The 56841-nt window shown below is 52.2% G+C and carries 67 protein-coding genes and 1 riboswitch (1 of these 68 only partly in view); of the genes, 3 read left to right on the top strand and 64 right to left on the bottom strand.

What is annotated here, in order from left to right:
• Window positions 1–78: 78 nt before the first annotated feature.
• The 31 genes from PAT3040_RS34295 to PAT3040_RS34440 form a co-directional block, all read right to left on the bottom strand.
• The gene (locus PAT3040_RS34295) at window positions 79–753 is read right to left on the bottom strand and encodes a UbiX family flavin prenyltransferase (RefSeq protein WP_258235299.1); all 675 of its coding nucleotides are present in this window, start codon (window positions 751–753) and stop codon (window positions 79–81) included.
• Window positions 753–1622 carry a UbiA-like polyprenyltransferase gene (locus PAT3040_RS34300; RefSeq protein ID WP_108996178.1) on the bottom strand — a complete coding sequence of 290 codons (870 nt, stop codon included), beginning with the start codon at window positions 1620–1622 and terminating at the stop codon, window positions 753–755. The genes PAT3040_RS34295 and PAT3040_RS34300 overlap by 1 nt, the downstream gene beginning before the upstream one ends.
• Window positions 1623–1627: 5 nt before the next feature.
• Window positions 1628–2341 (bottom strand): demethylmenaquinone methyltransferase, encoded by a 714-nt coding sequence (locus tag PAT3040_RS34305; protein WP_108996179.1) that lies wholly within the window; start codon window positions 2339–2341, stop codon window positions 1628–1630.
• 4 nt (window positions 2342–2345) lie between these two features.
• Window positions 2346–3215 (bottom strand): heptaprenyl diphosphate synthase component 1, encoded by an 870-nt coding sequence (locus PAT3040_RS34310; protein WP_108996180.1) that lies wholly within the window; start codon window positions 3213–3215, stop codon window positions 2346–2348.
• A 104-nt stretch (window positions 3216–3319) separates the two neighbouring features.
• Window positions 3320–3922, bottom strand: coding sequence for a hypothetical protein (locus PAT3040_RS34315; RefSeq protein WP_108996181.1), 603 nt, complete (start codon window positions 3920–3922; stop codon window positions 3320–3322).
• A 224-nt stretch (window positions 3923–4146) separates the two neighbouring features.
• Entirely contained in the window at window positions 4147–4371 is a 225-nt protein-coding gene (mtrB, locus tag PAT3040_RS34320; protein WP_087567005.1) for a trp RNA-binding attenuation protein MtrB, read from the bottom strand.
• Window positions 4372–4463: 92 nt separating this feature from the next.
• The gene (gene hbs / locus PAT3040_RS34325) at window positions 4464–4739 is read right to left on the bottom strand and encodes a non-specific DNA-binding protein Hbs (protein WP_087567006.1); all 276 of its coding nucleotides are present in this window, start codon (window positions 4737–4739) and stop codon (window positions 4464–4466) included.
• 266 nt (window positions 4740–5005) lie between these two features.
• On the bottom strand, window positions 5006–6484 hold the full coding sequence (gene spoIVA / locus PAT3040_RS34330) for a stage IV sporulation protein A (RefSeq protein WP_087567007.1): 1479 nt from the start codon (window positions 6482–6484) through the stop codon (window positions 5006–5008).
• A gap of 313 nt (window positions 6485–6797) precedes the next feature.
• The gene (locus PAT3040_RS34335) at window positions 6798–7592 is read right to left on the bottom strand and encodes a YphF family lipoprotein (RefSeq protein ID WP_108996182.1); all 795 of its coding nucleotides are present in this window, start codon (window positions 7590–7592) and stop codon (window positions 6798–6800) included.
• On the bottom strand, window positions 7579–7926 hold the full coding sequence (locus PAT3040_RS34340; protein WP_108996183.1) for a 2Fe-2S iron-sulfur cluster-binding protein: 348 nt from the start codon (window positions 7924–7926) through the stop codon (window positions 7579–7581). Before PAT3040_RS34340 ends, PAT3040_RS34335 begins: the two co-directional genes overlap by 14 nt.
• Window positions 7878–8522: a nucleotidyltransferase family protein gene (locus tag PAT3040_RS34345; protein ID WP_108996184.1), complete on the bottom strand. Its 645-nt coding sequence runs from the start codon at window positions 8520–8522 to the stop codon at window positions 7878–7880. The genes PAT3040_RS34340 and PAT3040_RS34345 overlap by 49 nt, the downstream gene beginning before the upstream one ends.
• A gap of 35 nt (window positions 8523–8557) precedes the next feature.
• On the bottom strand, window positions 8558–8854 hold the full coding sequence (locus PAT3040_RS34350) for a 2Fe-2S iron-sulfur cluster-binding protein (RefSeq protein ID WP_108996185.1): 297 nt from the start codon (window positions 8852–8854) through the stop codon (window positions 8558–8560).
• Window positions 8855–8906: 52 nt separating this feature from the next.
• Complete coding sequence (locus PAT3040_RS34355; RefSeq protein ID WP_087567012.1) at window positions 8907–9086, bottom strand: DUF2768 family protein; 180 nt, start codon at window positions 9084–9086, stop codon at window positions 8907–8909.
• Between the two features lie 180 nt (window positions 9087–9266).
• Entirely contained in the window at window positions 9267–9542 is a 276-nt protein-coding gene (locus tag PAT3040_RS34360) for a stage VI sporulation protein F (RefSeq protein WP_087567013.1), read from the bottom strand.
• Window positions 9543–9615: 73 nt separating this feature from the next.
• Complete coding sequence (locus PAT3040_RS34365) at window positions 9616–10653, bottom strand: NAD(P)H-dependent glycerol-3-phosphate dehydrogenase (protein WP_108996186.1); 1038 nt, start codon at window positions 10651–10653, stop codon at window positions 9616–9618.
• Between the two features lie 5 nt (window positions 10654–10658).
• The gene (gene plsY / locus PAT3040_RS34370; RefSeq protein ID WP_246608691.1) at window positions 10659–11255 is read right to left on the bottom strand and encodes a glycerol-3-phosphate 1-O-acyltransferase PlsY; all 597 of its coding nucleotides are present in this window, start codon (window positions 11253–11255) and stop codon (window positions 10659–10661) included.
• Between the two features lie 15 nt (window positions 11256–11270).
• Window positions 11271–12593: a ribosome biogenesis GTPase Der gene (der, locus tag PAT3040_RS34375; protein WP_087567016.1), complete on the bottom strand. Its 1323-nt coding sequence runs from the start codon at window positions 12591–12593 to the stop codon at window positions 11271–11273.
• Window positions 12594–12716: 123 nt separating this feature from the next.
• A complete protein-coding gene (locus tag PAT3040_RS34380; RefSeq protein WP_507763386.1) occupies window positions 12717–12905 on the bottom strand; it encodes a capping complex subunit for YIEGIA in 189 nt (62 codons plus the stop codon).
• On the bottom strand, window positions 12889–13806 hold the full coding sequence (locus tag PAT3040_RS34385; protein WP_087567017.1) for a YIEGIA family protein: 918 nt from the start codon (window positions 13804–13806) through the stop codon (window positions 12889–12891). The genes PAT3040_RS34380 and PAT3040_RS34385 overlap by 17 nt, the downstream gene beginning before the upstream one ends.
• 4 nt (window positions 13807–13810) lie before the next feature.
• Complete coding sequence (locus tag PAT3040_RS34390) at window positions 13811–14455, bottom strand: YphA family membrane protein (protein WP_087567018.1); 645 nt, start codon at window positions 14453–14455, stop codon at window positions 13811–13813.
• 116 nt (window positions 14456–14571) lie between these two features.
• Window positions 14572–15822, bottom strand: coding sequence for a 30S ribosomal protein S1 (gene rpsA / locus PAT3040_RS34395; protein ID WP_087567019.1), 1251 nt, complete (start codon window positions 15820–15822; stop codon window positions 14572–14574).
• Between the two features lie 80 nt (window positions 15823–15902).
• Entirely contained in the window at window positions 15903–16478 is a 576-nt protein-coding gene (locus tag PAT3040_RS34400) for a lysophospholipid acyltransferase family protein (RefSeq protein ID WP_087567020.1), read from the bottom strand.
• A gap of 3 nt (window positions 16479–16481) precedes the next feature.
• Window positions 16482–17180: a (d)CMP kinase gene (gene cmk / locus PAT3040_RS34405; RefSeq protein WP_108996188.1), complete on the bottom strand. Its 699-nt coding sequence runs from the start codon at window positions 17178–17180 to the stop codon at window positions 16482–16484.
• 138 nt (window positions 17181–17318) lie between these two features.
• Window positions 17319–17516, bottom strand: coding sequence for a hypothetical protein (locus tag PAT3040_RS34410; RefSeq protein ID WP_108996189.1), 198 nt, complete (start codon window positions 17514–17516; stop codon window positions 17319–17321).
• A gap of 57 nt (window positions 17517–17573) precedes the next feature.
• Window positions 17574–18230 carry a flagellar brake protein gene (locus PAT3040_RS34415; protein ID WP_087567023.1) on the bottom strand — a complete coding sequence of 219 codons (657 nt, stop codon included), beginning with the start codon at window positions 18228–18230 and terminating at the stop codon, window positions 17574–17576.
• A 297-nt stretch (window positions 18231–18527) separates the two neighbouring features.
• Entirely contained in the window at window positions 18528–19883 is a 1356-nt protein-coding gene (gene ypeB / locus PAT3040_RS34420) for a germination protein YpeB (protein ID WP_108996190.1), read from the bottom strand.
• Window positions 19884–20188: 305 nt separating this feature from the next.
• On the bottom strand, window positions 20189–20347 hold the full coding sequence (locus PAT3040_RS37825; protein WP_179215430.1) for a hypothetical protein: 159 nt from the start codon (window positions 20345–20347) through the stop codon (window positions 20189–20191).
• A 62-nt stretch (window positions 20348–20409) separates the two neighbouring features.
• Window positions 20410–21108: a glutamic-type intramembrane protease PrsW gene (gene prsW, locus PAT3040_RS34425; protein ID WP_087567025.1), complete on the bottom strand. Its 699-nt coding sequence runs from the start codon at window positions 21106–21108 to the stop codon at window positions 20410–20412.
• A 16-nt stretch (window positions 21109–21124) separates the two neighbouring features.
• Window positions 21125–22360: a Glu/Leu/Phe/Val family dehydrogenase gene (locus PAT3040_RS34430; RefSeq protein WP_108996191.1), complete on the bottom strand. Its 1236-nt coding sequence runs from the start codon at window positions 22358–22360 to the stop codon at window positions 21125–21127.
• 184 nt (window positions 22361–22544) lie between these two features.
• Window positions 22545–23156, bottom strand: a complete 612-nt coding sequence (locus tag PAT3040_RS34435; RefSeq protein WP_087567027.1) for a genetic competence negative regulator — start codon at window positions 23154–23156, stop codon at window positions 22545–22547.
• Window positions 23157–23379: 223 nt separating this feature from the next.
• On the bottom strand, window positions 23380–23706 hold the full coding sequence (locus tag PAT3040_RS34440; protein WP_108996192.1) for a hypothetical protein: 327 nt from the start codon (window positions 23704–23706) through the stop codon (window positions 23380–23382).
• 184 nt (window positions 23707–23890) lie between these two features.
• Between PAT3040_RS34440 and PAT3040_RS34445 the strand changes: the two genes are divergently transcribed.
• Entirely contained in the window at window positions 23891–24742 is an 852-nt protein-coding gene (locus PAT3040_RS34445; RefSeq protein WP_108996193.1) for a polysaccharide deacetylase family protein, read from the top strand.
• Here PAT3040_RS34445 and PAT3040_RS34450 read toward each other — a convergent pair.
• Window positions 24732–24971: a hypothetical protein gene (locus tag PAT3040_RS34450; protein ID WP_087567030.1), complete on the bottom strand. Its 240-nt coding sequence runs from the start codon at window positions 24969–24971 to the stop codon at window positions 24732–24734. The two genes, PAT3040_RS34445 and PAT3040_RS34450, sit on opposite strands and share 11 nt — an antisense overlap.
• Window positions 24968–25564, bottom strand: coding sequence for a CPBP family intramembrane glutamic endopeptidase (locus tag PAT3040_RS34455; RefSeq protein ID WP_087567031.1), 597 nt, complete (start codon window positions 25562–25564; stop codon window positions 24968–24970). The genes PAT3040_RS34450 and PAT3040_RS34455 overlap by 4 nt, the downstream gene beginning before the upstream one ends.
• A gap of 98 nt (window positions 25565–25662) precedes the next feature.
• Here PAT3040_RS34455 and PAT3040_RS34460 point away from each other — a divergent pair, with 98 nt between their 5' ends.
• Together PAT3040_RS34460 and serA are read left to right on the top strand one after the other, a co-directional pair.
• Window positions 25663–26586 (top strand): hypothetical protein, encoded by a 924-nt coding sequence (locus tag PAT3040_RS34460; protein ID WP_108996194.1) that lies wholly within the window; start codon window positions 25663–25665, stop codon window positions 26584–26586.
• Between the two features lie 221 nt (window positions 26587–26807).
• Window positions 26808–28400 carry a phosphoglycerate dehydrogenase gene (serA, locus tag PAT3040_RS34465; RefSeq protein WP_108996195.1) on the top strand — a complete coding sequence of 531 codons (1593 nt, stop codon included), beginning with the start codon at window positions 26808–26810 and terminating at the stop codon, window positions 28398–28400.
• A 155-nt stretch (window positions 28401–28555) separates the two neighbouring features.
• On the opposite strand, the gene PAT3040_RS34470 is transcribed toward serA, so the two are convergent.
• The 31 genes from PAT3040_RS34470 to xerD form a co-directional block, all read right to left on the bottom strand.
• A complete protein-coding gene (locus tag PAT3040_RS34470; protein WP_108996196.1) occupies window positions 28556–30061 on the bottom strand; it encodes a HAMP domain-containing sensor histidine kinase in 1506 nt (501 codons plus the stop codon).
• The gene (locus tag PAT3040_RS34475) at window positions 30061–30777 is read right to left on the bottom strand and encodes a response regulator transcription factor (RefSeq protein ID WP_087567035.1); all 717 of its coding nucleotides are present in this window, start codon (window positions 30775–30777) and stop codon (window positions 30061–30063) included. Before PAT3040_RS34475 ends, PAT3040_RS34470 begins: the two co-directional genes overlap by 1 nt.
• 26 nt (window positions 30778–30803) lie before the next feature.
• Window positions 30804–32063 carry a cytochrome c biogenesis protein CcsA gene (ccsA, locus tag PAT3040_RS34480; protein ID WP_108996197.1) on the bottom strand — a complete coding sequence of 420 codons (1260 nt, stop codon included), beginning with the start codon at window positions 32061–32063 and terminating at the stop codon, window positions 30804–30806.
• Window positions 32060–33733 carry a cytochrome c biogenesis protein ResB gene (gene resB / locus PAT3040_RS34485; RefSeq protein WP_108996198.1) on the bottom strand — a complete coding sequence of 558 codons (1674 nt, stop codon included), beginning with the start codon at window positions 33731–33733 and terminating at the stop codon, window positions 32060–32062. Before resB ends, ccsA begins: the two co-directional genes overlap by 4 nt.
• A gap of 12 nt (window positions 33734–33745) precedes the next feature.
• Window positions 33746–34285, bottom strand: coding sequence for a redoxin domain-containing protein (locus PAT3040_RS34490; protein WP_087567038.1), 540 nt, complete (start codon window positions 34283–34285; stop codon window positions 33746–33748).
• 90 nt (window positions 34286–34375) lie between these two features.
• On the bottom strand, window positions 34376–35119 hold the full coding sequence (locus PAT3040_RS34495) for a pseudouridine synthase (protein ID WP_087567039.1): 744 nt from the start codon (window positions 35117–35119) through the stop codon (window positions 34376–34378).
• 67 nt (window positions 35120–35186) lie between these two features.
• Entirely contained in the window at window positions 35187–35690 is a 504-nt protein-coding gene (locus tag PAT3040_RS34500; protein WP_373271262.1) for a spore maturation protein, read from the bottom strand.
• Window positions 35691–35715: 25 nt separating this feature from the next.
• Complete coding sequence (locus PAT3040_RS34505; RefSeq protein ID WP_108996200.1) at window positions 35716–36390, bottom strand: nucleoside recognition domain-containing protein; 675 nt, start codon at window positions 36388–36390, stop codon at window positions 35716–35718.
• 96 nt (window positions 36391–36486) lie between these two features.
• Entirely contained in the window at window positions 36487–37572 is a 1086-nt protein-coding gene (locus PAT3040_RS34510; RefSeq protein ID WP_258235300.1) for a D-alanyl-D-alanine carboxypeptidase family protein, read from the bottom strand.
• Between the two features lie 147 nt (window positions 37573–37719).
• Window positions 37720–38220, bottom strand: coding sequence for a GerW family sporulation protein (gene ytfJ, locus PAT3040_RS34515; RefSeq protein WP_087567042.1), 501 nt, complete (start codon window positions 38218–38220; stop codon window positions 37720–37722).
• Window positions 38193–38885, bottom strand: a complete 693-nt coding sequence (locus tag PAT3040_RS34520) for a DUF2953 domain-containing protein (RefSeq protein WP_181377015.1) — start codon at window positions 38883–38885, stop codon at window positions 38193–38195. The genes ytfJ and PAT3040_RS34520 overlap by 28 nt, the downstream gene beginning before the upstream one ends.
• Before the next feature lie 67 nt (window positions 38886–38952).
• Window positions 38953–39555, bottom strand: coding sequence for an SMC-Scp complex subunit ScpB (gene scpB, locus PAT3040_RS34525; RefSeq protein WP_087567044.1), 603 nt, complete (start codon window positions 39553–39555; stop codon window positions 38953–38955).
• Window positions 39524–40306, bottom strand: coding sequence for a segregation and condensation protein A (locus tag PAT3040_RS34530; protein ID WP_087567045.1), 783 nt, complete (start codon window positions 40304–40306; stop codon window positions 39524–39526). Before PAT3040_RS34530 ends, scpB begins: the two co-directional genes overlap by 32 nt.
• A gap of 35 nt (window positions 40307–40341) precedes the next feature.
• The gene (gene ribH / locus PAT3040_RS34535; protein ID WP_087567046.1) at window positions 40342–40812 is read right to left on the bottom strand and encodes a 6,7-dimethyl-8-ribityllumazine synthase; all 471 of its coding nucleotides are present in this window, start codon (window positions 40810–40812) and stop codon (window positions 40342–40344) included.
• Between the two features lie 26 nt (window positions 40813–40838).
• Window positions 40839–42110 (bottom strand): bifunctional 3,4-dihydroxy-2-butanone-4-phosphate synthase/GTP cyclohydrolase II, encoded by a 1272-nt coding sequence (locus PAT3040_RS34540; RefSeq protein WP_108996202.1) that lies wholly within the window; start codon window positions 42108–42110, stop codon window positions 40839–40841.
• 37 nt (window positions 42111–42147) lie between these two features.
• Window positions 42148–42813 (bottom strand): riboflavin synthase, encoded by a 666-nt coding sequence (locus PAT3040_RS34545; protein WP_108996412.1) that lies wholly within the window; start codon window positions 42811–42813, stop codon window positions 42148–42150.
• Window positions 42814–42830: 17 nt separating this feature from the next.
• Window positions 42831–43937: a bifunctional diaminohydroxyphosphoribosylaminopyrimidine deaminase/5-amino-6-(5-phosphoribosylamino)uracil reductase RibD gene (gene ribD, locus PAT3040_RS34550; protein WP_108996203.1), complete on the bottom strand. Its 1107-nt coding sequence runs from the start codon at window positions 43935–43937 to the stop codon at window positions 42831–42833.
• Window positions 43938–44184: 247 nt separating this feature from the next.
• A riboswitch (FMN riboswitch) is annotated at window positions 44185–44370 on the bottom strand.
• A gap of 30 nt (window positions 44371–44400) precedes the next feature.
• Complete coding sequence (locus tag PAT3040_RS34555) at window positions 44401–44832, bottom strand: peptidylprolyl isomerase (RefSeq protein WP_087567050.1); 432 nt, start codon at window positions 44830–44832, stop codon at window positions 44401–44403.
• Between the two features lie 53 nt (window positions 44833–44885).
• Window positions 44886–46217, bottom strand: coding sequence for a diaminopimelate decarboxylase (gene lysA / locus PAT3040_RS34560; protein ID WP_087567295.1), 1332 nt, complete (start codon window positions 46215–46217; stop codon window positions 44886–44888).
• 134 nt (window positions 46218–46351) lie between these two features.
• Window positions 46352–48052 carry a spore germination protein gene (locus tag PAT3040_RS34565; protein WP_258235301.1) on the bottom strand — a complete coding sequence of 567 codons (1701 nt, stop codon included), beginning with the start codon at window positions 48050–48052 and terminating at the stop codon, window positions 46352–46354.
• Window positions 48053–48098: 46 nt separating this feature from the next.
• Window positions 48099–48527 carry a stage V sporulation protein AB gene (locus PAT3040_RS34570; RefSeq protein ID WP_087567051.1) on the bottom strand — a complete coding sequence of 143 codons (429 nt, stop codon included), beginning with the start codon at window positions 48525–48527 and terminating at the stop codon, window positions 48099–48101.
• A complete protein-coding gene (locus PAT3040_RS34575; RefSeq protein WP_108996204.1) occupies window positions 48520–49182 on the bottom strand; it encodes a stage V sporulation protein AA in 663 nt (220 codons plus the stop codon). The genes PAT3040_RS34570 and PAT3040_RS34575 overlap by 8 nt, the downstream gene beginning before the upstream one ends.
• A gap of 142 nt (window positions 49183–49324) precedes the next feature.
• Window positions 49325–50080 carry an RNA polymerase sporulation sigma factor SigF gene (sigF, locus tag PAT3040_RS34580; protein WP_087567053.1) on the bottom strand — a complete coding sequence of 252 codons (756 nt, stop codon included), beginning with the start codon at window positions 50078–50080 and terminating at the stop codon, window positions 49325–49327.
• A 21-nt stretch (window positions 50081–50101) separates the two neighbouring features.
• Window positions 50102–50548: an anti-sigma F factor gene (gene spoIIAB, locus PAT3040_RS34585; protein WP_087567054.1), complete on the bottom strand. Its 447-nt coding sequence runs from the start codon at window positions 50546–50548 to the stop codon at window positions 50102–50104.
• Entirely contained in the window at window positions 50545–50898 is a 354-nt protein-coding gene (spoIIAA, locus tag PAT3040_RS34590; protein WP_087567055.1) for an anti-sigma F factor antagonist, read from the bottom strand. The genes spoIIAB and spoIIAA overlap by 4 nt, the downstream gene beginning before the upstream one ends.
• A 164-nt stretch (window positions 50899–51062) precedes the next feature.
• On the bottom strand, window positions 51063–52190 hold the full coding sequence (locus tag PAT3040_RS34595) for a D-alanyl-D-alanine carboxypeptidase family protein (protein WP_108996414.1): 1128 nt from the start codon (window positions 52188–52190) through the stop codon (window positions 51063–51065).
• A gap of 190 nt (window positions 52191–52380) precedes the next feature.
• Entirely contained in the window at window positions 52381–53721 is a 1341-nt protein-coding gene (locus tag PAT3040_RS34600) for a pyrimidine-nucleoside phosphorylase (protein ID WP_108996205.1), read from the bottom strand.
• 41 nt (window positions 53722–53762) lie between these two features.
• The gene (locus PAT3040_RS34605; protein WP_087567058.1) at window positions 53763–53948 is read right to left on the bottom strand and encodes a Spo0E family sporulation regulatory protein-aspartic acid phosphatase; all 186 of its coding nucleotides are present in this window, start codon (window positions 53946–53948) and stop codon (window positions 53763–53765) included.
• A 110-nt stretch (window positions 53949–54058) separates the two neighbouring features.
• Window positions 54059–54886: a purine-nucleoside phosphorylase gene (locus PAT3040_RS34610; RefSeq protein ID WP_108996206.1), complete on the bottom strand. Its 828-nt coding sequence runs from the start codon at window positions 54884–54886 to the stop codon at window positions 54059–54061.
• 77 nt (window positions 54887–54963) lie between these two features.
• On the bottom strand, window positions 54964–56160 hold the full coding sequence (gene deoB, locus PAT3040_RS34615; protein ID WP_108996207.1) for a phosphopentomutase: 1197 nt from the start codon (window positions 56158–56160) through the stop codon (window positions 54964–54966).
• A gap of 23 nt (window positions 56161–56183) precedes the next feature.
• On the bottom strand, window positions 56184–56841 hold the 3' portion of the coding sequence (xerD, locus tag PAT3040_RS34620; RefSeq protein WP_087567060.1) for a site-specific tyrosine recombinase XerD. 236 nt of this gene lie beyond the right edge of the window; only the last 658 of its 894 coding nucleotides appear in the window; its start codon lies off the right edge, out of view; its stop codon occupies window positions 56184–56186.

Here is a 56841-nt window from a genome sequence, read left to right on the forward strand (position 1 = left end):
ACTCTCGAGACCAGCTCGTAAGACAAGTCTCTGCTCTGCTCAGCCAACCCGTCGAACAAAGGCCATGCGTTCGCGTAATCAATCCTCCCGACGGCGATCCGGCGTCCCAGTGTCATGGTGTTCATCTCCCCATCTTCTGTACAAATCATGATCGATGTCTATGTTGTCCAGTACCTTGCCGACGAGGAAATCAATCATCTCTTCCATCGATTGCGGCTTGTAATAAAAGGCCGGCATCGCCGGCACGATCGTAACGCCCAGCCGTGCCAACGTTAACATGTTCTCCAAATGGATCGCATGCAGAGGCGTCTCCCGCGGCACAAGCAGCAGCTTGCGTCCTTCCTTAAGCATCACGTCTGCAGCGCGTGTCATAAGATCGTCCGAGATGCCATGCGCAATGGAGGACAGCGTTCCCATGGAGCATGGCATGATCAGCATGCCCTCCACCCGGAACGATCCGCTGGCGATCGCCGCGCCGATGTCGGCGTTGGGATAAAACACGAGCCGACCCTGGCTCAGCCACTCGCCGAACCGACGTTCCAATGCGGCAGTTCGCTTGCTGGCTTCCCAGCCCAACTCTTCCTTGAGCACCCGCCAGCCCGCTTCCGTAATGACCAGATGAACCTCGTACTCATTTGCCAGAAGCTCTTCGATTAATCGAATGCCGTAGATGGCGCCGCTGGCGCCGGTAAAGCCAACTACCCAGCGCCGGCGCCGCATGGCAGCTTTGCTTGAACCTTTGCCCTTCTCCATTAGCCGAACACCACCAAATCGATAAAGGCAAATGCGAACAGCACAACGCTTAGCGTGCCGTTCATGCCAAAGAATGCTGTCTGTACGCGGGACAAGTCATGCGGTCGAACCATGTAATGCTGGTAGAATAACAGCGTTACGGACAAGAGCGCGCCAAACAGATAGAGCCAACTGAGCTGCGTGCTGACGAACAGCAGGATAAAGCCGATCGCAGTAACGACGTGGAGACCGCGGGCAATCCATAACGCGCCGGCAATGCCGAAGCGAGCCGGAATGGAATGGATCCCCTCTCCCCTATCGTATTCGAAATCTTGCGTCGCATAGATAATATCGAACCCGGCGATCCACAGCGCCACGGTGCCGTACAAGAGCCACGCCGATGCCGAGAACTCTCCCGTAACGGCTACCCAGCCCCCCAGCGGGGACAATGCGATGGTCAAGCCCAGCACAATATGGCACAACCAAGTAAAACGTTTGGTATAAGAATAGATAACAAGGAAAAAGACGGCGATTGGCATCAGCTTCATCGCGATTGGCTCCAGATTGTAAGCCGCGATAAACAACAATGCGAACGAGACGATAACGAACGCCACGACCTCAACCGACTTCAGCAGACCCGCCGGAATCGCGCGGTTGCTCGTGCGAGGATTTTTTTTGTCGATGGCGGCGTCGATGACCCGGTTCAGGCTCATCGCGGCGCTTCTTGCTCCGAACATAGCAAGCGTTACCCAGCCGATCTCGCTCCAGGACGGGAGGTGGCCGTTCATGGCGACTGATCCCAAAATAGCCCCAAGGAACGCGAACGGCAACGCGAACACCGTATGCTCGAATTTAATCATTTCCAAAATTATGCGCAGTTTGCGAATCATGACCCCTAATCAGTTCCCTTCGTTCCGATATGCAGCGCGGCAACTCCGCCGAAGAACAAATCAACCTTTGTCCTCTTCAATCCGGCTTGCTCATAAAGCGCAGTCAGGCCCTTGGAATCCGGGAATTGCTTAAGAGAATGGGGAAGCCACTGATATTCTTTGTGTTTGCCGGCCAACAGCTTGCCGAAAAGCGGCATGATTTTCTCGAAATAAAGATAATAAATGCCTTTAAAAGGCTGCCAAGTCGGCTTCGACATCTCCAGACAAACGACCAGGCCGCCCGGTTTGACGACGCGACGCATCTCCTTGAGCACCTGCAAATAATCGGGCACATTCCGAAGGCCGAAGCCAATCGTCGCGTAGTCGAAGGAATTGTCGGGGAACGGGAGCTCCATCGCGTTGCCCTTAACAAGCTTGATCGTATCCTGCAATTGAAGTTTTTTGATCTTCTCGGCGCCGACATCCAGCATATTTTGGCTGAAATCAAGACCTACGATGTTGCCATGGCCGCTTGCGCCCGCCAGATCAATCGTCCAATCGCATGTACCGCAGCAAATATCAATCGCGCTTTGTCCGCGCTGCACGTTCATCTTCTTCATGGTGAACCTGCGCCAGGCTTTATGCCGGCGAAAGCTGATTACATCGTTCATGAAATCGTATTTCGGTGCGATCGTCTCGAACAAGGCGTGAACGTGACTTTTAGAAGAATTCGTATCCACGTGATCACCTCATCTCGTTAAGTGCCGGCATGTAACCGCCAGTGTTATTCGTAAGTCCGTTAGCGATTGCCGTCAACTCTCGTATCAGCTTGTCCGACTCCAGCCTGCCGATCGCTGTTTTCAGAGCGATCAGGCCGCTCCCCAGCTTCGCGGCAAGATGCTTGCGAACATCATACTTGTGTAAAAGCGTAGCAATGTAATCCTGCTCATATACACCATCGGCAAGCCGATGACGTTCTTCCTCGTTGCCTACCTGGAGTAGATGCCAATACGCCCAGCTTCTGTCGAAGCGGTTGGCGTCTTCGCTGCGCTCCAGCTCTTCGATCGCTACCTCGCAGCGCGAGATGCCGCTCAGCAACTCCGGCCATACTCGCGACAGAGAACCTTCCAGCAAGCTGGCGAAGTGGCCGAACAGCTCGCTTTTGAGCTGCACGGCGTAGCCAAAATAATCGTCGGCGCCCAGCCTCATGCCGCGCATGCGGGAATATAAATTGACCTTCAAGCGATTGACCTCACAGACGGCATCGCTCAGCTTTGTAATCATCCCGATCTGACCTGCCTTCGCCAGAAGCTGATAGAACCTCGCGCTGAAGTAATCGCCCGCCAGTACCTTCAGCTGCCTGGAGCGCATCTCTTTCTCCGTTTTTCTGCGCGTGTCCGTATCGATCAGGTCATGCGTGTCCATCCCCATCTGAACAAGGGATACGACCGTCGTGTACAGCTCGCTATGCTCGCGGCTGTCATTCTCTTCGTTCAGAACGGCATAAAGAAGCCGCAGCCGAGGCTCGGCGGGCGGCGGCAGATCCGTATGTGCTTGTATCATATCATAATTGATGTAGCTTGATGTTAGTTCAGAAATACGGTATTTCGCCATAGATCGAAGCCTCCGGACAAGTGTAGCAGAATTGCCGCTCAATAATCTCACGCTATTATAGCACAACTTGCACCAAAGATCACATTATGCGCACACAGCGTTCATCAATTTGCAACATCCTCCGGCTCGCCTGCTTCGGCAGGTGTTGGCAGCGCATCGGCCGAGAAACCGCTGACGGATCCGAAGCGCGTCTCCCATGCTCGCGTAAAGCTAAGTCTGAGCCGCTGACGCCATACTTCGTCGTGCACGGGATCGGCATACGCCATGGATTGCAGCTCGTCTTCCAGCCAAGCATCGCTTCTGCGCAAGTCAATTGCCGCCAGCAATGTCTTGCGTTCTTCCCCTCGTTCGGAGATCCTGACGAGGAGTCGTTCAATATTGGTTACTTCTCTGAACGCAAGCCCGGTCAGCTTCCCGACATCCGAAAACAGGGATTGCGGACGGTTCTTCCCGGGAGACACAATCAGCTCCAGCGTCAGTACGTTCCCGTTCCATTCCACATGTCCCAGCTTCTCCCGCAAGGGCACTTCCGCCAAAATATCGACCAGATTTACATTCGTCAGTCTGTTGTTTTGTTCTTGGCGCATGACCGCCACTTCGCCTTTGGCGCGAGCTCCTCCATCGAACCAGCCCATTACTACGGTCATCGCTAGCGTAATAAGCAGTGTCGCAAGGGCTGCCGTCAGCCATCCGTTCAACCTCTGCATCTTCATCCACCTTCCAGAGAGGATCTTCCTGTTCTACCCAGTCTGCACATGCAAGAAAGAGACCATACGCATATGCTTCTCCTCTCCATTGTACGAGCATGAAGGATGTAATATTCGACTCTGCGTGACGATCTCTGTTTCCAGGCAAAAAAAAGAACCGAGGCACTGTAGGCGCTGCGATTCTTCCAGTCTAACGTGTTATGCTGCGGCGAGTCATCGCCGCCTTAGGAATCGGTTTCGACCGTGCCGTATTTGGTCATTACGGTCGCCTTTCCCCGGATCTTGATTGCCGAGGTATGATCGGTAAATTGGCAGATTAGCACTTCGTTGCGATCCAGCTTCTCCGTGTGGTGAAACTTCGTATCCTGGCCACGCGTCAGTCCGATGACCTGCACGCCTTGGTCCTTCGCCTTCACAACTATGTATTCCCCAACTGTCGGTTGCTCCATGATGATCCCCTCCGCCTTTCCCGTTACACTCCAATAATTTCAATAAAAAAACGCTCAAACGATCCGTTCGAGCGTTCCGTATTGCTGAAACATTAATTGGATACAAGATCCTTGAGCGATTTGCCCGGTTTGAAAGCCGGCATTTTGCTGGCGGCAATATCGATCTCTTCGCCCGTTTGCGGGTTGCGGCCTTTACGGGCCTGGCGTTCGCGAACCTCAAAGTTACCGAAGCCGACGAGTTGCACCTTGTCACCGCTTTGGAGAGCATCGGAAATCGCTTCGAACACGGCGTCAACCGCTTTCGTCGCATCCTTTTTGGACAGGTCGGACAATTCTGCTACTTTAGCGATCAAATCTGTTTTATTCATCTCTTCACCTCCTTAGGTATATAAAAACTTCTTATCCCTCTTATTCACCGAAAACTTCAAATATATACCTTTTGACCGAACAAACCTATAGTAATACAGCGGAAACACAATTTCAAGTGGGTAAACCCGTTTAAAGCCTATTCCGAGACAATTCTCATCTTCCTCATCCAAAAAAGACGAAAATCATGGGTCTTTTATGCAAAAAGAGCCCTCTTTCAAGCTTATACAGCTTGAGAGAGAGCTCTGCTTACGTTCCAGTCGCGTGATTACAGGATGATCGCGATCAAGCCGCCCGAGCCTTCGTTAATAATGCGGCCCAGCGTTTCCTGCAGCTTGTAGCGGGCATTATCCGGCATAAGGGCGATTTTGCCCTGAATGCCTTCTCTGACGATGGAGTGCAGCGAACGGCCGAAAATATCGGACTCCCATATTTTGATCGGATCGTTTTCGAAGTCTTGCATCAAGTAGCGGACAAGCTCTTCGCTCTGCTTCTCCGTGCCGATGATCGGCGCGAACTCGGACTCTACATCGACGCGGATCATATGGATCGAAGGCGCAGTCGCTTTGAGTCTCACCCCGAATCTCGACCCTTGGCGAATGAGCTCCGGCTCGTCGAGCGCCATCTCCGCCAGCGACGGCGCTGCGATGCCGTACCCCGTCGTTTTAACCATCTCCAGCGCTTCCGCAAAGCGGTCGTATTCCCGTTTCGCATGCGAGAAGTCCTGCATAAGCTGCAGCAGGTGATCCTTGCCGCGAATTTCGACGCCGACAACCTCCATGAGAATGCGGTCGTACAACTCATCCGGGGCATACAAATCGATCTCCGCGACCCCTTGGCCCATGTTCATGCCGCTGAGGCCGGCTCGCGCGATAAAGTCGTAATCCATGAACTGCGCGACAACGCGCTCCACGTCCCTCAGCCTGCGAATATCCTTTACCGTGTCCCTTACGGAATTCTCGTAGTTGCTGCGAAGCCAGTGATTGTCGTTGAGCACCATGACCCAGCTTGGCAGATTGACGTTCACTTCATGCACGGGGAACTCGTAGAGCACCTCGCGCAGGACGGCCATGCCTTCCTCTTCGCCCATCGTGGCCACGCTTAAAGCCATAACGGGAATGTCGTATTTAGCTTGCAGCTCGCTTCGAAGCTGCTGCGTCTCATCCGACTTTGGTCTTGTAGAGTTAATAATCAGCACGAAAGGCTTGCCGACCTCTTTTAACTCCTCAATAACGCGCTCCTCGGCGACGACGTAAGAGTTTCTCGGAATTTCCGCGATGGAACCGTCCGTTGTAACAACGACACCTAGCGTGGAATGTTCCTGAATGACCTTCCGCGTACCGATCTCGGCAGCTTCCTGGAACGGGATCGGCTCCTCGAACCAAGGTGTTGTAATCATGCGAGGACCGTTCTCGTCCTCATATCCTTTTGCGCCTTCCACAGCATAGCCGACGCAATCGACAAGCCTGACGTTTACGTCGAGCCCTTCTGCGACCTTGAGCTGCACGGCCTGATTCGGCACGAATTTTGGCTCTGTCGTCATGATCGTTTTGCCCGCGGCGCTTTGCGGCAGTTCGTCGACGGCCCGAATACGGTCCGATTCGTTCACGATGTTGGGAAGCACGACCGTCTCCATGAACCGCTTAATGAAGGTTGATTTGCCCGTCCGGACCGCGCCTACCACACCGAGGTAAATATCCCCGCCGGTACGTTCGGCTATGTCCTTGAAAATGTCTACTTTCTCCACTGAATATCCCCTCCCAATTGATTTTCCGGTTCGCCGCCTTCCACCGGACAAGAGGGCAGGCCAGCGACGCAACTCGTACATGCTTTCGGACTATTAACATCTTATGTTGGGACTGTCCAATTATGCCGTTTTCCTTCTACGAAATCTTTTTTCCCGTTGTTGCCTGCACCAGCTTCCCTTCCAAATGCGAGAACATCCTATCCAAGATTGAAATATATGAACCATGTAAGAAAACTATGACGGAAGGCAGCGGCGGCATGCAAAAAAAATTCCCTCGCAGGCATAAGCCCGCAAGGGAATTGATGTAAAGCGGTTAAGGCTGAATAGCGACAGGCTCGCCTTCAACAAGCTTGTAAGCTGGCGATTTGACGGGAACATAATCCGAAGAATCCACAAGCAGCGTTCTCAAATCTATGTTTTCTTCGTAGGAAGCTTCGCCGTTCCTCTCCAAAAGCTGCATAATATCAATGCCGTAATCCGTAAATACGGTGCCGTCTTCATCCACGATCGCCCTCTGGGTTGTACCGGAGTACACGCTCGTAATGATCGGCTCCTTTTGCTTCAGCTTGCCGTAATCGATCTCATAGAACCCGGGATAGATAGAATCGCCCTTAGGCACGGCGGTATTCTCTTTTATGTACGCATTCACCCAGTTCTGAATGTCGTTGATTCGCTGCGACGTGACGATATCCATCAGCTTTACGCGCGGTTCCGTCTCTTCATCGAGAATCAGAAAATAATAATGTCCTCCGCCTTCGAACGAAGCGGCGGGAACGTCGCTTATGTATCCTTTTGCTTGCAGCTTGCCGAAGTCGATCAAATATTTTTCGTAGACGGGTACCGACTGGGAGCTGTTCTTGATAGGAAGCAGTTGCAGCTCGTCATAATACTGATCAATGGCACCCTGCACGTTGCGAATGGCTTCTTTGGGCGCCACCTTCCCCTTCAAGCGCTCCTTGGGATACATACATCCGCTTAGAGTCAGAGCGACAAGCACGGTCGCCAAACAAACGAACGCCGCGCGGATCCAAAGTTTGCCGCGCATCGCTTGCGCGGCTTTTGTTGCCGTATCCATCGTTAAATGCTCCTCCTTGCTACCATAGCTCATCTTCTAATTCCTTCTGTCTGGCCAATTGCCTTGCTACAGCAGCTTTAAGCGGATCAAGCGGCAGATCGACCTCCACTCGGCCTGATACCCTAGTCTGGCAGGACAGACGAATTCCTTTTTCGTCCAGCCCGGCCAGCTTGCGCCGCTCAACGTCGCCGATAGGCTGCAGCTCGCTGCCGGGTCGGACGGTTACCTTGCACATAAAGCATGCAGCCTTGCCGCCGCAACGGGTCGCGATAGCTATGCCGGCGCGCTTGGAAGCATCCAGCACGCTTGTTCCTCGCCTTACACGAACGGACTTGCCGCTGGGCCAGAAGACGACTTCAGCATCCATTGCTCTTCACCTGCTTCCGATTGACCTAACCAGCCATGTACCTCGCCGATCGCGAGCGGACTAAACGTGTTTCTGTCCTCGATCACGGCCAATGCCCCTTGATGCCGGGTTGGGTTAGCGGCATAGGCTTCGGTAATCATCCTGACACGATCCGGCCGTCCTCTCAACGCGTTGAACCATAGCTCATGCGCTAGCGGAACGACTACGGCGGCAGGGAGACCTTCCTCCACCATAACGGGAAAACCATTCGGTATCAGCACTTGCCGCACTTCCGTCCAATAAGAGCATTGAAAGGCCGAGACATGAAATCCGCTGACCAATTCCACGCGTACGCCTTCCAGTTCATAATGACTGAGTGTGGATCGATAGATCGCCGTTTCGCTGTATGCCGCTTCGTCGACCGCGAACGGCCGCAACCGTTCATGGAGCTCCTGGCTGTCTTCTTCGTCGCAATACAGATCGAGGTCACGCGGTTTGGCGGGCAGCGACAGGCCTCTGAGCAACAGCCCCGCACTGCCCCCTACGACCCACTTTTCGTTTCCCGCAAGCCTGATAATGGCAGCCAGCGCCTTCTTGATTTCTGCCTTTTCCGTCATAGCTGCACATCCTTCGAACTAGTCAATTCTGTATATCAGAAATACGTTTTGTTCATGGCCGCGATCCGGCCGGCTCCATCCTTTACAATGGCCTGGCAGCCCAAGCGGAATCCTTCCTCGAATTCCTGCGGCTCCAACCGGTCCCACTCCTCGTCGGTGACGTCTTCAAGATACTCCAATCCCTCCGTAACAAGGCAACGGCATCTTGCGCAAGTGCCCCGCGTACAAGAAAAACTGAAGTCAACGCCGTGTTTCATCGCGTGATCCAGCAACGACAGCCCGGATTCCGCTTCCACTTCTTTCGTTATCGTTCTACCCTTAAGTTCAATCATTACGTTACGCGTCCTTTCTCCCGCCAACTCTTCATTCCTTATGTAATTGCCCCTAGATTATAGAAAAGAAACCATAAATAAATCCGAATACGAGCAATATAAAGGCGACAATCGACAGAACAAGCTTTACGACGCCTTTGGTCTTTACCCGGGCAAACGTAATCACGAACGCTGCCAGCGCCATCAAGCCGATGCCGATAAACGACACCCACATCTTTGTCATTGCATCCATTGTATGACCATTCTCCTAATCTGCTTCGATATCATCCTCATCCATTATAACACCCGTCATAAGTCGGCGCACATGTTACCCTGTCCGCAATTCTGACAAAAATGAGACAAAAAGCCATGGCAAGGCCCCTGTGACCCGAGAGACCGTCTCTCGCAGGAGCTTCCATGGCTTTGACCCACACTACTTTTTGAGCATCATCTTGACTAAAGATTCCATGCTCGACGGATTCATTCCGCTCGCTTTAACGGCTTTCACGATATCGTTCACGGTCGATTCCGGCACTTTGATTTTTGCCATGTCGGCGACTTGCTTTACCAGTTTGCGCAGCTCCGCTTCATTTTGGAGCGTGTTTGCATCTACGCCGCTCGCCAGCTTTTTGACCGCATTTTCCGAGATGTTTTTGCCCGTTTTTTTGTTGATGGCGCCGAGCACATCTTTGGGAATTCCTTTGGACAATGACTTCACCCTCCTCATGTGTTGCGCTCATGACATCATATGAGAGGGGATAACAAGTGGTGTAGGCGGCAAGCTACGCAAGCGGTTCGATCTCGTGCGTCTTTAGCCGTCCCATCAGCTCGCCGACGGCGTCCTCAGGCGATTTGCCCTGGAATAACACCGCGTAAAGCTGAGTCGAAATAGGCATCTCCACATGATATTGCTTGGACAATTCGTAAGCGGCCCGTGTCGTGCGAACGCCTTCGACGACCATGCCCATTCTTTGTAGCACATCCTCAAGCGGCGAACCATCGGCAAGCATGGAGCCTGCGCGCCAATTACGACTATGCGTGCTTGTACAGGTTACGACCAGGTCGCCAACGCCTGCCAAGCCGGCGAATGTCAGCGGATTGGCCCCCATTGCAGCGCCCAGTCTTCCAATCTCCGCAAGGCCGCGTGTTAGAAGGGCGGCTTTTGCATTGTCCCCGAACCGGAGTCCGTCCGACAGTCCAGCTCCCAGAGCAATAATGTTTTTGATTGCTCCGGCGACCTCCACTCCCACAACGTCTGAGTTCGTATAGACGCGGAATGAATTGTTCATGAACGCATCTTGAGCCCGCTCTGCCTTATCCGACTCTTCTGAAGCGACTACGACGGTTGTCGGCTGCTTTCGAATGACTTCTTCTGCGTGGCTCGGACCGGACAAGACGACGATCGACGACTGCGGACGTCCCAGTTCCTCCGCCAGCACGGAAGACATCCTCTTTAGCGTATCGGTCTCGAAACCTTTTGTCGCATGAACAATTAGCGTGTCCTTGCCTAGATAAGGAGACGCTTGCCCAGCCACCTGGCGCATCGCGCCGGAAGGAGCCACAAACAATGCAAGCTCCGCGCCCGCAAGCGCCGTTTCCATGTCGGTTGTTGCCGTAAGACCGACAGGCAGCTCCGCATCAGACAAATATTTGGCGTTTCGTCTAGTACCATTAATTTCTTTAGCCTGCTCCTCGTTTCGAGTCCACAAGCTGACCTGATATCCATTGGAAGCAAGCACAGACGCAAGCGCCGTACCCCAGCTTCCTGCAACCAATACAGCGGCTTTACGCACTCCTGATGAGCTCTCGTTGATCGTCATGTCCTTCAAGCCTCCTTCTTAGCACCAAGCTTGTTCTCCGTCCCTTGCGCCAGCTTTACGATATTGGTCCGATGACGCAGGAAGGAGAATGCGCAAATCGCCAACGCTCCTGCAAGCAGAGGCCAGGAAAAGTCCAGCCAAATAATGAACAGCGGCGTCAGAGCCGCAAAAATAAGCGAGCCAAGCGACACGTAGCGGGTAATCGCTATGATGGCGATGGCCACGATGCCGGCATACAGCGCAGGGAAAAACGCCAGCGTCGCGATGACGCCGACTGCCGTCGCAATCCCTTTGCCTCCTTTAAAGCGGAACCAGATCGGCCAGTTGTGGCCGATAATGGCCGCAAGGCCGCATAGAACGGGCGTCCAGGCTCCATCGCTAAGCGCGTACCCGATGGCGATTGCCGCAATGCCTTTGGCAATGTCGAGCAAGAAGACTAGAATGCCAGGCCCTTTGCCCAGCACGCGAAGCGTATTGGTCGCGCCGGCATTGCCGCTGCCGTGCTGCCGGATGTCGATTCCCTTGACCAACCTGGCGATAACGATGCTAAATGATACCGAACCTAACAAATAGCTAAGTACAACCGCGATAATATCAAACACCGATTCCATTCTCCCCTAGTCTTCGTCGGATTTGCGACGCGTATAGATACGCACCGGCGTTCCTTCGAAATCGAATGCTGCGCGAATCTTGTTTTCCAGATAACGCTCGTACGAAAAGTGCATAAGCTCAGGATCGTTAACGAAACAGACGATCGTCGGAGGTTTCGTCGATACTTGCGTCACGTAATTAATACGCAAACGCTTGCCCTTATCCGATGGCGGAGGATTAATCGCCACCGCGTCGGAAACAACATCGTTAAGCAGATGCGTCTGAATACGAAGAGCATGCTGCTCCGACACATGATTAACGACCGGCAAAAGCTTATGTAAACGCTGTTTCGTCAGTGCGGACAGAAAAACGACCGGTGCATATGTCATAAACAGGAAGTGGTCGCGAATGCTCTGCGTGAAATGCTGCATCGTCTTGTCGCTTTTATCAACGATATCCCACTTGTTTACGACAAATACCGAGGCTTTGCCTGCCTCATGAGCATAGCCGGCAATATGCTTGTCCTGCTCGATAATGCCTTCTTCTCCATTGATAAGCACGAGCACCACATCCGCTCGCTCAATAGCTTTCATCGCGCGCATTACGCTATACTTCTCCGTGGATTCGTACACCTTGCCGCGCTTGCGCATGCCTGCCGTATCGATCAGCACGTAACGCTGGCCATCATGCTCAAACGGCGTATCGATGGCGTCGCGGGTCGTACCCGCCACGTTGCTGACGATAACGCGGTCTTCCCCGAGAAGCGCATTGACTAGCGAGGACTTGCCGACGTTAGGACGTCCGATCAACGCCACTCGTATTACATCCTCATCGTAGCCGTCGTCTTCCAGCTCGGGGAGCAGATCTGTTGCCGCATCCAGCAGATCGCCGATTCCGATGCCATGCGAACCGGAAATCGCAATCGGTTGACCGAAGCCCAGACCATAAAATTCGTAAACGTCATCCATCCGATTTTCGTTGTCCACCTTGTTAACGGCAACAACGACGGGCTTGCGCGAACGGAACAGCATCTGCGAGACCTCTTCGTCCGAATGTGTAAGACCGGTCTTGGCATCCACCATGAAAATAATAACGTCCGCTTCCTCGATAGCCAGCTCGGCCTGCATGCGGACGGACTTCATAATTTCGTCTTCGCCATCTATCTCGATGCCGCCGGTGTCCACAATGCTGAACGGCTTGCCGTTCCATTCTCCCGTGCCGTACAGACGGTCGCGGGTTACTCCCGGCTTGTCCTCAACAATTGCCAGCCGATCGCCGATGACTCTGTTGAATATGGTCGACTTCCCCACATTCGGTCGTCCGACGATGGCAATAACGGGTCTAGCCATAGTAGGTTTTCAACTCCTTAAAAGTTTGCGAAGCAAACTTACTTCGTAAGCATCGTTTCACAAGTCAAAATTCTCACGTTACTCATCATAGCAAAAAAGTACGCTCTTGGCTAACATTTCATATTACCGATGGTTCACCAGGATGATGGAGCCGTTTTTTAAATCATGTGCGCTCGCATCCAAAATTTTTTCCAGCAAAAAGGACGTTGCCTGCAGTTCCGTCTCATCCCGTGCAATAAAGATCGGCGCTCCGCCCGCCACGGCATCGCTTCTGACCGATACTACGGCTATAATCTCAGCTATGGGAATCACCCTCCAACTGGTTGACTTGCGCTTCCGTCGGCATGCGTACTGCCGATTCCATAATTGGCACTCGTTTAATGATCTCGACACCTTTGCCCCGCTCTCGATCTTGCGGGATGAGGAATACCGCCAGTCTGCCGTCCTTCATATCCAGCTTCGCCATGGGAATGAGGGCCGGCTCACCGTCATCCCGGTAGACGCCTAGTATAGTCGCCAGATCATACAGAATGGCTTGTCTTTGGCCGAGATTGGTCAACGTGACCTTGGCGTTGGGATTACGTGGCGTCAGCACAAATCCGATACCCCGCTCCGCGATAATCTGCTGATTTTCCTTCAAGCCTACATTCATGATGTAGATATCGTCCACAAAGAGATCCGGACCATCCATTTTAACCGCAGCGATCTTGACCCCTGCTATATGATCTATCGAGCGGCCCGACTTCAGTTTCATAACAATGATAAGCGACAGGACTCCGGCTCCTAATCCATACCAGAAACTAAGCAAGATCGCGAACAAGCTGGTGACGAGAGCCGACATAATGACCAAATAATTGCGTCCTTCAAAAACCATGGCTATTCCTTCTATATAAGTAGAACCTCTGCTGACCAGCTCCATACTATCGATCTTCGTTAGCGTCTCACGTTCCATCTTGCGGACATCCCGAAATTGCTGTGCAGCAAGCGTCAGGAAAGTGATCGCCGTATAATCCTTGTTAAACAATGCCGGGACAGCAACCGCTCCAAGCGCTGCAGCGATTACCCCTAAGGAGATATGGATAATTCTGCCGTGAGGGTAAGTGGGGTATTGCCGATAATCCGTCTTCAGCATAAGTAATCTGGCGATAATGCCGAATGCGATACCCAACAGCACACCCGTTAAATGGCGATTCTGTTCCATATAGTAAAGCATGCCTTTACTCTCCTCCTTTACCCGGCCTGCTCATCGTCCGGACCATAATGGCTGCCGATCGCTTAACGCCATAAACAGCAAGCGAGCATCCAAAGGCTGCGGATGCGGCAATGCTCAATGAATCCCACCATTGGATAGAACCAACAGCCGCCTTATAAACTCCGTGATCCAGCCAAGCGCATATGATTTCGCCCAGAACGCTTCCCCATAACAATGCTCCGCATTGATATCGGATATTGAGTGTGAACAATGGGCACAACAAGCCGCAAAATAGCGAAGCATTCCAGGCCGGCTCCAGCCAGTACAATACGGGATCATGCGTGTACAGGCTTCGAATGCTACCCCAAATAATCGACAACATGAGTGCGCACAACATCAAATAACTTCTCTGTCCTTTATTGGCGTTATTCGCCAGCGCTAGCAGACTCCCTGCTAACAAAACAGCGATGATGACATGAATTCGCACCGTAGGCAATGACTCCGGAAATGGGGACCACCAGTACCCCGTATAAGCGGCAATCGCAACCGCTATCCCCAGCACAATAACACCTAACGTTCCTAGTCTAGGCGCCAAGTAAGGCTTCCACCCTGTCGCAAATAAAATAACGATGATTACGCTTAACCAGATGGTAACATAACCGGGAATCATAAGTTCTCACCTCTTATATTCCCTATTATGACCTAAAGCAAAGAGGCTATTCCCGTTTGCAACGGGAATAGCCTCTTCTAGTGGTAAGTCATTGAACTGAAATGACGCCGCAATTTTTACTTAAGTTTGCTGAGTTTGTCGCCGAAGCGCTCGCCCAGGGAGTAGCTCATGCTGGAGCTATTAAGGCTGACGTTAGGATTGTTGATCTCTTCCATCTTAGGAGCACGAGGTGCGCGCGGTCCGCGATCACGATCTTGTCTTGGAGCTGCTTCTGATTGTTCAGGAGCCTCTTCCGTTTCTTTGATGCTCAGGGATACGCGCTTCTCGGCAGGATTGAAGTCAAGAACCTTCGCCTTCACTTCTTGGCCTTCCTTAAGAACCTCGAATGGTGTCGCAACATGGCGGTGAGCGATCTGGGAAATATGAACCAGACCTTCTACGCCCGGAGCAATCTCAACGAATGCGCCGAATGTTACGATACGGCGAACCGTACCCGTTACAATATCGCCAATGTTGAATTGGCCTGCAGCGGAATCCCAAGGACCTGGTTGAGCCGCTTTGATGCTGAGGCTGATTTTGCCTGCGGACGGATCTACTTTAAGTACTTTGACTCGTACCGATTGTCCTTCGGATACAACATCCTTAGGATGAGCGACATGCTGCCATGACAGCTCGGATACGTGAACAAGACCGTCGATGCCGCCGATATCTACAAATGCGCCGAACGGAGTCAGGCGTTGAACCGTACCCTCAAGCTCTTGGCCCACTTCAAGGTTGTTCATGATTTGCAGTTTGTTTTGTTCGAATTCCGCGTCCAATACTTCCTTCTGGGACAAAATCACTTTTTTGTTTTCAAGATCCAGTTCCTTCACTTTAACGCGAAGCGTACGACCTTTGTAGTCGCTGAAGTCTTCGACGAAGTGACGCTCAACCATGGATGCAGGAATAAATCCGCGAACGCCAACGTCCGCAACAAGTCCGCCTTTAACCACGTCGGCAACTGTTACTTCGAAGATCTCGCCGCTCTCGAAACGTGCTTGGATCTCTTCCCAGCCCTTAGCGGAATCCACAAGTTTCTTGGACAACACAAGGCTTTCTTTGTTGTCGTCGATGCTTACGACTTTCAGTTCAACTTCTTGACCGACTTGAACCGCATCGCCTGCGTTCTCAAGTTGTACGGAAGAAAGTTCGCGAAGCGGAATAACACCGTCATATTTATATCCAAGGCTTACGTAAGCTTGGTTATCTTCGATTTTGACGATTGTACCCTTGACGGAGTCGCCTTTCTTCAAAGAAACGAAATTATCCATTGCGTCCTGGCTCACTTCCTCCGCAACGGTTTCTTGCACATTGATCTCTTCTGACATTGAAATAACCTCCTCAGTTCTAACCCCAACTTTATTTAAACCCGGCGCCGATCTCTCAGGCAACCGGCATTTAAAACATCTTAACGATTCTGTGCTGCGAGCTGGCCGATGCGTTCCATGACAGCATCCGTTACCTGCTCGAGCATATCCGGAGATGATTCGTGAATGATAGCTGTAAGATCAAGCGGCTCTCCGTAACAGACCCTTGTCTTGCGAAATAATCGATAGCCTCCAACGATTGCAACCGGAACGATGGTCGCCCCGCTTCGAACGGCAATCATTGCCGCGCCTTTTTTTGCTGCGCCAGGCGTCTTGCGCGATCCCTCCGGAAATATCCCGAGGACGTTGCCTTCCTTAAGCAAGGTAATGGCCGACTTGATTGCATCCTTGCTGACGCCTCCGCGTTTTACCGGGAAAGCACCGAACGCACGGATTAAGGGTCCGAACACAGGCACCTTAAACAATTCTTCCTTCGCCATGAAGTTAACCTTGCGCGGCACCAATACGCCGATTGTAGGCGGGTCCAGATTGCTGATATGATTGGATGCGAGAATGACGGGGCCATCCTTCGGGATATGATGCAATCCCCTGGCTTCCAACCGGAACAACAGCCGATACAGCACTCGGAGCAAAAAGCGGAATAAGAGGTATAACATAGTTTACTTCGCCTCCGCCAATTTGGTTCTGCTCAATCGTACGATGGTTGCAACAACTTCGTCGATCGTCATTCCGCTGCTGTCCAGCTCGATAGCATCGGAGGCTTGGATCAATGGTGCAATCTCGCGGCTGGCATCCAGCCTGTCCCGCTCCGCGATCTCGGCTTCCAGTTGCTCTAACGGTACAACATCAACGCCGCTCAATTCCCTGTGCCTGCGGCTCGCACGTTCCCTTACCGATGCGGTAAGGAAAATTTTCAGCTCGGCATTAGGCAATACATGAGATCCGATATCCCGGCCATCCATGACGACTCCCTTGCGTTCCGCAAGTTCCCGCTGCATGCGGCCCAGCACTTCCCTGACGATTCCGCTGGCTGCGAAATGCGAAACCTGCCTTGTCACATCCAGGGAACGAATCTTATCCGTCACTTCTTCGTCGTCTACAAAAACGGATTGCCCGCTCTCGCCGGGTTCCAGCCGAATTCGGATGTCTTTCATCAGCTTGCCCAGCTGCTCTTGCTCGTTCGCCGCAATCGCCAAGCGCTGCGCGCTGTACGTTACGGCCCGGTACATCGCGCCGGTATCGATGTACACATACCCTAATTGCCCGGCGACCAACCTGGCAACCGTGCTCTTGCCCGCGCCTGCCGGCCCGTCAATCGCAATATTAATGCGGTCGCTGTCGCCATCTTGCTGCGCCACTTGCGGTCTACCTCCTTTGAAACAGGACGGCCTCTCCTCTCCGAGTCCGGCCAAGGCCGGCGTTCAAAGAAAAAGCAGGCATTGCCTGCGAACGTGAAAATTATACCACACTATGCCTCGATATGCAAAAGAGAAGCGCTAGTTCAGGCGGGTTCCTTCCCACCGATCTGCGCTTGACAGGACGAGTCTAATGTAGTCGTTTTGGATGGCCAGCTGAGCCAAAAGAAGGGCGACAAGCAAGATTACGATGACTTTAATCAGCCTCCGGCTGACTACGTCGAGCCAGTTGACGAGCCGCTTCGGGGTTACGGCGTTAACCTGTTTTTTTAGTGTCATGGGAACATCTCCAACTTTATGTGTTAAGGATATGTTCCCACGTAGTCACTCTATTATTCATCGATTCCGATATTCCAGCTGCTTCTCGAAGCAGAAACGGATAATTTTTTGACGTTCGGAGTCGCTGATGCTGAGATACTTGATCATGACCTGCTTACGGCCGGATTCCAGCACGTTGACCCTGATGACCTCCGCTGTAAAGGAGACATGTTCAATCATGCCATTTTTGTACGGCACAAGCAGCCAGCACTCCAGTACGTTCTCGCTTTGCAATCCCCGCTTTCCGTCGCATACAAAGGAGATGCCCCCGCCGCCAACATCGTCCGTCCTGCATAGGAAACGCTCGTGACTGCCGACCTTGACCGCAAGTTCCAGCTCCGCGGGAACCCGAAGGAAGCTTCTGCGTTGCACCTTCGTCATTTTATCCGGATCGGGACGAAGAATTTTGACTAATCTCACTGCGCCGTCTTCCTTGAAACCGATGACATGCGAGTCAAAAAAATGTTTTACGCCCTCGGGCGACAGGAAATAAACCGACATCTCGTCCCCAAGGAACAATCTCTTCAACCGTCCCGACTTCTCATTAAGCGGATATTCGATCAGAAGCCCGCTCTCGTCCTCGTCGGCAATTCTAGAGCGGTATTCCTGAGCAGCCTCCGCCTCATCGGAAGAAGCGATCTGATAGTATAACATCCCGTTAACTTTTGGCAACAAATTGTTTCCCTCCCATATATCAGCCATTATAGCATGTCGATATAAAGGGAGCTATAAGAGGTAGTTCAAAAAGTCCGCTTTTGATCACGAAGTATGCCAGGAAGCCTACTCGACATCGAATATTAAATTCAGGCGAAACTAAGCGTATGCTTTCGAAGTATGTTTCCTCCGGAAACATTGCAGTTGCTGTAGCTTCCACTACGCTCCGCTACTCAGTTTCTACCTTTATTTAATCTTCTCGGTGCTGAAAACCGAACTTTTTGAACTTTCATTATTACAAAATTTGCGCCGTTCGACCTACGATTTTGTCGTTTTTTCGTCTTCCATGGTCATTTGCTCGATCGTTTCCTCTATCCCGTTTAGAGCATTGATATAAATTTTGTACATGGAGCCGTTAATGGCGCCGGTATACTCATAGCACAATACTTCCTCGCCCATCTCGTTCTCGATCAAAGCCAACTGCTCGCTTTTTACTTTCAAGTTGGGGTTGATCGCTTTTCGAGCTTCTTCTTTGGTCATAATGGGACTTGGAAGCTCGCGGGTATGATGCTCATATACATAATCGTTGGCTTGCAGCCCCATCGTTTCTCCATTGTCGAGCGCTACTTTCACCGTCACCTTCTCGGGATAGATCAACACTCCGTTCTGAACGCCAACATACGTAAAGCTTCCGGAATTCCCATACATATCATAACTTACCGCCTTCATCCCTTTGAAGCCGAACTCATCGAGGAATTTGTCAGCGGAAGCTTTCGCTTGCTCGAAGTTGATCGCTTTGGCACCAAGCTCGCGGTTTTTCATCAGCCATAACAGTTGACCGCCCTTTTGCGTAAAATCCATTTGGACTTTTTTACCAGCATCATCGAAATTCGCTACAGCAGAGAACGAAGCATACTCCGAGCCTTGCCCATTTTCGCTCACCTCGACTGAAGCCTCGTCAACCTTCATGAACTTTGCAGCTTTGCGCTTCACATCCTCGGGCTTAACGAACTCGCCGCCTAACATCTTGATGGTCCGTTTCTCGTACATGTGGCTTACGGAAGGCCCCCAGTTCAGCTCTGGATAAGCTCCGACCTTCTCGTTCATGGACCTGAGACCGTCGACGATTACGTTAGCGCCGCTTCCCTGATCGGCCGCAATGGCAACCTCGACGTCCATCCAACGCAAATTATTGGTCAGCACATCCGCCTGCATATGATCCAGATCTTTGGATATTTCATTCGATTTGTCATATAGCGCTTTGAGCGTTTTGAATTCCTCGTCCGTCAATGGATTTTTGGTCAAGTCGCGAACTGCCGTCTTATAAGCGAAGTTCGAGATATGCGACAGAAAATCCTCTGCTTCCGTAAACGGAAGATAGGATAGCGGCAACTGGCTGATCTCATTCTGTGCCTGGCTCGTCAATCTCCAGGCGTTGATCAAGCCTTTCCGATGATACCCCATTGAAGTAGAGTTGACAGCCAGCGTATTGCCGAGCTGCTCATGGAGCTTGTCCATATGGAACGCGAGATTGTGGAACGCCCGCTGATATTGATTCTCCGCTTTGATTAGAATTGAATTTTTCTCCTGATGCTCCTGATACCCCCAATACACCGCGCCGATCAATAAAATCGTAACAAAGGGGAACATAATGGAACTAAGTCTTCGATACATGCAAAAAGCTCCTTTCGGGTAGCCAAACTTGTCCATAGTTTGGATTACCAAAAGAAGCTTTATGCAAGGTTGTTAAAAAAACCGCTTTTGATCACGAAGTAATCCTCCGGAGCTTAATCGACGTCGAATATTTCATTCAGCCGAAACTTCCGTTCCTCACGTAGCTCTGCTACGCTCCGGTACTCACTTTCTAGCTTCATCCAATCTTCTCGGTGCTGAAAAGCGATTTTTTTAACTTTCATTTTAAGGTTGTTAATAAAACCGCTTTTGATCAAGAAGTAGCACTCCGAAGCTTACTCGACGTTTCAAAACCCCGGATGTTCTTCGATGTCGAGATCGTCGGCGTTGTTGCAGATGCATTGCTTAAAACCCGTATCGATGAAATCCTTGTCCCTTCTTCCCCGCAATACGAATTTCTCGCCGCATACATTGCAGCGAATCGTCACTTTCACTCTTGCTTCCATGCCTGCTTCCTCCTGCTAACTTTTGAACTGCTTCATATTTAGCAACAGTATGGACAAGTCTGTCAGGATTTAACCTCTTCTTCTCTGGTGACAAGCCTGAACGGCGACTTCGCGTTGGCGGAATTCATCTTGTGCAGGCCCCATGCCCAGAGCCCGATCATAAACGGCACAATGACCCAAATCCAGTTCTGCTCCACGGACATGAGGATGAGATCATAAAACCCGTGAAGCAGGAATGGCAGCGCGAACGAGATGGAAAGAAATAATTTCATCTTCTTGCGGGTTCCCGCAAATTTGGCTTTGCCCAAATAATAGCCCATCATGACGCCAAACAGAGCATGTCCCGACACCGGCAGCATGGCACGGGCCAGCAACGATCCGAATGATGACGGCGTATAGATCGCGTACAATACATTCTCCAGCGTGGCGAAACCAAGCGAGATGGATGCCGCGTACAGAATGCCATCGTATGGCTCGTCGAATTCGGTATGATTATAGATGACGTGGTACAGGATGAACCACTTCAGAAATTCCTCGACTGCTGCGGAATGGATAAATGAAGCAACAAACGTCCCGTTGCCCAGCCAAATTTCCAATCCACGCTGTACCACCATGATCGGCACAACGACCAGCACGCCGAGTACGAACATCCGTACGACAATATGAATCGGTTCCGCCTCGTATTTGTCCCTCAGGTACAAGTACGTAAGGAGAGAGATGCCCGGCGCGATCGCGGCAGCCAATATGGAGAATAACAGCATGACTTCCCTGCTTTCTTTACACCCACCCGCGGAAACGAACCGCTTCCGCCATCTTCCGGACGCCTGACATATAAGCAGCGAGCCGCATATCGACCTTGCGAGTCTGGTGGATTTCGTATACGTTCTCAAATCCGCGAATCATCATCAGCTTAAGCTTGTTGTCGATCTCGGATTCATCCCAATAATAACCTTGATTGTTCTGGACCCACTCGAAGTAGGAAACAATTACCCCGCCGGCGCTTGCCAACACGTCCGGAACAAGCAAAATGCCCCTTTCCGTTACAATCCGCGTAGCCTCCAGCGTCGTTGGGCCGTTGGCTGCTTCGACGATGATGGAGGCGCCGATTCGGGCTGCGTTCGCCTCCGTAATCTGATTCTCGATCGCTGCCGGTACGAGCACGTCGCATGGCAGCTCGAGCAGCTCCTCGTTCGTGATCGTCTTCGGAAACAGATTGGTGACATTGCCAAAGGAATCGCGCCGATCAAGCAGATGCGGAATATCCAGTCCTTCTTTATTATACAACGCTCCATTGACATCCGAAATACCAATTACTGCTGCGCCGCTCTCATGCAAGAATTTGGCAAGGTAGCTTCCCGCGTTGCCGAACCCTTGAATGACGATCCTGGCGCCTTCCAGCGGAATCCCCTTGAGACGCAATGCTTCGTGAATCATGATGACGACGCCCCGCGCTGTCGCAGTCTCCCTGCCTTTGGAGCCTCCCAGCACGATAGGCTTGCCCGTAATAAAGCCAGGCGAATCGAATTCCCGAATCCGGCTGTATTCATCCAACATCCAGGCCATAATCTGAGAATTCGTCATGACATCAGGGGCTGGAATATCCTTGGTTGGTCCTACAATCTGGCTGACGGCTCGCACATAACCCCGGCTAAGCCGTTCCAATTCGCGGAATGACATTTTCCGAGGATCGCAAATGACTCCCCCTTTACCGCCGCCATACGGCAAGTCGGCAATTCCGCATTTGAGACTCATCCAAATGGACAGCGCCTTGACTTCCTTCTCCGTAACAGCCGGATGGAAGCGGACGCCTCCTTTAGTGGGACCAACGGCATCATTATGCTGAGAACGGTACCCGGTAAACACTTTCGTCGTCCCATCATCCATGCGTACGGGAATTCGTACAGTCAATAGTCGAATGGGCTCCTTCAGCAGTTCTATCATGTCATCGCCGTATCCGAGTCTGCGCAGAGCTTGCTCGATCACAACCTGAGTCGAATGCAATACATCGTTCATCATTATCCCATCCTGTTCTTCGGCCATAGTTTTCTTTAAGTATGAGCATGGCAAAGCAGCCCTATTCTGCATCGTATGCTGGAACCTGCATTGTCAAGACGAAAAAAGAACATCCCGCCGAAATCGGATACGGATGCTCTTCAGGTTTTGGAATTCATGCTGGATGATACGTACTCGGCAGGAATTATGAAAGGAAATGACTGCATATTTCGCGAATGGCATTTTCGGGCATAATCGTCTTGCCGTATTCCTCCAAAACCGCAAATGTAACGGAAGTCGCTTCTCCGTATTCCGCCAGCAAGGCAATAACGGCGTGGAAACGATTCTGCTCCAACTCTGCAGGATCGATGGCCAGAATGTACTTTCCCTTGTAGGCGTACAACACGCCGCCTTCGCTTAGGCCAGAAGATTGAAGCTGTGCCGCTGCCGCAATGACATCTTCGAAATCGCGGAATGCGTACATCACCACATCCGTCTGCTCCATGGTCACTTCCATATCGTATATGTCATCTTCCAACTCATCTTCCTCTTCTGCAGCACCGCGCTGTTCGTTCACTTTCCCGCGAGTAATGATGATTACCATTCCCTGTGCGGGCATGGCCAACACCTCAACCGCTAGTGGACCGCTGGCATCGAAGCCCAGCTCGGTATACGCCTGTTCCATCATCTCCAAGAAAAGCTCATGAAGCTTCGGAGGTTCCCGCCACATATCATCCTTATGGATCCCCCGTTCAAGCAAGTCGTCGAACGTCAAGAAAATCCGTATCTTGTCCTGACTAAGCCGTTCGATTTTCATGACAGGATCCTCCTCTGTAACGTCTGTCGTAATAGCTTATGAATCAATTTGTCAAGAGTGAATAAAATGGACTCATAAAGAGGTTGTTCATAATGCTCTGCCTTTACTTTATCATGTCTGAGTGCCGTTTGCACTAATTATGGGCGAAAAAAAGAAGCCGATTCAGCATTAAGTTCCCTGCGGAACGGCTGTTTTCGGCTTCCCGGTTAATTTCACTAAAGTATTAATGTGCTACAGCCGACTTTTCCGCCTTGATCTTGTCTACTTCGCGCTTGACCGATGGGTCGCTTTCAATAAACGATTCAATGCGTTCCCATGCGGCGGCGGAGGTTGCGGCGGTATCGGCGGAAGGCTTTGGGGCTGACTTCATCGCCTCGGAATTCATGCGCGCCCTTCCAGCCATCATGGAGAACGCTTTGCCGGCGGCGGCGGCGCACATATCCGCTACTGCGCCGGATGCCCGGGCTGCCATATCTGGCCTCTTGCGCGATACATACATCGTAGCTGCAGCGCCCACTATGCCGCCTAATAATAATCCGCTTAATTTCATAAGGACCGTTCACCTCTTTCGTGGTTCGTCGTTCAATTGTAGTGTGACCGCCAAGGATCGGGAACATTCGGTATAAATAAAGGAAATGCGTTCGGTCTCGAGGCGCTAATTATGTTACAATGTTGTCGAATCGACAGAAATAGACACAATAATACAATGGCATGCAGGAGGTGTATCGGAAACAATGAACCTACGATGGACAGTGACAATAGCTTTGCTGCTCGCCGTTCAACTATCAGGATGCAGCAGCCCCGACGGCAGTCAGGTGCAGACGCCCGTTCAAACGGAAACCTCCGAGGCCGCATCGGCCCCCATACAGACGTCGACTTCTGAGCCTCAACAGACTGCTGCGCCTTCGCCCGAGCCAACCGCAACTCCGGAGGAAGCCAGCCAGACTCCTATGCAGTATCGCATGAATACAAAAACATATCGTTTCGAGCCTATAGATGACGGAGCAACCGACAAGGCTGTATTGCTAACCTTCGACGATGGACCAAAAGATACGGAGGTGTTGACGAGTATGCTGGATTCGCTGGACCGTCACGGGGCGAAAGCGATCTTCTTTGTTAACGGGTATCGGGTAAAGCAAAACCCGGATCTGCTTAAGCTCATTCACGAGAGGGGGCAGACGATCGGCAACCATTCTTACGATCATATTGATTTAAAGAAGGAATCCGAGGAGATTGTCGAGGAACAGCTCTCGTCGGTACAAAAGGATGTAGAAGCGCTTGTCGGCATCAAGCCGCGTTTCTTCCGCCCGCCCTACGGATCCGGAGGCGATTCCGTCAAGAACATAGCCAAAAACCACGGCATGCTCTACATGACGTGGTCTAACGGCTCATTGGATTGGGATAAGTCGGCCAAGAACAAACCGGAGGTTGTCATTGCAAATGTAATGGAACAACTGCATCCCGGAGCCAATATTCTTATGCACGAATTGCAATGGACGGCAGATGCGCTGGATGAGCTGTTGACGAAACTAAAGAACGAAGGTTACAGCTTCATCGATCCAGCAGCAATCGAGACTACGAACTGAACTTGTTTCCGTACCAGAAAAGAAAAATGACCAGTCCCAGGAACAAGACGAACAACAAATTATAATACCATTTGTTTAATTTATGGAGGCTGGAAGGAAACTTCTTGCGTCTGGGAGGCAGCTTTGCTCCTCCCTCTTCGTTGGCAGATCCCAAGCTTCCGGATGTTCCTTCCGATAGCCGGCCCTTCCTTGAGCCGGAGCTCCGGCTGTGGCGTTCTTTCCTACTCATGACTCCCTCCTGAAGCGAATAATAAGGCCCATGATGAAATCGATGGCGAAGTGAGCGATGATCGGCGCCCATAACGTTCCGCTCTCCTCATAGATAAAGCCGAGGCCATAGCTGATGGAAAAAACGAGCCCTGTCGGAATCCAGTGTCGAAGGTAGCGTACATGTATGGCGGCGAATACGATGCTTGTCCAATAAGGACCGATCGCGTGCTGAATCGCGCCGCGGAACAACAGTTCCTCGCAGATTGCGACGACCAGCGAGATGACGGCGATATGCCAGACGGCCCTTGAGCGGAATATACGGTCGTTGACGCCTCCGTCGTCGGAAGCGTCTTCCGGGACCCAGCGGGAGATAAGCAGGTCAATGGCCACAACGGCAGCTGCCAACCCCAGCCCCCACCATACGGCGTCTAACGACCTTGGAGGAGCCATTACAGCTAATAAATTTTGATGCTGAAATAATAGCCATATGATTCCGATAATAAGAGTAAGCACTTGCGTCGCGTACAAATTAATAAGTAGCATACGGTCATCGATTTCGTCAACTTTGACCTTACGGATTTTGATTTTCCGGATATCAAATTTTTTTTTCATGCAAACCCGCCTGTCCATTATACAAGGTTCAATTCTTCGGATTGGAACCCGCATTTATATCGTTTGTACTTACTTACATACATAGAAGGAGTCGTACCATGGAGAAACGATTAACGAACTCGGCAATGATTTTTAGCGTAGGATTTGTATTCATGCTTGTATGCGCGGTCGGAGCTTTCTTTTACGGCGTGCAAATCGGCATGGACAAAGTCGAAGCCGGCTATGAAGCCAAACGTCTGGAGGAAGCACAAGCTTCCAGAACAGATGGCAATCCTTATCAGCAACAGGATCTGGTTTCCTTCTATCATACCGTATTTTCGCCCTACCGTGAATTTCAGAACGAATGGCTTAACGCTATGAGCAAGCTGTCGCAGGGTCAAAGCGATGACTTCGGCGACGTTATGAGCAATCTGTCCAAGCTCGCAGAACGCAAATCCCAAGAAGCCAGCTCGTATGATATGGGCAAATCGATTCGACTGGGCGATGCGCAGGTCGCCTATATTCGCAGCTTGAAGCAGTTCGCCAAAGCTGCGTCCGCCGGAGCGAGCCTGGCCAAAAAAGAATCAGGCGATAAGCTTTATGCCGCGATTGCCAACGAGACCAGCTATAAGACCGCCGTCAAAGAAACTCTAGACGCACAGTCCCATTATTATGCAGCCATGCAGCTGTGGGCCGCAACCATTGACAGCGACATCCCCGGCGAGCTCCCTAAGCAGCAGGTACTCAGCATGAAGGAATGGTCAGCCTTGCCCTTAACGGCGAAGAACGGTGTTGTCGCCCAATACTTGAAGGAATACAATCAGCTCAAGCCGTTTTACCCGCAAGACATGACGGCGCGAGTGGACGACTTCATCACTTCCGGACAAGCTTCCAAGATGAAACTTCAGACGGCTTCTGCGGTTATCGACTTGCTGTTAAGCACGGATGCGGTACGCAGCGGAGATTTCACGAAAAGCTTTAATCGGCTTTACCCGAATCAGCTTTTGCCGCAGCTTCCTTTTTTCTTGCCATCGGCGCCATAATGTCGAATAACGCGGACTTTGCTTGAATCATATCGAAATTTTCATAAATGAGCAAGTTTGAGGATTGATTTTGTCCACTGTGATGCTATAAAATAGTAAAGTCTGATTCGTTCGTAGATTGAACTCTCGACTCGCTGACGCATCGAAGCGGGACGAGGGTTTTTCTGTTCATACTTAAGCGAAGCTTTTATGCTTTGCACATTCTAGGAGGCATGTTTCACATGTACAAAGTGCTCGTATCCGATCCAATCAGCGATCTTGGGATCCAACAGCTGGTTGACGCGACTGACGTCGTCGTCGACAAGAATCCTGGTTTAAACGAAGATGAATTATGTGCGATTATCGGCGATTACGACGCTCTGCTCGTCAGAAGCCAGACACGCGTTACCGCCAAAATTATGGAAGCCGGCAAGAAGCTCAAAGTCGTCGGACGCGCTGGCGTAGGCGTCGACAATATCGATCTCGAAGCAGCTACACAACGCGGTATCATCGTTATTAACGCTCCAGACGGCAACACGATCACGACGTGCGAGCATACCTTCGCCATGATGATGGCAGTAGCCCGCCACATTCCGCAAGCCTACATGAAGACCGTTAACGGCACTTGGGACCGCAAGTCGTTTCTCGGCGTCGAGCTTCGCGGCAAGACGCTTGGCGTGCTTGGCATGGGCCGTATCGGCAGCGAGGTTGCCAAACGCGCCAAAGCATTCGGCATGGAGATCATGGGATATGACCCGTTCATGACAGAAGAGCGCGCAGAGAAGCTTGGCATCAAGCTTGCCAGCGTAGATGAAATCGTACGCCAGGCTGATTTTATGACTGTGCATACGCCGTTGACTGCCGAGACTCGCCATATGATCGGCAAAGCTCAATTTGCCGTCATGAAGCCCGGCATGCGTATCGTAAACTGCGCGCGCGGCGGCATCATCGACGAGATCGCCTTGGTAGATGCGATCGACGCAGGTATCGTTGCGGGCGCGGCATTTGACGTGTTCGAGGTCGAACCTCCTGCAGAAGACCATCCGTTCCTTAAACATCCAAAGATCATCGTTACGCCGCATCTTGGCGCGTCTACTGTGGAAGCACAAGAAAACGTGGCGATCGACGTATCCGAGCAGGTTCTTCATATCCTTAGAGACGAGCCGTTTATGAATGCCGTAAACATGCCTCCGATTCCGGCGAACCTTCAGAGCAAGCTGCAGCCTTACTTCACGCTTGGCGAGAAGCTGGGAAGCTTTATTGCACAGTCCACTGAAGGCGGAGTGCAAGAGGTTGTTGTCAGCTACTCCGGCGAGCTTGCAGAGCTGGATACTCAACCGCTCACTCGTTACATTGTTCGCGGAGTTCTTGCCCACCATCTCGGCGCCGACCAGGTTAACGTCGTAAATTCCATGCATCTGGCTAAGCAACGCGATGTAAATATCGTTATTCAGAAGTCGCATGCGTCGAAGGACTTTACGAACCTTGTAACCGTTGCTCTACGCACAAAAAAGGAAGAACATGTCGTTGCCGGAACGCTGCTGACAGGATACGGACCGCGTATCGTTCAGATCGACAAATATCCGGTCGACGTTACGCCGGAAGGTAATCTGATTCTGATCTCGCACAACGACAAACCGGGCATTATCGGCCGCGTCGGCACGCTTCTGGGCAATAACGACGTAAACATCGCCACCATGCAGGTAGGTCGACAGCTCGTTGGCGGTTCGGCCATCATGGTCCTTCGCGTAGACAAAGAAACTCCGAAAGACGTATTAACCCAGCTGACAAGCATGCCTGAGCTCAACACGGCAAAAGAGATCAAGCTACCTTAAAAGGTTGTTCAAAAAGTCCAATTTTGATTACGAAGTAACTCGAGATGTATGTCGATATTTAAATAGGGCCCTGCTCTCCATTGTTCCACGAACAACAAGATTTATCGGTTCCCTTCAACAAAATAAGCGCTCCCTCGCGGGAGCGCTTTGTTGTTTTAATGCAAAATTTGACGGTTAGCGGCGTGTGCGACGTTTCCTTCCTGCTTCTCCACCGGAAGCAGCAGCGTGAAGGTGGTGCCGTTACCCGCAAGACTGTCAACGACGATTTGTCCGTGATGCAGATCAATGAAGTTTTTGACGATGGCAAGCCCCAATCCAGTCCCGCCTGAGGAGCCCCGTTTTCTTGCTTTGTCGGCTTTGTAGAACCGCTCGAATATAAAAGGCAAATCCTCTTGCGGTATGCCTTGCCCTTCATCCTTAATCTTAAGCTGGATGTAGGCTTTGCCGTTTACGTTAAGACGTTCGCCGTCAATGGTAATCGACTTGCCAGCCGGCGTATGTCGGAGAGCATTATCCAACAGATTGGTCAACACTTGCTCCAATCGGTCTTCGTCGCCTTGCATGATGACTAGAGGTTCTTCGGAAAAAGCAGCATGAAGAGCAACTTCCCTTTCCTTCGCATAGACCTGGAACTTGCGATGAACCCGTCGCAGCATGCCCTTCAAGTCAATCTTCTGATAATTCATGTCGACATGTCCGGCTTCCATTCTCGCAATATCGAGAAAATCGTTCACTAGCCTGCCCATACGCAGCGACTCGTCGTAGATGACTTGCACAAGCTCCTTCCGCTCTTCTTCCTCCACCACGATATCATCCAGCAGCGCTTCGCTATAACCCTGTAGCATGGATAACGGAGTGCGGATTTCATGCGAAATGTTGGCGACAAAATCACGACGGAGCTTATCCAGTTTATGCTCTTCTGTTACGTTGCGAATAACGGCTACGGCTCCTCTTATGACGCCGTTGGATTGCAAAGGCGCCATCACGACGGACCAAACGGTGCTATGGACATGAATTTTGTCCGTCGCATCCCGTCCCTCCTTGACCACTTCATGGAATAATCCTCTAAGCGGTGCAGGTATGCCCTTAAACGACGCTTTCCCTTCCTGGCCGCCTTCATCATCCCAGCCTCTTTCAAGACTGGACCACTGACTCAGAAGCAGATGTCCGCTTGGGTTCGCCAGGATAACCTCGCCATCCGCATCGAAGGTGATGACGGAGTCTCCCATGCTTCGAAGTATGCTTGTCAAATGATTTTTTTCGTGATTGAGGTCGCCGATCAGCTTGTCGATCTGTTCCGTCATATGATTAAACGTGTTGGCAAGCTGTCCAATCTCATCTGACGAGTGAATATGGACGCGCGTCGTATAATCGCCTTGAGATACGGAATCGGCTGCGTTTTTCAGTTGCAGAAGCGGCTGTTGAATCTTCGATGACAAAAAGAAAGCAAAGAACGTCGACAATAGAAAGCCGATGATCGCCGTTATGACAAACAGCACTTTAATATTGTGCGCATCCTTATCGAAGAAAATATCGATATACTGCAGCAGGAACACGCCCAGGATAATCAAAACGACCGCAACTAGCAGCATAATGGTCGCCCATAGCTTACCCACGACGCTATGCCATAAGAGTTGAGCGAGCTTGCGCCAGAGCTTCATTACTTGGGAACCTCTAGCTTGTAGCCGACTCCCCATACCGTCGTAATCATCGCCGCTGCATCGGGAGATACCTTATTCAGCTTCTCGCGGAGACGTTTCACATGGGTGTCGACTGTCCGCAGATCACCGAAAAACTCGTAGTTCCATACATCCTTCAACAGCTCTTCGCGTGAGAACACCTTATCCGGAGATACGGCCAAATAGTGGAGCAGCTCATATTCCTTCGGTGTCAGACTGACTTCTTGCCCGCCCGCCGTTACGCGATGGGCATCATGCTCGATGACCAAATTGGGGAATACGATATTATTGCTCGTATTCAATTCCTTCGATAAGAAGGCCGTCGCGGAAGAACGGCGCAAGATAGCCTTTACGCGATAAATAACCTCACGCGGGCTAAATGGCTTCACGACATAGTCGTCTGCTCCTACCTCGAAGCCTTGCACGCGGTTCATCTCTTCGCCCTTCGCCGTCAACATGATGACCGGCGTCGCCTTGATCTGACGAAGTCTGGCGCAAACCTCGACGCCATCAATGCCAGGCAGCATGACATCAAGCAAAATAAGCGCGTAATCAGAACTCGATGCAAGTCTCAGAGCGGTCTCGCCATCCTCCGCTTCATCGATGGAATACCCTTCTTTCTCCAGATACATTTTGAGAAGTCTGCGAATTCTCTCTTCATCGTCCACAACCAGTATACGATTTCCATAATCAGACATCGGTACAGCTCCTTATCTTGAGACGTCTATACGCCAGAATACGAATGTAATCCCGCGATGATTAAGTTAACGCCGATGAGCGTAAATAATACAATTACGAAGCCGATAACCGCCAGCCACGAGGAACGCAGGCCTTGCCAGCCTCTAGATAACCGGAAGTGGAGATAAGCGCTGTAGAACAACCAAGTAATAAGCGCCCAAACTTCCTTGGGATCCCAGCCCCAAAATCGGCCCCAGGCTATCTCCGCCCATATCATCGCAAAGATGAGCGCGCCAAGGGTGAATACAGGGAAACCGATAGCAATCGCGCGATAGCTGATCTCGTCAAGATCCTCCGGATCGATTCCTTCCATCATTGGATGAATGACGGCACCGAGCGGTTTGCGGAATGCCAGTCTCAGCAATCCATAAATCAGGGTACCTGCGATGATTGACCATACGACCGTGTTAAGTTTTCGGCCTGCATTAATGCCGTTCATCCAGGACGGAGCTTCAAACAACGGCTTATCTACACCAAGGAACGGCTGCACGGATACAATCTCGCTGTTATACGGCTTAAAGATAGGCGGCAGCGTATAATGTACGTTCGACGTCGTTTCCGTCTGCACGCCTCTGCTGTCAATAATGACTTTCTCCTGTGTGAATTCGGCTTCGTAACCTGCGCCGCGGAACGCGAATACCGCTATTATAAAGCCGACGATCACGATGATGGAATACAACGTGAATTCCAGCCAGAACTGAGCTCTGCGGCCGTTTTTCGTCTTGTCATTATAATCGATAACGCGCAGCAGGTACATAAGCCCCGCCGCAAAGCCTACTGCAAAAAAGGCTTCGCCAAGCGCGGCTGTCGTTACGTGCACCTTAAGCCAGATGGAATCAAGCGCCGGAATGAGCGGTTGCACTTCCTGTGGAAACACTGCCGCGTATGCAACGATGATAATCGTTAGCGGAAGAGCAAATACGCCCAGAAGCGGCTTGCGGTAAATCGCGTACACAATGGTATAGGCGATCATGATGGACATTGCAAGGAATGTCATGAACTCGTACATATTACTGGTCGGTATTTGTCCGCTCCCGATCCATCTTGTAAAGAAGAAGGCCAGATGCGAGGCCAGTCCCGTGCTGGATACAATAAAAGCGATACGTCCCCAGCGCCTTTGATGAGCGATCGGATCGCGATTGCTCCACTTCTTACCCGCAAACGCGATGACATAAAACATAAATGCAAAGCAATACAAGAAAAAGGCAACCAAAAAGGCGTCACTGCTGAACTCGACGTAACTCACGCGTTTTTCCCCCCGTTATCTAGCGACTTGGGATCGACTTCGATTCCCGTTTTCTTCAAACCAAAAGCTACGTCCGAGCGCATGCCGAACCAGTTCTTATTCGTGTGGGCGCCAAGCACGACCTCTGCTCCGTCCACTCGCAGCCAGATTCTGCGATGCTGCCAGTAAGAGCCCATTATGAGACCCAGCATGGAGAATACCGCTCCGACCCACAAATAAGGAACCGCGCGGTCCACCCGCACATTCAGAACCGTCGTTGCTTCGGAGAAGTCAACGTTCTCCATCCCGTCCACCCGAATCTCGATCCGCTCCGCCAAGTCCCGGTTGATGGTATCCTGGGCGAAGCGCACCTTGTCCTTCTGCATCGGGAAGTAGATGTAAGGCTCGCCATCCGGATGTAACCCGGGGCCTTTGACTGTAAAGACAAACGCGGGAGCGTTGGGGTCTCTTGATAAAGTCGTTGGTTTGCCATCACTCCCAAGCGCGAACTCCATATAATTCGCATAAAGATCCAGCGTAAACGGACCAAGCTCGTAATGAAGCTCCGCATCCTTCATGGGAAGATAGAACGGACCATAAATCTCTCCGGTCGTCTTGTCCTCCAGAACGGGATTTACCGCGTTAAGCCGCGGGTTAAGATTGAAGTCGAATTGGAAAAGCTTGATGCCGTCGTGCGAGAGCGGACTGTTGACGATGATGTCATGCCGCTTCACTTCCTCCAGCACAGGTTCCTTGAGCGGATTTCCGCAATCGCTTACGCATTTGTACATAACCGCCTCAGTCAGATACTTCTTGGCGCGCGCTTTGCCTTGCAGCTGCTCGGGAAGCTCGTCGTCCGCATAGAATTCTACGTTGAACTTCTCGTTCTTGACGTAATAATTCGTATCCTTGATCTGAACCGTATCGCCATCCGGAATCGTAATATAGGCATCCATCTGCCAGCCTGGAATGGCTCTGGCAACGATAGCCAGCAGAAAGAGAATGAGTCCGATATGGTTAATGTACGGTCCCCAGCGGCTAAAGCGGTTCTTTTCCGCAAGCAGCGCGGTGCCTGATTCCTCACGGTGAATTCGGTAACCCTTCTTTTTAAGCGCATCGCCGTATTGCGATACCCACTCTGCCGCGTCCTGGTTCAAAGTGCCCTTGTAGACAGCCTTTTGCCGAAGCAGGAATTGATGATGTTTGCGGATCTGCTGCTTATTAAGCGCACGATACAGGGGCAATACACGATCCAGGCTGCAAATGACCAGCGATGTCCCGATCATAACGAGCAGACCGATGAACCACCAGCTCTCGTACGTATGGGACAAGCCCAGTACATAATAAAGATGACCCATCGTTCCATACGTTTCTCGATAGTAGGTAGATGGGTCGAAGTTGTTGATGAACGAGCTTTCCTGCGGATAGATCGTCCCCAGCATGGCAGTCAGAAATGTGATGACGATCAAATAGATCGCGATTTTGACTGACGAGAAGAAGTTCCAGACTCTGTCGATGTAAGAAGGATTGCTCTTCTGCGATCGTCTCGCCACGCCGTCGTAGCGCATCTCGAGAGGTTCATCGGATTTCTGGAGATCCTGATGCAATGGCTTGCCGCAGTATTCGCACAATACGGTTCCGACAGAATTATGGTGTCCGCATTCGCATTTGGTATTTTCGGGTACTAACACTAAGGTGACCTCCTACAATTGCAGCAAACGCACGATGCGCTTGTCGATATCTTCTTCGGTCATACCGCCGACCACAGCTTCCATCAATGTGCCATCCGCCTTTACAAAGAACGTCGTCGGATATTGCCGCAGGGCAAAGTTCCGTTCCGTCTTCCGGGCTTCGTCCCTCAAGATGGGATAGGATAGATTGAAGCGGTTCAGGAAGTTTTTGACCGTAAGCGTATCTTCGCTAAGATTGATGGCCAGAATCGTCAAATCCTTATCCTGCCACTTCTTGTATTGACGCTCGAACTCCGGCATCTCCTTTACGCAGGGCTCGCAGAATGTACCCCAGAAGTTGATAACGACGGGCTTGCCGGCATAATCCGACAGAGAGGTTACACCGCCTTCCATATTGGCAAGTGAGAATTCGGGAGGTCGTTCTCCCGGTTTCAGGAACCCGCTTCCCCGCTCCGCAAACAACGTCGTGCCGATTGCGTATCCCCCGACGATCAGAACAGCGGCGAGAATAACGACTTGCATCATTTTCCGCGATTTTTTTGTCTTTGCCATTATGTATAATCACCACCAATTGCGAGTTCTTGAGTCCAGGACTACATTTCATTATAACGAAAAGTCGACGGCAATTACCGCCGCCGTCGTTTACTTTTTATGAACTTTATGTGTCTTCATCGCCGCTGTTTTAAGTTCTTCGATCTCTTTCGGCGTTAAGTGCCGATACTTGCCTCGACCAAGCGTTTGGAGCGTCAACTCGCCGAAACGGACGCGTCTGAGCCGAATGACTTTATGATTGATAGCTTCAAACATTCTGCGCACCTGACGATTGCGTCCCTCATAGATCGTAATGGTGATCGTCGCTTCGTTCTTCTCGGTGTCGACATCATGGTATTCGACTTCCGCTGGCGCTGTCATGCCGTCCTCCAGCTTAATTCCCTTCTGAAGCTGCTCCAATGCGGTACCGTGCGGCACGCCCTTAACTGTGGCATGATACGTCTTAGGCACATGATGCTTAGGGTGGGTCAGCAAATTCGCGAACTCGCCGTCGTTCGTAAGCAGCAGCAAACCTTCCGTATCGTAATCCAGCCGGCCGACAGGATAGACTCGTTCCTTGATGCCGGGCAGGAAGTCGGTCACCGTCTTGCGGCCTTGAGGATCCTTGGCGCTCGTAATGACGCCTTTCATTTTGTTCATCATCAAATAAATCTTCTTTTCGCCTTTGATCGGCTTGCCGTTAACGACGATGCTATCAACGGCAGGATCGGCCTTGACGCCTAATGTCGTCACTTTTTCGCCGTTCACCTCAACCGCGCCGGATAATATGAGCTCCTCGCACTTTCTCCGGGAAGCAATGCCTGCTTGGGCCAATATTTTTTGTAAACGTTCCAATGCTTTCACCTCACTCACCATCATAACGATTACGGGAGCAAAGTACAAGCTTCGTACTTAATTATGATTAGCCGAACAGATACAGGCAGATTAGAATGGCCGCAAAAAAACCGACCGCATCTGAAAACAATCCCACCTTAAGCGCATACTTCGTGCGGCGAACCGCAACGGCTCCGAAATAAACCGTCAGGACATACAGAGTCGTGTCCGTGCTGCCTTGAATCGTAGACGCTATTCTGCCGATCATGGAGTCCGGACCATGTGTAGCAATGAGGTCTGCCGTAAACGCGAGTGAACCTGCTCCCGTAAGCGGGCGGAGCAAACCCAAAGGCAATACCTCGCTCGGTACGCCAGCCATATCGAATAATGGACGAACGGCAGAAAGCATAAGCTCCATCGCGCCTGAAGCCCGAAACATACTGATCGCGACCATCATGCCAACAAGATGAGGAATGATGGCTATTGCCGTTCCGAAGCCGTCCTTGGCCCCATCGACAAATGTCTCATAGACAGGGATACGTTTGCGAAGCGCCGCATATAGCGGAATAAATACGATAATGGCGGGAATCATCCATATGGACAGCTTGGAAAATACGTCATACAAATCCTCCACCCCCAATACCATCAGATACGGAGGCTGGTTTGGTTGCATTTGTTTGTTTCTTGTTATGTATGGAAGGATTAGCGGGCGGCGATGAAGAACAGCTTCTGTACCAACGATCGGCGAGGATAGCCGCTCCCGTCGCAATTGCCGTTGCCACGAGCGTTGTGCCTATGATTTCTGCGGGATTAGCGGAATCGTAATTCATTCGAATGGCAATGATCGTCGTAGGAACAAGCGTAACACTTGATGTATTAAGCGCAAGCAACGTGCACATGGCCGGCGTCGCCGTATCCTTGTCGGGATTAAGCTTCTGCAGCTCCTGCATCGCCTTGATCCCCATTGGTGTAGCCGCATTGCCGAGGCCGAAAATATTAGCGCTCAGATTGCTCATAATATACCCGATTGCCGGATGATCCTTTGGAACATCAGGGAATAACCAGCGCACGATTGGGCCCAGCATTCGCGCCAGCTTTTGCAGCAGTCCGGCGTCCTCGGCAATGCGCATCATCCCCATCCAGAACACCATAATGCTTATAAGGCCAAAGCTGACTGTCACTCCGGACTTAGCTCCGTCGAACGCAGCCGCCGTCACTTCGTCCATTCGTCCGTTAACCGCAGCAACCGCAACACTAGCCACGATAAAGAACAACCAGATCCAATTCACCAAAGCGCAAAACCTCCCCATACTTCCTGCTTCCGCCATGTCTTCCCGTCAAGCCGTTCTCCCTCCGGCCTGACAGGCAGTGACATAACTTTTCTGCATCTATTTTCTTGACCTCAAACGGATGTCCCCAGGTTCATATACCGGTACGGAACCGATCGTATGTCCTCCCATCTCAAATTCGAGAAGCCCTCTTTCTCCGAGTGCATAACCCATGCTTGATGGATCTGCCAACGTAAGTTTTGTACGTATGGAATCCCGCTCGTTCTCTTCGAGCGGATATCGAAACGTCCCGCCAAGCTCATAGGGATATCCGGCAACGGCTTCACCTTGGCTTGCGATTGTCTGAAGTGGATAATATTGAAATCCCCAGTCCAGCATTTGGCTGTGATCGTTCCAGTCATCTCCGTCATTAATTGTCACAGCGGCGAGCTGCTGCCCGGCGCGTGTGGCGGAGCTGACAAGGCATCGGAACGATTTTTTGGTATACCCTGTTTTCACTCCGTCCGCCCCTTCATACAAAGTGAGCATTTTGTTTTTGTTCTTCCAGGCATAATTCCAGCTGTCGTGAGGGTTCGGCACCTGCTTAACCTTCGTCCGAACGATCTCCGCGAAATATTCGTTTTTAATCGCGTAGGCCGTCAGCTTGGCAAGATCATTGGCAGAGGAATAATGGCCTTCTTCGTCCAATCCATGCGGATTTTTGTACGAGCTGTTAGCCAGACCCAGCAATGCCGCCTTCTCGTTCATCAAATGCACGAATCCCTCTTCCGAGCCGCCGACATGCTCGGCAATCGCCGTAGCGGCGTCATTTCCCGATCGAAGCATTAGTCCGTACAGCATGTTGTGCAAGGTCATCTCTTCTCCAAGCTGCAGATAAATCGACGAACCCTCCTTGCCGACGGCACGTTTGGGCGTCTTCACCATATCATCCAAATTGCCGTGCTCGATTGCGACGATAGCCGTCATAATTTTCGTCAAGCTTGCAATTCGCATTGGCGTATCGCCATTGCTGCTGTACAGAATCCGCCCCGATGCGACGTCGATCAAGGCGGATGCTTTTGCATTCGTCTCGATGGACGGCACGGCCATTGCTTGATTTGCGGGCATGATGACCATGGCAGCCAGCAGAGTACAGACTAACAGTACGACGGTATACCGCATGTAACTTCGTATACTTCCAATCATTGTTGTATGGACTCCTCCCGTTGCGAACGCTAAGATGCCGGAATGGACTAATTCCTTCCTCGGCATAGTATATGCTTGTACCCTCATGGGTAGACGGGCCATATGACGTCAAAAATAGAAAAACTGCCCTTTCGGGCAGTTCTCCGATTAACCGTTATAGGTCGTCGTATCTTTTACATCATCGAGGATAGCCGCGGCGGTATCCCCAAAATCCACGCTCGCGTGCGTCTGATGGTTGTTACGCTTGACCATCGTCTGGATTTTGTCAAAAACGCCCGGCGCCGAATCGATAATACGTTCCATGAGATGGGTTTGGTTGTCGAGAGGCACGATTTTGACCCCGTGCGTACCGACTACGAGAAATGCGATCGGCGTAATCGATACGCCTCCGCCGCTCCCGCCGCCAAACGGCATCGCGACTTGCGCATTGTGCGCATCTTTGCCGGCATTGCTGTTGTTGTGCTCGTTCGAATCCAAGCGAATATCGCTGCCGCCGGCAACGAAGCCGAAGCCTACTTTGCTGATCGGCATAATTATGCTGCCGTCCGGCGTCTGAACCGGATCCCCCACAATTGTATTGACGTCAACCATTTCCTTGATATTTTCCATAGCGGTTTGCATTAGGCCTTGGATAGGATGTTCTGCCATGCTTTGACGCCTCCTTTCGATTTCTTCATGCGATGCAGCAGTTGCAGTCCGGCAAGGATAGCATAACCGAACCGGATTTGGGCTATGCACGACCATTCGGTAGCGAATGCGGAACGGTTGAAAAGCGGATTGACCGTCATGACGGGCTCCGCCTTCAATTGAAGGAATTGCGACAAGACGCCAAGCACTGAAGACTGCACAGACCAGACGACGCCGGTAGCCATCGCCGTCCACATCGCGTCGCCTGTCCCGATTGACGTCGACCAATTCCATTTGGTCAGTTCGACCTTCGTCATCGTTTTTCTGAGCCAGCCTGTCAAATCTCTCGTTAATTGAAGCACCTGCTTCATCTTCTCGATGGAGCTAACGACCTTCTCCGGGTTTATTTCGTCGTTATATTCCTTCCAAGTGCCGCGTCCAGCAGCATGCTGAGTGCTGATTTCCTCCTGAACCTTGATGGCCAATCCTTCCAGCTTCGCCGTGGGAATTTGATATTTGAATTTGATCAGGCCGAATAACGCTCGGATTCGCACTTCCGCATCGTCATTGCTTCCAATTCGTTTCGCATGCGCTATGATAATAACCCGGGAAGCGCACACCGTTATCGTCAGCAAAGAAATCAAAAAGCCGCCGGCCGCTATCCAGCCATAAGGGTGAGAAAACATGACGCCTTCCTCCGTTCCCATATACAGGCTTAAAATAGTATTGGCCTTAGCGGCTGGTATTCATACTTTAATCTTTTAATTCCTCTATCGTCATCTGTCGTCCGTCCAGACGTTCGAACAACATTTGTGTCTGCTCGTCCAGCGCATCGTCGATATCGACATGCTTCGGCTCTGGAAGCTCTTTGATAGAAGGCAGTCCGAAATAATCAAGAAATGACTTCGTTGTGCCGTACAGGATCGGCCTGCCGATTGCTTCCGCTCTTCCGACCTCCTCGATAAGATCCTTCGAGACAAGCGATTGAATGGCTCGATCCGTCTTAACGCCCCGGATTTCTTCAATATCGATCCGAGTAATCGGCTGGCGGTAAGCGACGATCGACAACGTCTCCAAAGCTGCTTGCGACAGCTGCGAGCGGGTTGGCGTATATGCCATACGTTCGAAATATGGCGTATGCTCGGAGTTCGTCGTCATGCGAAAGGCGCCGGCAACCTCCGTTATTTGGATGCCCCGCTCTTCTCTCTCCAGGTCACGCTGCAGATCGTAGACAAGATCTGCGGAAAATTCCGCATCCAGCTCCATAATATCGGACAATTGGCGCTTCGTAAGTCCCTCGTCCCCTGCCATAAACAGCAATCCTTCAATAATCGACTTCAATTTCTGAAAATCCATCGTTCTCTGCTTCCCCTCTCCAATGAATAACAATATCGTCGAAGAGTCCATGCTGGAAGCAGCGAATATGCTTCATCTTCATGAGCTCCAATATCGCCAGGAAAGTGACGACGATCTCGTGTTTGTCCATATTCTCCCTGATCAGCTTGGAGAATCTTACCGTTTCGAATTGCCTAAGCACTTCGACGATATCACGAATACGATCCTTGACGGATATCTCGTCCCGTTGAACAGTCGCAATGACATTGCGCCTTGCAGCCTTGCGCAGCGCTCTCTGGAACGCTGCGACGAGATCGGATACATGAAGACCTTCCAGCGGGTTCACCTTGACCTCGGTCAAGAACGGCGTCATATCCTCGGGCTCCCGGGAGAAGACAAGACTGCGCTCGAATTCCTTCTCGCGCAGCTGCTCCGCGATCTGCTTGAACTTCTTGTATTCGATCAGCTTTTGAATAAGATCATCCCTGGAATCGATGCCGTCGTCCTCATACCAGTCGCCATAATCCTCTTCGAAAACGGGAGGTTTCGGCAGGAGCTGCTTGCTTTTGATGGCCAGCAATGTTGCGGCCATGACCAGAAATTCGCTGGTCACTTCCAGCTCCAGCTCCTTCAAGGCGTGAAGATATTCCATATATTGCTCGGTAATCTCGCTGATGGAAATTTCGTGGATATCGATTTCCGACTTGTCGATGAGATGGAGGAGCAAATCAAGCGGTCCCTCAAACGATTCAAGCTTGTAAAGCACGGACACTTGCGTGACCTCCCCAACAATTGCAGCTGCTTCAATTAACCTTGCAGCTGTTTAGTCAAATTCGCCATCTCCACGGCCGATACTGCCGCTTCGTAGCCTTTGTTGCCGGCCTTCGTGCCCGCACGCTCGATCGCCTGTTCGATTGAATCCACCGTCAGAACGCCGAAGATCGTCGGTACGCCGGTCTTAAGCGCAATGGAAGCTACGCCTTTGGCTGCCTCATTGCACACATAGTCGAAGTGCGGAGTGGACCCGCGGATAACCGCGCCAAGTGTAATGACGGCGTCGTATTTGCCGCTTTCGGCCATCTTTTGTGCGATAAGCGGGATCTCGAAAGCTCCCGGCACCCAAGCCACTTCAACATCGTCTTCGCCTGCGCCGTGGCGTTTGAATCCATCGAGCGCTCCGCTTAGCAGCTTGCCGCTGATGAATTCATTAAATCTGCCTACGACTACTCCATATTTTAACCCTTGCGATACTAAATGTCCTTCATAAATTTTCGCCATTGTTTTTCGCTTCCTCTCGATTTCGATTATGAGATGTTTCCGGACGAATCAACGCCTTGTGTCCGAACCGCGTGCTGTTCCAGTCCTTCTGGGCGCAGGAGATGTCCAAGCTTCGCCTTTTTCGTCCGCAAATAATTAAGGTTGTCCGCGCTCGCTTCCATCTGGATCGGCACTCGCTCCACGACTTCGATGCCGTAGCCCTCCAAGCCGGTAATCTTGCGTGGATTGTTTGTAAGGAGCCGCATCTTCGTAATGCCGAGATCTCTTAAAATCTGAGCGCCAATGCCATATTCCCGCAAGTCCGGAGCAAATCCCAGCTTAATATTCGCCTCCACGGTATCGAACCCCTGCTCCTGCAATGCATAAGCTTTAAGTTTGTTAATAAGGCCAATGCCCCTGCCTTCCTGGCGCATGTACAGAAGCACGCCGCTGCCGGCAGCATCGATCTGCTTCAGCGCCGCCTCCAGCTGAGGTCCGCAGTCGCAGCGATGCGAATGGAAGACATCGCCCGTCAAACATTCCGAATGCACGCGTACAAGCAAAGGTTCGCCAGGCTCGATCTCGCCTTTTACAAGCGCGACATGTTCTTTGTCATCCAGTTGATTCGTATAAGCAATAGCCCGGAATTCGCCGAAGTCGGTAGGCATCCGAACATCCACAACCCGGTCTACCAGCTTCTCTTTCTCATTGCGGTAACGGATCAGCTCCTGGATCGTGACAAGCTTAAGTCCATGTTTGTTCTTGAATTCCTCCAGATCCGGCAGTCTGGCCATCGTTCCGTCTTCCTTAATAATTTCGCAAATAACGGCTGCCGGGCTTGAACCGCTGAGCGTTGCCAGATCGATCGCCGCTTCGGTATGACCGGCGCGGCGAAGTACGCCACCAGCCTTCGCAATAAGCGGGAAAATATGTCCCGGCCTGCGGAAGTCCGAAGCGCGCACCGAAGGGTCAATCAGCGCCTTGACGGTCAACGAGCGTTCATAAGCCGATATGCCCGTCGTCGTCGAGTTATAATCGACCGATACGGTAAAAGCCGTACCGTGATAATCTGTATTATGCGTGACCATTGGCGGGAGATCAAGCTCTTCCGCTCTTTCCGCCGTAATTGGCACACAGACGAGACCGCGCGCTTCGCTAATCATAAAGTTGATAACTTCGGGAGTCGCCTTATCGGCAAGCGCGATCAAGTCGCCTTCATTTTCCCTGTCTTCGTCATCGACCACGATGACGGGACGTCCCTGCATCAGATCGGCTACCGCTTCTTCAATGGTATTGAATATGCTATTCTCTCTATTCATCGGTTTCACTCCTTTTGGGATGAAGCTGAACTCTCATTTATATAAATCCATGACGGCTTAAGTATTCAGTGGAAATACGGGATGACGGAGCCGCTGCAGACTTCTCGGCGTTGCGATAATGAAGCAAATGATCTACATACTTGCCGATAATGTCGGTCTCGAGATTGACGTTGTCACCAGGTTGCCGGTGAGCGAGCGCCGTCTCGGCCAACGTGTGGGGTATAATCGAGACGGAAAATCCGTCTCCGTCCGCTTCTACAACCGTCAAGCTGATGCCGTCAATCGTTATGGAGCCTTTAGGAATAATGTATCTCATCAAATCGCCCGATTTCGCTTCAATGCGGAACACGACGGCATTGGCATCGACTGTTCTGGAGGTTACCTTGCCCGTTCCATCGATATGTCCCTGAACAATGTGTCCACCGAATCTTGAGCCGACGGCCATGGCCCGCTCCAGATTGATGGGATCTCCGGGCTTCAACAAGTGCAAGGTCGACTTTCTGTACGTCTCCGGCATCACATCCGCCGTAAACGAGGCCCTGTCGTACGACGTAACAGTTAAACATACGCCGTTAACCGAGATGCTGTCGCCCAGAGCAGCCCCTTGCGTCACGATCGAGGCGCCGATAGTCAGCATCATGGCTTCGCCCTGTCGGTAGACGTTTTTCATTCGTCCCACTTCTTCAACCAATCCGGTAAACATAAGCCGCATCCCCTCTCCTACCGTTTGTACACGGGATAACCCTTAATCACAATATCGCTGCCCGCCATCTCAACCGACATTCGTTCCAGCTCGATGGCATCGCTCATATGTTCTCTGCCCTGGAAACGGAAGCTTTGCGGCGCTTCATCGCCGCCGATCAGTTTCGGAGCCATATATAAAATGATTTTGTGAATCAGCTCCGCTTCCAGCATGGCGCCGTTAAGCTTGCCTCCGCCTTCCAGCAAAATCGAGCCGATATCCCTCTCCGCCAGCTTGCGCATGCCGATACGCAGATCCACGAGAGGGCCTGTGCCGCAAGGAATAACCTCTACGCCTTCCGCCTCCAGAAGACGCCGCTTCTCCTCGTCGCAGCCTTCCGCAGCGAGCACGATCGTCCTTGCCGTTTTGTCGGCAACGACGCGGGCGTCCAGCGGCAACGTCAATCTGGAATCGACGACGATGCGGGCGGGATGCAGACCCGTCACAGCCGTTCGGGTAGTCAATAGCGGATCATCCGCAACCACCGTGCCAATGCCGACCATAATGCCTTGATGCTGATGCCGCAGCAAGTGTACCTGTTCTCTGGCGACGGGGCCCGTCACCCATTGACTATGTCCCGTACGGCTCGCTACGCGTCCGTCCAATGTACTGGCGGTCTTTAGCGTCACAAACGGCATGCCTGTTGTAATAAAGGCATTGAACTTCTCGTTCATTAACGTCGACTCCGCTTCCAGAAGTCCGACATCCACCTCAATGCCGTGTTCGCGAAGTCTCGTTATGCCTCTCCCTGCAACCTTGGGATTAGGATCAGTTGCCGCAACGACGACTCTTGCCGCCTTGGCCGCGATAATGCGGTCGCAGCACGGCGGCGTTTTGCCATGATGGCTGCATGGCTCCAGCGTGACATAGACGGTCGAGCCCTCCGCCTCGCCGCCTGCCATCGCTAGCGCATGTACCTCTGCATGGCCCTCTCCGCGGCGAAGATGGGCGCCAAGCCCGACAATGCGGCCGCCTTTTACAACGACGCATCCGACTACGGGATTAATTTCGGTTTGTCCCGCCGCCTTGGCGGCAAGGTCGAGAGCAAGTCGCATATAATATTCATCGTTCAGAACATCCAGCATGTATGCAAAAAATCCCCCTTCCGGCATCGCTTGCCGACAGGAGGATGTGAGAAAAGACAGAAAAACTACGACGAAATAAGGCCACGGACTATCGCATTTCAAGCCAATTTTGTACATGAGCGCAAGCGGACATATACAAATAAGCCAATACGAATACACCCGTACCCTTAATGTTTATCTGCCTAATAGACACCTTTGTGAAATGATGCACAAAGGTGAGCATTTAAACAGACAACAAATGCCGAAGCTTCTCCTTCTCCCATCCAGACTATACTGTCGGTCCCGGATTTGCACCAGGTCCACCGTTCCGTTCTCTTGTGAGATTCGGCCCGGGTCACGGACTGACGGAGGCGGGAAACGAAGCCGTATAACGACTTGTTCCCTTCTCCCGATCACCGCCGGTTGGGAATTTCACCCTGCCCCGAAGGAAAGCTGATTACATTAAGTTAGTGACATCTTAACACTAATCGTTTAAAACTTCAACCTTTTCCATTTTGTCTCCGCCTTTAAGGGCGTCCACATGTTCCATGCCTTTGGTTACTTTGCCGAAAACCGTATGGCCGCCGTCCAGATGCGGCTGCGGCTGGTAGCAAATATAGAATTGGCTTCCGCCTGTGTTACGGCCTGCATGGGCCATCGCAAGCGTGCCGCGCTCGTGTTTGTTCGGGTTGATCTCGCAGTTGATTTGATAGCCAGGGCCGCCTGTGCCGTTGCCAGTCGGGCAACCGCCTTGCGCGACGAAACCGGGGATGACGCGATGGAACGAAAGACCGTTATAGAAACCTTCGTTTGCCAATTTCTCGAAGTTGGCTACCGTATTGGGTGCATCCTGGTCGAACAGCTCCAATTGGACCTCTCCGCCGCTTGCCAATTTGATTTTTGCTTGTTTTGCCATGATTGTCATCTACCTTTCTTATTCCGTATATGACTACGTTACCAATTCCGTCCTTATTTCGCAAGGGGGGATTTCTGCAGTCTTGCCGGAATAACGTCGTTGCATACGATATTATCAAGCGATTCGCGCTTTACAACGAGGTCCGCTTCGCCGTCTTTTACGAAGACGACGGCCGGACGACGAATCCGGTTATAGTTGCTTGCCATGGCGTAATTGTAGGCGCCCGTGCAGAATACCGCGAGCAAATCGCCGCTTTCTGCCTTCGGAAGCTCTAGATCCCAGATCAGCATATCGCCGCTCTCGCAGCACTTGCCCGCGATGGATACGGTCTCCTCAGCCGCTTCGTTAGCACGGTTTGCAAGAACCGCCTCGTAGCGGGATTGATACAGTGCGGGACGCGGGTTGTCCGTCATGCCGCCGTCAACGGCAATGTATTTGCGCACGCCCGGAATGTTTTTGCTTGTCCCAATTGTGTACAGCGTCGTGCCTGCATCGCCAACCATGCTGCGGCCAGGCTCTACCCAGATCTCCGGCAGCGGGAAGTCGGCTGCGGAGAAATTGGACTTGATCGCACCGGTAATGGCTTCGACGTATTCGCTGATCGGCAGCGGCGTGTCGCCATCGACGTAACGGATGCCGAAACCTCCGCCCAGGTTAATCACCTTGAACGTCAGCCCCAGCTCGGAGCGAATGGATACCGCGAACCCGGCAACCTTGTCCACTGCCATGCGGAAGCCTTCCACCTCGAAAATTTGGGAACCGATATGGGAATGTACGCCGAGCACTTCCAGGTTAGGAAGGGCGACCGCTTGCTCGATGGCTTGCTTTGCCGCGCCATTGCCAAGATCGAAGCCGAACTTGGAATCCTGTTGTCCCGTCGAAATATAGTCATGCGTATGCGCTTCTACGCCCGGCGTAATGCGAAGCAGAATATTTACCTTTTTGCCCTTCTCGCCTGCTATGGCGTTAAGCAGAGCAAGCTCGTGGAAGTTGTCCACAACGAAGCAGCCGATCTCGGCGTCGAGAGCCATCTCGATCTCGTCCGGCGTTTTGTTGTTGCCATGGAAGTGAATGCGATGAGCCGGGAAGCCGGCTTGCAGCGCCGTATACAGCTCGCCGTCGGACACGACGTCCAGCGACAAGCCTTCCTGCTCGGCGATGGAGCACATGGCCATGACGCTAAACGCTTTGCTGGCGTAAGCGACCTGGAATTTAAGTCCCGATGCTTTAAATGCTTCTACGTATTCTTTTGCGCGCTGACGAACAAGCGTCTCGTCAACGATATATAACGGGGTGCCGAACTCCTTTGCCAGATCGGCAACGTCACGCCCTCCAATTTCAAGATGGCCATTTGCGTTAATTGTGCTGGTACCATGCAGATACATATTGTTTTCCCCTCGTCTTTCTCCGCCGCCTTGCTTGCCAGCGGATATGATTTGCATCTTATGGCATCAGTATAACGCAAAACGTTGTTGTCCGAAATGGATAAATACGCATTTCATTTGTATTTTTTGGGCTTCTATTCCGTACTGGGCATTTTATTGATCTGCTTTGGCCTTAAAATATTGGGACGTTTGCGGTTATAGAGCAGCGGCTGACGGAAAATAATGCTGAGCATCGCCTTTGCGTCAAAGGGAATGATCGGCCACATGTACGGACGGTTCATAGACCGTTCGATCGTCAGCAAAAGCACGATAATTGTCGTGCTGACGACAAGCCCCGGCACGCTGAAAGCGGCCACGGCCGCCAGCAGCACTAGCCGCACGATCCGGTTCGCAAGTCCCAGCTCATAGCTTGGCGTGGCGAACATGCCTACTGCCGCAATCGCCATATATAGAATGACTTCATTCACGAATACGCCTGTCTTTACTGCGATGTCCCCGATCAGGATGGCCGCTACGAGCGACATCGCGGTGGCCAGGGAAGAAGGGGTGTGGACGGATGCCATACGCATGAGATCTATTCCGATTTCGGCCAACAAGAACTGGACGAACAGCGGTATTTTGCCCATCTCGCTTGGCCCCAGAAACTCCAGCATGGCAGGCTTGTATTCGGGATGCAGGACGAACAGCAACCATAACGGCAGCATAAACAGCGATGCGAAAACGCCGGCGAACCTCACCCAGCGAAGGTAAGTACCTATAAACGGCGTCTGGCGATTTTCTTCGGCATGCTGCATCAGATCCGTATACGTCGTGGGAAGTGTCATGACGGATGGCGACGTGTCGACGAATACGGCTACGGCTCCCTCGAGAAGATGCGCGGCGACGGTGTCCGGCCGTTCCGAGTAACGTACCAGCGGGAAGGGGCTCCAGCCCCGCTTGATGGTCGCCTCCTCCAACTGCTTGTCCGCCAGCGGCAAGCCGTCCACCTTGACCTTGGAAATCTTATCCTTGATCGACTCCAGCAGCTGATTGTCCACGATGTCATCGATATAGGCAATGCAGACATCCGTTTTCGTTCGCTCGCCGATTTGGATCAGCTCGTAACGAAGCTTGGGATCGCGAAGCCTCCGCCGGACAAGCGAGATGTTGACCATCAACGTCTCGATAAAGCCGTCGCGGCTGCCCCTTACGACCTTCTCCAGCGAAGGCTCCTCCGGACCGCGCGCGGGAAGATTCTTCGCATCGATCTTAAGCGCTGTAGTCTCGCCGTCGATAAACAAAGCGGAGCCCCCGGCAAGAACGCTGTTGACCAGCTTGTCCCAATCCTCTTCCCTGTCTACCTGTGCGGCAGGGACATAGAGATCCACGAAGGCATGCACCGCATCGCTGCTTAGATCGTCGGGATGCAGGTAAGTGAGCCGCTTGAGCACTTCTGTCAGCAGATCATCCTTGGACAATCCATTTAGGCAAAATAATGCCGTCCGTCTCTCTCCGAAGGTCATTTCCCTTACGACGATATCAAAGCTTGTGCCGTAGCCGACATCCGTTTTAAGCTTCTCCAGCACATCGTCCAGATGTTCGGGGATGGGCTGGTTTGACGTTTCCTGCTCATTCCACTTGCGACCACCCGCACTGGTCACTTCGCCATTGTCGGAGATTTCATCATGGCTCTCCGGTCCTCCGCCTGCCTGCCGATCCTCTTCCCCCTCCTCCTGCTGTCGCGAACGACCTGCCGCAGCTTCTCCTTTGTCATCCGACAAAAACGCCATGACTTCTTCAGATCCTTTATCTTGACCGTCGAACTTTTCATTGTCCGTATTCGCCACTTTTCTCACCTCGTCCTTATCCCTCTGAAATATTACCGCTTCAGCTGCTCTCGAATTACCATTGGAACACCAGCCAGTCGAACAACGAGCCAACTGTTTTGCCGAGCACCATGGCCATCACAAGGCCGAACATGTAGGCGGATAAACCAAGCCGTTTAGCCAGAATAGGCAGTACATTTATGACCTCCGTCAGCGCGGCAGCAAGCATCCCTACAAACATCCCGTCAAGGAGTCCGGATCCCGCCAGAGCGAATGCGGACGGCAGACGCAACTTCCAATCCATAAAGTCGGCGAACGTCCAATACAGCGAGCCGCACACGATCGCCGTCTCGAACCAGATTGACAACCGGAACGCGCGGGACAGCTGCGCAAGCCGGGGCACAAGATCGAACACGATAAGCAGAGCCACAAGCCCGCTCCCTACCGCAAGCCCTCCCGCGACCCCCAGGACGGCGATAAATAGATTTTCCACTGCCCTAATCATTGCGAACACCGCCTCCGCCTTTGCGTATCTGGTCATAATCGGCCTGCTTGCGGATCTCGTCTGCAATGACATAAGCATTCATATTCTCCTGATACATGTACAGCTCTACTTCCAGCGGGTTTGGTTCCTCATTGAACCTCTTGCGGAAAATGTGGTTGAAAAACAGCACCATCCCGAGACCAATGCCTAGCGAATACGGGATTTGGAACCATAGCGGGTGCTCCACCCGTTCGCCCGTAATAAGCTCGACGATCCGGATATGTACCTCCCTCATGCTGACATCCGTGTGAAAGTTCATGATCGCAAGACCGGCGCCAAAAAAAAGCAGCAGCCAGGACAGCACCAGCATGAGATATCTCGGCTTGACCGGTTTGTCCGCCACCATGATCAGCACCTGCGGGTCTCCATAGGCCTCCACAGTGACGTTCTCTATCTCGCCGCGTATTTTTTTGACGATCTGCAGGAGATCGATGACAACCCGGTTCCCGTCGCTTTTGCGATGATCGTAGAGCGGGAGCGCGGCCAGCCTTTGCGCCAGCTCATCTTCGTCCGTGAGAAGCCGGGCAACCTGCCCCAGCGTGACCATATGATGCGGCTTGATGTATATTCTTTTTTTCAATCGCAGATAGATAACGGATTGGACCTTCTCGCCCATCTCTGGATCATCCCTTCTGCATAAGCAAAATCTTGTTATGCTGTTTTCAACGTTAGTATGGGACGCGAAGGATTAGGATACTCAACCAATTTCAAACAATATTGCAGGCATGCGCCTTCAAATCAAAAAAGGAACCAAACCGCTATTGAGCGATTTGGTCCCTGATGGACTGCAATATTTTTTTCTCCAGCCGCGATACTTGCACTTGCGAGATGCCGAGCCTGCTTGCAACCTCGGATTGCGTCTTGTCCCTATAATACCGGAGGAACACGATTAGCCGTTCGCGCTCGCTAAGTCCTTCGATCGCTTCCTCGAGGGCAAGCTTATCGAACCAGCGCTCTTGCGAGTCGTCGGCGATTTGATCCATCAGCGTGATGGGATCGCCGTCGTTTTCGAACACCGTCTCGTGAATAGAGGTCGGAGGTTTGTTCGCCTCCTGCGCGAATACGACATCCTCCGGCGTAATGCCGAGCGCTTCCGCCACTTCGCCGATCGTCGGAAGCCTGCCCATCGTCTTCGACAGCTCATCCTTCATCTTGCGGACCTTGTTGGCCGTCTCCTTGAGCGAGCGGCTTACCTTCAGCGTTCCATCGTCCCGCAGGAATCGCTGGATCTCGCCGATAATCATCGGCACCGCATAGGTGGAGAACTTGACGTCGTACGACAGATCGAACTTGTCCACCGACTTCAGAAGTCCGATGCAACCGATCTGGAACAGATCCTCCGGCTCGTAGCCGCGGTTCATGAAGCGTTGCACGACGGACCACACGAGGCGTATATTGCAGTTTACCAACGTGTCGCGTGCGACGGAGTCGCCGGATTGGCTTAGCGCGATCAGTCGTTTGACTTCGGCATCGTCAAGATAGGGCTGGGCTGATTGCTTCATATCTGCTTTCATGAGGCTGGGCCTCCCTATGCGCTAGTTATAGAGCGCTTTTTTTGATTCGATCCGCTTGACCATCGCCACCCGGGTTCCCCCGTCGACTCGGCTCGCTACTTCGAAATGGTCCATAAAATTTTCCATGATTGTAAAACCCATTCCGGAACGCTCGAGCTCCGGCTTCGATGTGTACAATGGTTGACGTGCCAGCTCTACGTCCTCAATGCCGTTTCCTTCGTCCGAGACGATAATGGAGACGGTATCCCGCTCGATGCTGGCTTCAATCGTGACTTCGCGCGATGAATCGTTGTCGTAGCCGTGAATGATCGCATTCGTGACGGCCTCGGACACGGCGGTCTTAAGATCGTTCAGCTCTTCAAGCGTCGGGTCCAGCTGGGAGACGAAGGCCGACACTGCGACGCGGGCGAACGCCTCATTCTCCGAGCGTGCGCTGAACGTCAGCTTCATTTGGTTGCTCCCTGTCATGACACCACCTCCAAAGACGATATCGCGTTCCTCTCGTTGTCGTGAACCGATATGATTTTGAACAACCCGGACAGCTCGAACAACCGCTTTACGCCGGGATTGATGTCGCAGACGACCATCTTGCCGCCCTTGCTCTTTACTTGCTTGTAGCGTCCCAAGATGACGCCGAGTCCCGAGCTGTCCATAAATTGCAGCTCTTTGAGGCTAAGAATGACATGATTCACTTGGTCCTTCAGGAGAGCTTCCTCCATCTTGTACCGCACGACGTTAGCCGTATGATGGTCCAGCTCACCGTATAGCCTTACAATCAACACGTTGCGGTAATGCTCCAACTCGATTTGCAGACTCATGTACGCTCCTCATCTCCCTCACAGTCAATCTTGCATAGATGCAATCGCCGAGATAGAACAAGGGATTCAACAGCAGCGCTTCGTATTCCTGCATGCCGACAAAACTAGAAGATTACCGCTACAAGCTGACAAATAGCGCGGAGTGCGGCTTCCACAATAAGATATTAATTGCTGAACAGACTGGAAGCGGAACGTTTCAGCATCTTCCACCAATTAGCCTTGCCCACATCCTCCGGCGAAGTGATGGCAAACTCCTTCAGCACTTGATCTCCATCGTAGACGACCAGCTTGCCTACAGAATCTCCAGCCGCAACAGGCGCCTTGACGACATCGTTAAGCTTAAGCTCGTAACGTATGTTGGCCGTCGGAGTGCCCTTTTTCAATAACACGCTATAGGGCCGATCCGCCATTAGGGGCAGCTCGGACTGCATGCCCTTGGCTACCCGAAGTTTGCCGATGCCGTCGCCCGCTTCGATGACGGGATAGTTCATATATTGCGCAAAGGAATAATCGAACATTTGGGAAACTTCAACGTTGCGATGCTTCGTCGTGGGTTCGCCCATTACGACTGCAATAATCCGCATGTCGTCGCGCTTCGCGGTAGCGGAAAGACAATATTTCGCTTCGCTTGTATAACCCGTCTTAAGTCCGTCGGCGCCGCTATAGAATCGCACGAGCTTATTCGTGTTGACGAGCCAGAAGGGCTTCTCGGAATCCTTTCTCAAATAGTCCTGGTAAAGACCCGTGTACTTTGTCACTTCCTGATGTTTAAGCAGCTCGCGCGACATAATGGCGATATCGTGAGCGGACGAATAATGACCCTGTACAGGCAGCCCGTTCGGATTGACAAAATGGGTATCCTTCATGCCGAGCTCCTGAGCCTTCGCGTTCATCATCGCCACAAAGTTCATCTCGGTCCCTGCTAGCTTCTCGGCCATAGCGACAGACGCATCGTTGCCGGACGCAAGCGCGATTCCCTTAATCATGTCTTCGGCCGACATTTCCTCCCCTTGTTCCAGGAAAATCTGCGAGCCGCCCATCGAAGCCGCGTATTCGCTTGTTCTTACTTTGTCGGTCAGCTTAAGCTGACCGTTGTCGAGCGCCTCCATAACGAGGAGCAGCGTCATGATCTTCGTAATACTGGCCGGGGGAAGCTGGTCATGGCTGTTTTTCTCAAAGATGACCGTGCCGCTGTCGGCATCCATCAAAATCGCGGAGCGGGCGGATGGCGCCAGATCGATATGCGGAGCCCCTTCCTCCGCGGCGGCAAAGGTCGGTAGCGCAAATGCCATAGCTACAGTTAGTGCAAGAATGGTGACGAATCTAATTTTCAACGTCAGGTCCCTCCTGGATGATTGTCGGTACTATTTTCCTTTTCAGTGTTAACCTTCTTGCAGGAAATTATTCCTATATGGGCACGATGACGGAATTCAAAAAAACCGCCAATCGGCAAATGCCGATCGACGGTTCCATGTCCTCGAATTAGTTGCCTTCCGCAAGCCTCATAACGCCTTCTTTGGTCACGACGGCTAACAGGAGCGGTTTTACACTCGGCTGCTCCGATTGGATGCTGTACGCGGCTTTCACCCTGTCTACCACGCTTGCCGTTCCGCCATTCTCCTCACGGATATGAAGAGTAGCAATCGGCTCGCCTTCCGTCACTTCATCGCCGACCTTCTTGACGATAACGAGACCCACCGCATAATCGATGGCCGCGTCTTTTGTCGCCCTGCCCGCGCCAAGCATCATCGCTGCAAGTCCAAGCTGCTCCGCATCGATGGCTGCCACATAACCGCCGATCGGCGCAAGCACCTGGATACGCGCAGGCGCTGCAGGCAGCCTCTCCGGATGATCGACAACGGAGCCGTCTCCGCCTTGCGCTTCGATAAAAGCTTTGAATTTCGCCAGCGCTTCTCCGTTATTAAGGCGCTCCCGAAGAAGTCTCTTTCCTTCTTCGATAGAGGAAGCCGCGCCGCCAAGCACCACCATATGAGAGCCTAACGCAAGACAAAGCTCCGTCAAGTCCTCCGGTCCCTGACCGCGCAGCGTCTCGAGCGCTTCCGCCACCTCAAGCGCATTGCCGATCGCGAAGCCCAGCGGCTGATCCATATCGCTGATGACTGCTGCCGTATCGCGTCCAACCTGCGTCCCAATCGCAACCATAGCTGCAGCCAGCTTCTCCGCATCCGCCCGCGTCTTCATAAACGCGCCGCTGCCCGTCTTTACGTCCAGCACGATCGCATCCGCGCCAGCCGCAATTTTTTTGCTCATGACGGAGCTTGCGATAAGCGGTATCGACTCTACCGTTGCCGTTACATCCCTAAGGGCATACAGCTTTTTGTCCGCGGGCGCCAAGTCGCCGCTCTGACCGATAACGGCCAGCCCAAGATCGTTCACTTGAGCGATAAACGTCTCCCGATCCAGCTCCGTACGGAAGCCTGGAATGGATTCAAGCTTGTCTATCGTGCCGCCGGTGTGGCCAAGGCCTCTTCCCGACATCTTGGCAACGGGGACGCCCGCAGAAGCGACGAGGGGACCGATAATTAGCGTTGTCTTATCGCCGACGCCGCCTGTGCTGTGTTTGTCCACCTTGACGCCGCGAATTGGCGACAGGTTCACCATGTCGCCGGATTCAGCCATAGCCATCGTCAATGTCGCGGTCTCATCTTCGGTCATGCCTTGATAGAATACGGCCATAGCCCATGCAGACATCTGATAATCGGGAATATCGCCGCTGCTATATCCTTTGATCAGGAAGGCAATCTCTGCGGAGCTCAGCTCCCCGCCATTCCTCTTTTTGTGTATACAATCCACTGCCCGCATAACGGCCTCCTCCAGTATCCATGCCAGTATGTTGCCTTGCGTCAGCTCGATCTGGAAAATTCGCGGCTTTTGGATTGCGACAGCCTCTCCGATTGCACTTGGACGATAATTTCATCAAGAGTCTGGCTTAACACCAGCACGTCTTGATGAAGAAGGTCCTGTTCGATCAGCGCCGTCTCCACCATCTCTCCGCGAAGCCTCTCCAGCTCCAATAACAGCTTGTCCATGACGTTGTCCACTCCATCTTTCTGTAATCATGGACATTATACGACGAGCGCAACGAAAAACACTGTCATAATGAGTCGAGCGAATTATTACAATTATGTTACAATCCCGCTTACATTTTCGAAATCAACGATGTCACAAGTCCCAGGAACCGGGACTTGACTCGTTCCGCCGTCTCCATCACTTCCTCGTGGGACAGCGGCTGGTCCAGAATTCCGGACGCCATATTCGTAATGCAGGAAATACCGACCACTTCAATGCCGGAATGGCGAGCCGCAATCACTTCGGCGACCGTCGACATTCCGACGGCATCCGCGCCAAGCGTGCGAAGCATCCGGATCTCGGCCGGCGTCTCGTACGATGGACCCAGCAGTCCGGCATAGACACCTTCTTTCAGCGCAAAGCCCTGCATGGAAGCAATCTCCTTCGCAACTTCACGCAGCCGTTTGCTGTATGCTTCCGACATGTCTGGAAAGCGCACGCCGAGCGAATCGTCATTAGGTCCGATAAGCGGATTGCGACCCGTCAGGTTAATATGGTCGGAGATCAGCATCAGGTTGCCCGAAGCGAAGTCCAGATTAATGCCTCCGGCCGCATTCGTTACAAGCAAAGCGCGGACCCCCAGCGCCTTCATTACGCGTACCGGAAAAGCCGTAAGTTCCGGGCCGTAACCCTCGTACATATGGAAGCGGCCGCGCATCAATACGACGATTCTGCCAGACAAACGGCCGATCAACAGCTCGCCGGCATGTCCCTCCACGGTCGAGATCGGAAAGTGGGGAATGTCGTGGTACGGGTTGACGACCGGCTCCTCCAAATGGTCGCCCAGCACGCCAAGACCGGAGCCCATAATAAGCCCGATCTCCGGCGACAACGCCGTCTTCTCCCGGATAAAAGCTGCAGCTTCCGCAATATGTGCGTTCATTTGTTGATTCAACATGTTTACTTCCCCTTCCAGTTCATAGTTGTCTCGTATAAAGAAGCCGGACGGCTGTTTGCATTCCGCCTTCCAGCAGCTTATTCAGCGGCGGTTTCGGTCACTAGCTCGGACAAAAAGCTGCGCCCGCTCGGCGGAGCTATAACACCAAAATTATCTGCGATTGTCGCACCAAGGTCTGCAAAGGTCGTCCGTACCGGCATGGCGCCGGGCACGCGGAACGCCGGACTGTAAGCCAGTATCGGCACATACTCGCGCGTATGATCCGTGCCGAGATGAGTGGGATCATTCCCGTGATCAGCCGTAATGACGAGCAAGTCTCTTGGCCCGATCTTGCTCTTTAGCTCAGGCAGCGCAGCGTCAAATTCCTCCAGCGCGGCCGCATACCCTTGAGGATCCCGCCGGTGCCCGAACAACGAATCGAAATCAACGAGATTCGTGAACAGCAGACCGCTAAAGGACTCGCCCATCGCGTCGATCGTTCGCCTGATGCCGTCCGCATTGCTCTTCGTCGGCTGAGAGGACGTTATGCCTTCACCGTCGAAAATATCGTTGATCTTTCCGATAGACCGCACCTCGAATCCACCGTCCTTGAGCGCGTTCAGTACGGTTGGCTGAGGCGGCTTCACCGCATAGTCATGGCGGTTCGGCGTCCGCCTGAACTCGCCTGGCTGTCCCACGTAAGGTCTTGCAATCACTCGCCCGACTGTGAACCGCTCGTCCATCGTCAGCTCCCTGGCGATCTCGCAAGCCCGGTACAGCTCCTCCAGAGGGATAACTTCCTCATGCGCGGCGATTTGGAATACGCTGTCTGCCGATGTATAGACGATCCATGCGCCCGTCTCCATCTGCTCCTCCCCCAGCTCGTCCAGTATCTCGGTCCCGCTTGCGGATTTGTTCCCGATGACCTTCCGTCCCGTTCGCTCCTCAAACGGACCGATAAGTTCGGGAGGGAAACCGTCAGGGAATGTTTGGAAAGGCACGGTCAGTCTCAGCCCCATGAGCTCCCAATGTCCGGTCATCGTGTCCTTGCCGACGGATACCTCCGCCATCTTGCCGTAATAAGCCTCGGCTGGCTTGCCGGCTGGCGACCAATCCGCGATAGGCGCAATTCGGTCGAGCCCCATAGCCCTTAAATTCGGCAATGAAATGCCCGGCACGACGCTTGCGATATGACCGAGCGTATGGGAACCGGCATCGCCGAACAGTTCGGCATCCGGCAGCTCGCCGATCCCTACGCTGTCCAGGACAACAACGGCAATTCGATCAAATTTCATAGCTTATGTCCACCCTCTCTATGTCAGGCTCTTGGATGCGCTCCCTGATAAACATCCTTAAGCCTGTTCTTGGCGCTTTGCGAATATTTTAAAGTCGTGGCGATATCGGCATGTCCCAGCAGCTCCTGCACGGTCCTGACGTCCGCGCCGCCCTCCAGTAGATGGGACGCGACGGAATGCCTTAACGTATGGGGCGTAATCTGCTCCTCGATTTGTGCTTCCTTGCCGTATTTTTTGACCATCTTCCAGAAGCCTTGTCTCGTCATTCTCGTCCCCAGATGATTCAAAAACAAGGCAGTGCCGTCGTCCCGCCCGGTCAACAGCGCATCCCGTCCTCCTTCGGCGAGATAGCTCCTAATGGCTGCGTCGGCATGACTGCCATATGGAATGACGCGCTCCTTCAAGCCGCTCCCCGTACACTGAATGTACCCCAGTTGCAGATGGACATGCTCGATGTTAAGCGCCACCATCTCCGACACCCGGATACCTGTCGCATACAGAAGCTCTAACATAGCCTTATCGCGTTTGCCGGAGGCATTGTCCGTCTTGGGCGAATCCAATAAAGCAGTCGTTACATCAACAGACAGCACTTGGGGAGCCCGTTTCTCCAGCTTGGGAGACTCCAGATACAGCGACGGATCCCGCAGGATTTTGCCGTTTAGCAGCAAGTGATGAAAAAAA

This window comes from Paenibacillus agaridevorans (assembly GCF_003112455.1).
Taxonomy (GTDB): domain Bacteria; phylum Bacillota; class Bacilli; order Paenibacillales; family Paenibacillaceae; genus Pristimantibacillus; species Pristimantibacillus agaridevorans.

Coding starts and splice junctions, on each gene's coding strand:
- PAT3040_RS34445 (WP_108996193.1), top strand. CDS start 23,891: ATGAACCTACGATGGACAGTGACAATAGCTTTGCTGCTCGCCGTTCAA.
- PAT3040_RS34540 (WP_108996202.1), bottom strand. CDS start 42,110: ATGAATAGAGAGAATAGCATATTCAATACCATTGAAGAAGCGGTAGCC.
- PAT3040_RS34400 (WP_087567020.1), bottom strand. CDS start 16,478: ATGTTATACCTCTTATTCCGCTTTTTGCTCCGAGTGCTGTATCGGCTG.
- sigF (WP_087567053.1), bottom strand. CDS start 50,080: ATGAAAGCAGATATGAAGCAATCAGCCCAGCCCTATCTTGACGATGCC.
- spoIIAB (WP_087567054.1), bottom strand. CDS start 50,548: ATGACAGGGAGCAACCAAATGAAGCTGACGTTCAGCGCACGCTCGGAG.
- PAT3040_RS34555 (WP_087567050.1), bottom strand. CDS start 44,832: ATGGCAAAACAAGCAAAAATCAAATTGGCAAGCGGCGGAGAGGTCCAA.
- PAT3040_RS34545 (WP_108996412.1), bottom strand. CDS start 42,813: ATGTTTACCGGATTGGTTGAAGAAGTGGGACGAATGAAAAACGTCTAC.
- PAT3040_RS34570 (WP_087567051.1), bottom strand. CDS start 48,527: ATGATTAGGGCAGTGGAAAATCTATTTATCGCCGTCCTGGGGGTCGCG.
- PAT3040_RS34350 (WP_108996185.1), bottom strand. CDS start 8,854: ATGATTGAACTTAAGGGTAGAACGATAACGAAAGAAGTGGAAGCGGAA.
- der (WP_087567016.1), bottom strand. CDS start 12,593: ATGGCTAGACCCGTTATTGCCATCGTCGGACGACCGAATGTGGGGAAG.
- PAT3040_RS34450 (WP_087567030.1), bottom strand. CDS start 24,971: ATGAGTAGGAAAGAACGCCACAGCCGGAGCTCCGGCTCAAGGAAGGGC.
- ribH (WP_087567046.1), bottom strand. CDS start 40,812: ATGGCGAAAATTTATGAAGGACATTTAGTATCGCAAGGGTTAAAATAT.
- PAT3040_RS34435 (WP_087567027.1), bottom strand. CDS start 23,156: ATGAAAATCGAACGGCTTAGTCAGGACAAGATACGGATTTTCTTGACG.
- PAT3040_RS34520 (WP_181377015.1), bottom strand. CDS start 38,885: ATGTTTTCTCACCCTTATGGCTGGATAGCGGCCGGCGGCTTTTTGATT.
- deoB (WP_108996207.1), bottom strand. CDS start 56,160: ATGAAATTTGATCGAATTGCCGTTGTTGTCCTGGACAGCGTAGGGATC.
- mtrB (WP_087567005.1), bottom strand. CDS start 4,371: ATGGAGCAACCGACAGTTGGGGAATACATAGTTGTGAAGGCGAAGGAC.
- ribD (WP_108996203.1), bottom strand. CDS start 43,937: ATGCTGGATGTTCTGAACGATGAATATTATATGCGACTTGCTCTCGAC.
- lysA (WP_087567295.1), bottom strand. CDS start 46,217: ATGTATCTGCATGGTACCAGCACAATTAACGCAAATGGCCATCTTGAA.
- PAT3040_RS34490 (WP_087567038.1), bottom strand. CDS start 34,285: ATGGCAAAGACAAAAAAATCGCGGAAAATGATGCAAGTCGTTATTCTC.
- PAT3040_RS34410 (WP_108996189.1), bottom strand. CDS start 17,516: ATGACACTAAAAAAACAGGTTAACGCCGTAACCCCGAAGCGGCTCGTC.
- serA (WP_108996195.1), top strand. CDS start 26,808: ATGTACAAAGTGCTCGTATCCGATCCAATCAGCGATCTTGGGATCCAA.
- PAT3040_RS34440 (WP_108996192.1), bottom strand. CDS start 23,706: ATGAAATTAAGCGGATTATTATTAGGCGGCATAGTGGGCGCTGCAGCT.
- prsW (WP_087567025.1), bottom strand. CDS start 21,108: ATGCTGTTATTCTCCATATTGGCTGCCGCGATCGCGCCGGGCATCTCT.
- PAT3040_RS34475 (WP_087567035.1), bottom strand. CDS start 30,777: ATGTCTGATTATGGAAATCGTATACTGGTTGTGGACGATGAAGAGAGA.
- PAT3040_RS34335 (WP_108996182.1), bottom strand. CDS start 7,592: ATGAGCTATGGTAGCAAGGAGGAGCATTTAACGATGGATACGGCAACA.
- PAT3040_RS34365 (WP_108996186.1), bottom strand. CDS start 10,653: ATGACGATCAACGAGAGCTCATCAGGAGTGCGTAAAGCCGCTGTATTG.
- PAT3040_RS34460 (WP_108996194.1), top strand. CDS start 25,663: ATGGAGAAACGATTAACGAACTCGGCAATGATTTTTAGCGTAGGATTT.
- PAT3040_RS34295 (WP_258235299.1), bottom strand. CDS start 753: ATGGAGAAGGGCAAAGGTTCAAGCAAAGCTGCCATGCGGCGCCGGCGC.
- ypeB (WP_108996190.1), bottom strand. CDS start 19,883: ATGTATCGAAGACTTAGTTCCATTATGTTCCCCTTTGTTACGATTTTA.
- PAT3040_RS34340 (WP_108996183.1), bottom strand. CDS start 7,926: ATGGATGCTGAAGTCGTCTTCTGGCCCAGCGGCAAGTCCGTTCGTGTA.
- PAT3040_RS34315 (WP_108996181.1), bottom strand. CDS start 3,922: ATGCAGAGGTTGAACGGATGGCTGACGGCAGCCCTTGCGACACTGCTT.
- PAT3040_RS34575 (WP_108996204.1), bottom strand. CDS start 49,182: ATGGGCGAGAAGGTCCAATCCGTTATCTATCTGCGATTGAAAAAAAGA.
- PAT3040_RS34455 (WP_087567031.1), bottom strand. CDS start 25,564: ATGAAAAAAAAATTTGATATCCGGAAAATCAAAATCCGTAAGGTCAAA.
- scpB (WP_087567044.1), bottom strand. CDS start 39,555: ATGGATTTTCAGAAATTGAAGTCGATTATTGAAGGATTGCTGTTTATG.
- PAT3040_RS34500 (WP_373271262.1), bottom strand. CDS start 35,690: ATGATTCCCGCCATTATCGTATTTATTCCGCTATATGCGGCGCTTCGC.
- PAT3040_RS34470 (WP_108996196.1), bottom strand. CDS start 30,061: ATGAAGCTCTGGCGCAAGCTCGCTCAACTCTTATGGCATAGCGTCGTG.
- PAT3040_RS34345 (WP_108996184.1), bottom strand. CDS start 8,522: ATGACGGAAAAGGCAGAAATCAAGAAGGCGCTGGCTGCCATTATCAGG.
- PAT3040_RS34510 (WP_258235300.1), bottom strand. CDS start 37,572: ATGATTGGAAGTATACGAAGTTACATGCGGTATACCGTCGTACTGTTA.
- PAT3040_RS34310 (WP_108996180.1), bottom strand. CDS start 3,215: ATGGCGAAATACCGTATTTCTGAACTAACATCAAGCTACATCAATTAT.
- PAT3040_RS37825 (WP_179215430.1), bottom strand. CDS start 20,347: ATGGAAGCAAGAGTGAAAGTGACGATTCGCTGCAATGTATGCGGCGAG.
- ytfJ (WP_087567042.1), bottom strand. CDS start 38,220: ATGGCAGAACATCCTATCCAAGGCCTAATGCAAACCGCTATGGAAAAT.
- spoIIAA (WP_087567055.1), bottom strand. CDS start 50,898: ATGAGTCTGCAAATCGAGTTGGAGCATTACCGCAACGTGTTGATTGTA.
- PAT3040_RS34610 (WP_108996206.1), bottom strand. CDS start 54,886: ATGTTGAATCAACAAATGAACGCACATATTGCGGAAGCTGCAGCTTTT.
- PAT3040_RS34300 (WP_108996178.1), bottom strand. CDS start 1,622: ATGATTCGCAAACTGCGCATAATTTTGGAAATGATTAAATTCGAGCAT.
- PAT3040_RS34600 (WP_108996205.1), bottom strand. CDS start 53,721: ATGCGGGCAGTGGATTGTATACACAAAAAGAGGAATGGCGGGGAGCTG.
- rpsA (WP_087567019.1), bottom strand. CDS start 15,822: ATGTCAGAAGAGATCAATGTGCAAGAAACCGTTGCGGAGGAAGTGAGC.
- PAT3040_RS34430 (WP_108996191.1), bottom strand. CDS start 22,360: ATGAACGATGTATTGCATTCGACTCAGGTTGTGATCGAGCAAGCTCTG.
- PAT3040_RS34595 (WP_108996414.1), bottom strand. CDS start 52,190: ATGGCATTTGCGCTACCGACCTTTGCCGCCGCGGAGGAAGGGGCTCCG.
- PAT3040_RS34605 (WP_087567058.1), bottom strand. CDS start 53,948: ATGGACAAGCTGTTATTGGAGCTGGAGAGGCTTCGCGGAGAGATGGTG.
- PAT3040_RS34385 (WP_087567017.1), bottom strand. CDS start 13,806: ATGCTTTACTATATGGAACAGAATCGCCATTTAACGGGTGTGCTGTTG.
- PAT3040_RS34355 (WP_087567012.1), bottom strand. CDS start 9,086: ATGGATGCAATGACAAAGATGTGGGTGTCGTTTATCGGCATCGGCTTG.
- hbs (WP_087567006.1), bottom strand. CDS start 4,739: ATGAATAAAACAGATTTGATCGCTAAAGTAGCAGAATTGTCCGACCTG.
- PAT3040_RS34390 (WP_087567018.1), bottom strand. CDS start 14,455: ATGATTCCCGGTTATGTTACCATCTGGTTAAGCGTAATCATCGTTATT.